The organism is Mycobacteriales bacterium, assembly GCA_040902655.1.
Classification (GTDB): domain Bacteria; phylum Actinomycetota; class Actinomycetes; order Mycobacteriales; family SCTD01; genus SCTD01.
In genome coordinates this window covers 7,804-65,474 of the sequence record JBBDWV010000052.1, presented here as the reverse complement: position 1 = coordinate 65,474, position 57,671 = coordinate 7,804, and the positions used below count along the sequence as shown (strand labels likewise).

General features: G+C 71.8%; 54 protein-coding genes and 1 tRNA gene (1 of these 55 running past the window's edge). 20 read left to right on the top strand and 35 right to left on the bottom strand.

All coding sequences use genetic code 11. From position 1 onward, the window contains the following. The 5 genes from WD794_14845 to WD794_14825 form a co-directional block, all read right to left on the bottom strand. A protein-coding gene (locus tag WD794_14845; protein MEX2291587.1) for an alpha/beta hydrolase crosses the window boundary here: on the bottom strand, window positions 1–568 show its 5' portion. It extends 290 nt beyond the left edge of the window; 568 of the gene's 858 nt are visible here — the first part of the coding sequence; the start codon lies at window positions 566–568; its stop codon lies beyond the left edge, outside the window. A 12-nt stretch (window positions 569–580) separates the two neighbouring features. Next, a complete protein-coding gene (locus WD794_14840) occupies window positions 581–1,417 on the bottom strand; it encodes a 3-methyl-2-oxobutanoate hydroxymethyltransferase (protein ID MEX2291586.1) in 837 nt (278 codons plus the stop codon). A 32-nt stretch (window positions 1,418–1,449) separates the two neighbouring features. Further along, window positions 1,450–1,941, bottom strand: coding sequence for a 3-methyl-2-oxobutanoate hydroxymethyltransferase (locus WD794_14835; GenBank protein ID MEX2291585.1), 492 nt, complete (start codon window positions 1,939–1,941; stop codon window positions 1,450–1,452). Further along, on the bottom strand, window positions 1,941–3,227 hold the full coding sequence (locus WD794_14830) for an aromatic ring-hydroxylating dioxygenase subunit alpha (protein ID MEX2291584.1): 1,287 nt from the start codon (window positions 3,225–3,227) through the stop codon (window positions 1,941–1,943). The genes WD794_14835 and WD794_14830 overlap by 1 nt, the downstream gene beginning before the upstream one ends. Before the next feature lie 92 nt (window positions 3,228–3,319). Continuing rightward, window positions 3,320–3,643, bottom strand: coding sequence for a 2Fe-2S iron-sulfur cluster-binding protein (locus tag WD794_14825; GenBank protein MEX2291583.1), 324 nt, complete (start codon window positions 3,641–3,643; stop codon window positions 3,320–3,322). Between the two features lie 221 nt (window positions 3,644–3,864). Here WD794_14825 and WD794_14820 point away from each other — a divergent pair, with 221 nt between their 5' ends. After that, complete coding sequence (locus tag WD794_14820) at window positions 3,865–4,635, top strand: FadR/GntR family transcriptional regulator (protein MEX2291582.1); 771 nt, start codon at window positions 3,865–3,867, stop codon at window positions 4,633–4,635. 23 nt (window positions 4,636–4,658) lie between these two features. Here the strand turns inward: WD794_14820 and WD794_14815 are convergent, their stop codons facing one another. The 7 genes from WD794_14815 to WD794_14785 form a co-directional block, all read right to left on the bottom strand. Continuing rightward, window positions 4,659–5,660 carry an SDR family oxidoreductase gene (locus tag WD794_14815; protein MEX2291581.1) on the bottom strand — a complete coding sequence of 334 codons (1,002 nt, stop codon included), beginning with the start codon at window positions 5,658–5,660 and terminating at the stop codon, window positions 4,659–4,661. Between the two features lie 11 nt (window positions 5,661–5,671). Next, window positions 5,672–6,253: a vitamin K epoxide reductase family protein gene (locus WD794_14810; protein ID MEX2291580.1), complete on the bottom strand. Its 582-nt coding sequence runs from the start codon at window positions 6,251–6,253 to the stop codon at window positions 5,672–5,674. Then, entirely contained in the window at window positions 6,250–8,178 is a 1,929-nt protein-coding gene (locus tag WD794_14805; protein MEX2291579.1) for a glycoside hydrolase family 15 protein, read from the bottom strand. The genes WD794_14810 and WD794_14805 overlap by 4 nt, the downstream gene beginning before the upstream one ends. A gap of 160 nt (window positions 8,179–8,338) precedes the next feature. After that, complete coding sequence (locus WD794_14800) at window positions 8,339–9,919, bottom strand: PQQ-dependent sugar dehydrogenase (GenBank protein ID MEX2291578.1); 1,581 nt, start codon at window positions 9,917–9,919, stop codon at window positions 8,339–8,341. Window positions 9,920–9,938: 19 nt separating this feature from the next. Next, window positions 9,939–11,210 carry a hypothetical protein gene (locus WD794_14795; protein ID MEX2291577.1) on the bottom strand — a complete coding sequence of 424 codons (1,272 nt, stop codon included), beginning with the start codon at window positions 11,208–11,210 and terminating at the stop codon, window positions 9,939–9,941. Further along, entirely contained in the window at window positions 11,207–11,881 is a 675-nt protein-coding gene (locus tag WD794_14790; protein MEX2291576.1) for a VTT domain-containing protein, read from the bottom strand. Before WD794_14790 ends, WD794_14795 begins: the two co-directional genes overlap by 4 nt. Continuing rightward, complete coding sequence (locus tag WD794_14785) at window positions 11,878–12,417, bottom strand: DUF2231 domain-containing protein (GenBank protein MEX2291575.1); 540 nt, start codon at window positions 12,415–12,417, stop codon at window positions 11,878–11,880. The genes WD794_14790 and WD794_14785 overlap by 4 nt, the downstream gene beginning before the upstream one ends. A gap of 338 nt (window positions 12,418–12,755) precedes the next feature. On the opposite strand from WD794_14785, the gene WD794_14780 reads away from it, so the two are divergent. The 3 genes from WD794_14780 (at window position 12,756) to WD794_14770 (ending at window position 15,823) form a co-directional block, all read left to right on the top strand. Next, window positions 12,756–13,436 carry a helix-turn-helix domain-containing protein gene (locus WD794_14780; protein MEX2291574.1) on the top strand — a complete coding sequence of 227 codons (681 nt, stop codon included), beginning with the start codon at window positions 12,756–12,758 and terminating at the stop codon, window positions 13,434–13,436. A gap of 88 nt (window positions 13,437–13,524) precedes the next feature. Next, entirely contained in the window at window positions 13,525–14,616 is a 1,092-nt protein-coding gene (locus WD794_14775) for a ferredoxin reductase (GenBank protein MEX2291573.1), read from the top strand. Between the two features lie 25 nt (window positions 14,617–14,641). Beyond that, on the top strand, window positions 14,642–15,823 hold the full coding sequence (locus WD794_14770) for an acyl-CoA desaturase (GenBank protein MEX2291572.1): 1,182 nt from the start codon (window positions 14,642–14,644) through the stop codon (window positions 15,821–15,823). Between the two features lie 48 nt (window positions 15,824–15,871). Here the strand turns inward: WD794_14770 and WD794_14765 are convergent, their stop codons facing one another. Next, a complete protein-coding gene (locus tag WD794_14765) occupies window positions 15,872–17,131 on the bottom strand; it encodes an FAD/NAD(P)-binding oxidoreductase (protein ID MEX2291571.1) in 1,260 nt (419 codons plus the stop codon). Between the two features lie 126 nt (window positions 17,132–17,257). Here WD794_14765 and WD794_14760 point away from each other — a divergent pair, with 126 nt between their 5' ends. Both WD794_14760 and WD794_14755 read left to right on the top strand, forming a co-directional pair. Beyond that, a complete protein-coding gene (locus WD794_14760; protein MEX2291570.1) occupies window positions 17,258–17,878 on the top strand; it encodes an L-threonylcarbamoyladenylate synthase in 621 nt (206 codons plus the stop codon). Between the two features lie 36 nt (window positions 17,879–17,914). Then, entirely contained in the window at window positions 17,915–18,337 is a 423-nt protein-coding gene (locus WD794_14755; GenBank protein MEX2291569.1) for a PPOX class F420-dependent oxidoreductase, read from the top strand. Window positions 18,338–18,388: 51 nt separating this feature from the next. On the opposite strand, the gene WD794_14750 is transcribed toward WD794_14755, so the two are convergent. Together WD794_14750 and WD794_14745 are read right to left on the bottom strand one after the other, a co-directional pair. Continuing rightward, a complete protein-coding gene (locus tag WD794_14750; GenBank protein MEX2291568.1) occupies window positions 18,389–19,180 on the bottom strand; it encodes a TIGR03084 family metal-binding protein in 792 nt (263 codons plus the stop codon). 70 nt (window positions 19,181–19,250) lie between these two features. After that, window positions 19,251–20,501 carry a CoA transferase gene (locus WD794_14745; GenBank protein ID MEX2291567.1) on the bottom strand — a complete coding sequence of 417 codons (1,251 nt, stop codon included), beginning with the start codon at window positions 20,499–20,501 and terminating at the stop codon, window positions 19,251–19,253. Between the two features lie 188 nt (window positions 20,502–20,689). Between WD794_14745 and WD794_14740 the strand changes: the two genes are divergently transcribed. From WD794_14740 to WD794_14710, 7 genes are all read left to right on the top strand, one after another. Further along, window positions 20,690–22,681, top strand: coding sequence for a helix-turn-helix domain-containing protein (locus WD794_14740; GenBank protein MEX2291566.1), 1,992 nt, complete (start codon window positions 20,690–20,692; stop codon window positions 22,679–22,681). Window positions 22,682–22,974: 293 nt separating this feature from the next. Further along, window positions 22,975–23,184 carry a hypothetical protein gene (locus WD794_14735; GenBank protein ID MEX2291565.1) on the top strand — a complete coding sequence of 70 codons (210 nt, stop codon included), beginning with the start codon at window positions 22,975–22,977 and terminating at the stop codon, window positions 23,182–23,184. A gap of 28 nt (window positions 23,185–23,212) precedes the next feature. Further along, complete coding sequence (locus WD794_14730) at window positions 23,213–25,240, top strand: hydantoinase/oxoprolinase family protein (GenBank protein ID MEX2291564.1); 2,028 nt, start codon at window positions 23,213–23,215, stop codon at window positions 25,238–25,240. Window positions 25,241–25,251: 11 nt separating this feature from the next. Next, window positions 25,252–27,207: a hydantoinase B/oxoprolinase family protein gene (locus tag WD794_14725; protein MEX2291563.1), complete on the top strand. Its 1,956-nt coding sequence runs from the start codon at window positions 25,252–25,254 to the stop codon at window positions 27,205–27,207. Window positions 27,208–27,344: 137 nt separating this feature from the next. Next, the gene (locus WD794_14720) at window positions 27,345–28,127 is read left to right on the top strand and encodes an SDR family oxidoreductase (protein MEX2291562.1); all 783 of its coding nucleotides are present in this window, start codon (window positions 27,345–27,347) and stop codon (window positions 28,125–28,127) included. A gap of 38 nt (window positions 28,128–28,165) precedes the next feature. Next, complete coding sequence (locus WD794_14715) at window positions 28,166–28,909, top strand: SDR family NAD(P)-dependent oxidoreductase (GenBank protein ID MEX2291561.1); 744 nt, start codon at window positions 28,166–28,168, stop codon at window positions 28,907–28,909. 150 nt (window positions 28,910–29,059) lie between these two features. Next, window positions 29,060–29,797: an SDR family NAD(P)-dependent oxidoreductase gene (locus WD794_14710; protein ID MEX2291560.1), complete on the top strand. Its 738-nt coding sequence runs from the start codon at window positions 29,060–29,062 to the stop codon at window positions 29,795–29,797. A gap of 46 nt (window positions 29,798–29,843) precedes the next feature. On the opposite strand, the gene WD794_14705 is transcribed toward WD794_14710, so the two are convergent. Next, window positions 29,844–30,623 carry an enoyl-CoA hydratase-related protein gene (locus WD794_14705; protein MEX2291559.1) on the bottom strand — a complete coding sequence of 260 codons (780 nt, stop codon included), beginning with the start codon at window positions 30,621–30,623 and terminating at the stop codon, window positions 29,844–29,846. Between the two features lie 135 nt (window positions 30,624–30,758). Further along, the gene (locus tag WD794_14700) at window positions 30,759–31,562 is read right to left on the bottom strand and encodes a hypothetical protein (GenBank protein ID MEX2291558.1); all 804 of its coding nucleotides are present in this window, start codon (window positions 31,560–31,562) and stop codon (window positions 30,759–30,761) included. Window positions 31,563–31,704: 142 nt separating this feature from the next. Between WD794_14700 and WD794_14695 the strand changes: the two genes are divergently transcribed. Next, entirely contained in the window at window positions 31,705–32,238 is a 534-nt protein-coding gene (locus tag WD794_14695; protein ID MEX2291557.1) for a YetF domain-containing protein, read from the top strand. 119 nt (window positions 32,239–32,357) lie between these two features. Here the strand turns inward: WD794_14695 and WD794_14690 are convergent, their stop codons facing one another. From WD794_14690 to WD794_14660, 7 genes are all read right to left on the bottom strand, one after another. Further along, window positions 32,358–32,660, bottom strand: a complete 303-nt coding sequence (locus WD794_14690; GenBank protein MEX2291556.1) for a hypothetical protein — start codon at window positions 32,658–32,660, stop codon at window positions 32,358–32,360. Between the two features lie 547 nt (window positions 32,661–33,207). Further along, entirely contained in the window at window positions 33,208–34,035 is an 828-nt protein-coding gene (locus tag WD794_14685; GenBank protein MEX2291555.1) for an alpha/beta hydrolase, read from the bottom strand. 194 nt (window positions 34,036–34,229) lie between these two features. Further along, the gene (locus WD794_14680; protein MEX2291554.1) at window positions 34,230–36,164 is read right to left on the bottom strand and encodes a 3'-5' exonuclease; all 1,935 of its coding nucleotides are present in this window, start codon (window positions 36,162–36,164) and stop codon (window positions 34,230–34,232) included. Between the two features lie 277 nt (window positions 36,165–36,441). Beyond that, on the bottom strand, window positions 36,442–37,320 hold the full coding sequence (locus WD794_14675) for a class I SAM-dependent methyltransferase (GenBank protein ID MEX2291553.1): 879 nt from the start codon (window positions 37,318–37,320) through the stop codon (window positions 36,442–36,444). 129 nt (window positions 37,321–37,449) lie between these two features. After that, a complete protein-coding gene (locus WD794_14670) occupies window positions 37,450–37,680 on the bottom strand; it encodes a DUF2795 domain-containing protein (protein ID MEX2291552.1) in 231 nt (76 codons plus the stop codon). Window positions 37,681–37,909: 229 nt separating this feature from the next. Then, window positions 37,910–38,158 (bottom strand): hypothetical protein, encoded by a 249-nt coding sequence (locus WD794_14665; GenBank protein ID MEX2291551.1) that lies wholly within the window; start codon window positions 38,156–38,158, stop codon window positions 37,910–37,912. Window positions 38,159–38,206: 48 nt separating this feature from the next. Continuing rightward, window positions 38,207–39,817, bottom strand: coding sequence for a peptide chain release factor 3 (locus tag WD794_14660; GenBank protein MEX2291550.1), 1,611 nt, complete (start codon window positions 39,815–39,817; stop codon window positions 38,207–38,209). Window positions 39,818–40,308: 491 nt separating this feature from the next. Here WD794_14660 and WD794_14655 point away from each other — a divergent pair, with 491 nt between their 5' ends. Continuing rightward, window positions 40,309–40,887 (top strand): adenylate kinase, encoded by a 579-nt coding sequence (locus WD794_14655; protein MEX2291549.1) that lies wholly within the window; start codon window positions 40,309–40,311, stop codon window positions 40,885–40,887. 94 nt (window positions 40,888–40,981) lie between these two features. Beyond that, entirely contained in the window at window positions 40,982–41,401 is a 420-nt protein-coding gene (locus WD794_14650) for a MerR family transcriptional regulator (GenBank protein MEX2291548.1), read from the top strand. Window positions 41,402–41,977: 576 nt separating this feature from the next. On the opposite strand, the gene WD794_14645 is transcribed toward WD794_14650, so the two are convergent. From WD794_14645 to WD794_14630, 4 genes are all read right to left on the bottom strand, one after another. Next, entirely contained in the window at window positions 41,978–42,145 is a 168-nt protein-coding gene (locus WD794_14645) for a hypothetical protein (GenBank protein ID MEX2291547.1), read from the bottom strand. A gap of 4 nt (window positions 42,146–42,149) precedes the next feature. Then, window positions 42,150–42,590, bottom strand: coding sequence for a PPC domain-containing DNA-binding protein (locus tag WD794_14640; GenBank protein ID MEX2291546.1), 441 nt, complete (start codon window positions 42,588–42,590; stop codon window positions 42,150–42,152). Window positions 42,591–42,600: 10 nt separating this feature from the next. After that, window positions 42,601–42,831, bottom strand: a complete 231-nt coding sequence (locus WD794_14635; GenBank protein ID MEX2291545.1) for a hypothetical protein — start codon at window positions 42,829–42,831, stop codon at window positions 42,601–42,603. Window positions 42,832–43,075: 244 nt separating this feature from the next. Then, window positions 43,076–43,149 (bottom strand) — tRNA-Met (locus tag WD794_14630). 50 nt (window positions 43,150–43,199) lie between these two features. Here WD794_14630 and WD794_14625 point away from each other — a divergent pair. Beyond that, window positions 43,200–43,547, top strand: a complete 348-nt coding sequence (locus tag WD794_14625) for an ArsC/Spx/MgsR family protein (protein ID MEX2291544.1) — start codon at window positions 43,200–43,202, stop codon at window positions 43,545–43,547. 124 nt (window positions 43,548–43,671) lie between these two features. Here WD794_14625 and WD794_14620 read toward each other — a convergent pair whose 3' ends face one another. After that, a complete protein-coding gene (locus WD794_14620) occupies window positions 43,672–46,617 on the bottom strand; it encodes a UPF0182 family protein (GenBank protein ID MEX2291543.1) in 2,946 nt (981 codons plus the stop codon). Window positions 46,618–46,713: 96 nt separating this feature from the next. On the opposite strand from WD794_14620, the gene WD794_14615 reads away from it, so the two are divergent. Next, window positions 46,714–47,235, top strand: a complete 522-nt coding sequence (locus tag WD794_14615) for a PPA1309 family protein (GenBank protein ID MEX2291542.1) — start codon at window positions 46,714–46,716, stop codon at window positions 47,233–47,235. 52 nt (window positions 47,236–47,287) lie between these two features. On the opposite strand, the gene WD794_14610 is transcribed toward WD794_14615, so the two are convergent. The 6 genes from WD794_14610 to WD794_14585 form a co-directional block, all read right to left on the bottom strand. Then, the gene (locus WD794_14610; GenBank protein ID MEX2291541.1) at window positions 47,288–50,011 is read right to left on the bottom strand and encodes an ATP-binding protein; all 2,724 of its coding nucleotides are present in this window, start codon (window positions 50,009–50,011) and stop codon (window positions 47,288–47,290) included. A gap of 114 nt (window positions 50,012–50,125) precedes the next feature. After that, window positions 50,126–51,163, bottom strand: coding sequence for a PDZ domain-containing protein (locus tag WD794_14605; GenBank protein ID MEX2291540.1), 1,038 nt, complete (start codon window positions 51,161–51,163; stop codon window positions 50,126–50,128). 33 nt (window positions 51,164–51,196) lie between these two features. Then, a complete protein-coding gene (locus WD794_14600) occupies window positions 51,197–51,601 on the bottom strand; it encodes a hypothetical protein (protein ID MEX2291539.1) in 405 nt (134 codons plus the stop codon). Between the two features lie 92 nt (window positions 51,602–51,693). Next, complete coding sequence (locus tag WD794_14595; protein ID MEX2291538.1) at window positions 51,694–51,876, bottom strand: hypothetical protein; 183 nt, start codon at window positions 51,874–51,876, stop codon at window positions 51,694–51,696. 443 nt (window positions 51,877–52,319) lie between these two features. Beyond that, window positions 52,320–52,742 carry a molybdenum cofactor biosynthesis protein MoaE gene (locus tag WD794_14590; GenBank protein ID MEX2291537.1) on the bottom strand — a complete coding sequence of 141 codons (423 nt, stop codon included), beginning with the start codon at window positions 52,740–52,742 and terminating at the stop codon, window positions 52,320–52,322. Between the two features lie 64 nt (window positions 52,743–52,806). Next, entirely contained in the window at window positions 52,807–53,877 is a 1,071-nt protein-coding gene (locus tag WD794_14585) for an NAD-dependent epimerase/dehydratase family protein (protein MEX2291536.1), read from the bottom strand. 59 nt (window positions 53,878–53,936) lie between these two features. On the opposite strand from WD794_14585, the gene WD794_14580 reads away from it, so the two are divergent. Then, window positions 53,937–55,412, top strand: coding sequence for a zinc-dependent metalloprotease (locus WD794_14580; GenBank protein ID MEX2291535.1), 1,476 nt, complete (start codon window positions 53,937–53,939; stop codon window positions 55,410–55,412). Between the two features lie 599 nt (window positions 55,413–56,011). Next, a partial coding sequence (locus tag WD794_14575) for a S8 family serine peptidase (protein MEX2291534.1) occupies window positions 56,012–57,671 on the top strand: 1,660 nt, incomplete at its 3' end.

The following is a 57,671-nucleotide window of genomic DNA, read 5'->3' as shown; positions in this document are numbered from 1 at the left end:
CGCTCGCGAAGTCCGGGTCGGTGCGGATCACGCTGTTCCAGGGGCCGACCCGGGGGTCGGCGGTGAAGCCCTTGTCGCAGCCCAGCACGAGGTCGACGACCTGTCCGAGGCCGTGCTCCTCCACGTAGGCCAGGTGCCGGGTGAAGCGCGCGTGCTGCTTGAGCCGGTACTTCACGCCGCCGGCCGGGGAGAACAGGACCATGCTCGCCACCCGCTCCGGGTGCGTGACGGCGAAGGCGGCGACGGCCGAGCAGCCGACGCAGCCGCCCATCAGGTGCGCGCGCCCGGTGCCGAGGTGGTCGAGCAGCGCCCGCGCCTGAGCGACGTAGTCGCCCCAGGAGATGCGTTCGACCCGCCCTCCGGACTGCCCCGACTCGCGGCGGTCGAAGGTGATGCAGGTATAGCTGTGGCTCAGCTGCTCGAGCAGGCCGAGCCGCCGATAGATGCCGATGGTTCGCCAGCTCTCCAGGCTCGAGTCGAAGCCGCCGGGTGAGAACATCAGCAGCGGCGGGCCGTCGCCGGTCAGCTGGTAGCGCGTCGGGATCCCGTCGAGGACGGCGGTGGGCATGACGCGGCTCCTCTAGCTCGCCGGGGGGACGGGGATGCCGCCGGGCAGCTGCCGCGCGGAGCGGACGTCCTCGGCGTACGAGGTGATGGCGTCCAGGGTGATCCGCGCGACGTTGGCGTAGGTGTCGGGGGCACCGTCGAGCGCCGAAGCGGCGTAGCCGACGGCGGCGTTCACCATCCGCATCCGACCGTCCAGCCAGGGTCCGCCACCGAAGCCGCCGAGCACCGGGACGGTGACCGCCTGGGCGACCGCCGCCCCGACCACCGGGCCGGAGTTGGTGAAGTTCAGCAGGGCGGCTCCGGCCGCCTCGAGCCGCTTGGCCTCGGCGACCAGCTCGTCCTTCAGCTCCACCGGGACTGCGTCCGCGGCCGAGGGGATCGCCTTGTACTCCACGCCGTAGCGCAGCGCGGTCTGCGGGGTGATGCCGAACTGCGCGAAGACCGGGATGCCCGCGCGGGTCACGGCCTCGACCGCGTCCAGGTGATCCGACGCCGCGTCGAGCTTGACCAGGTCGACCCCGGCCTCCTTGACGAACCGGATCGCAGCGCGCACGGCGCTTACGGTGCCCTCCTGGAGCGGCCCGAACGGGAAGTCGGCGGACACCAGCGCACGCCGGGTGCCCCGGCGCACCGCCTGCGTCACGGTGAGCATCTGCTCCATCGTGATCTCGAACGGGTTCGTGTGGCCCCACAGGTTGACCCCGACTGTGTCACCGACCGACACGATCTCGACGCCGGCCCGGTCCACGATCCGGGCCACCTGGTAGTCCCAGGCCACCACGCCGACGATCTTGCGGCCGTCCTGCTTCATCTGCTGCAGGGTGCGCAGGCTGATCTTCTGGTCGTCCATGTCGCCCTGTCTGTCGTCGTCGGTGTGCGCGGTCAGGCCCGCAACGCGGTGAGCAGCTCGAGGACGTCGGTCTCGTCCGCTGTCGGGAGCAGCACGCGGGCGTGCGGGCGCAGCGCGGCCACGGCGTGCTGGGCCCCGGAGCCGGACACGAGGACCAGGCCGGCGGTCATGATGCCGCGCTCCCGGCACGCGCGGCCGAGCGCGGAAGCGCAGGCCGCGCCCGTGTCGTCCGTCGCGACCAACACCACGACATCGGCGTCCTGCAGCTGCTCGGCCAGGCTCGCAGGCTCCCCGCCGAGACCGGTGAGCACCAGCCGGTCGGCGTCACCGGTGCAGCCGAGGAAGCGGGCGTTGGCCCAGGGCTGCCCGGCCAGGCGACCCACGACAGCCGCGGCACCCGCGTCGAGCGCAATCACCCGGGCGCCACGGGCCGGCGCGATGGGCGTACTGATCCGGTAGCGCGTCTCGGCAGCGGTGGCCGCGCGGGCGCAACTGCTGAGTGTCGTCGTCGGGGGGACCGGCATCAGACCGACGCCACCGGCGTGCCGGGAACCACCCGCACCGCGTCCGCGCAGCCGTCCAGGAACGCCTCCGCCTGCGGCAGCACCACCGCTGCCGACCTGACGTGATGGTGCGCCGGGTCGACACCGGGCGGCGTCACCCCCTCGTCGCGCAGCGCGAGCGCCGCCTTCCGAAGCTTCTGACGGGCCTTGATGATGCCGCTGTCCGCCGGGACCAGCCGCTCCTTCATGCGGTCGACGATCGGGCCCATGCTCTCCTGCAGCGAGGAGTCCTGGATCGAGATGCCCTTGACCCCCGAGTAGTACTCCCCGCGCTTCTGCGCGTCGCGGTCCATCAGGTAGTCGTTGTCCATGTTGGCCACCGGCCGGTAGGTGCCCGGGATGTTCTCGCTGTGGATCCCGTGGCCGTCGATCATCGCCTGCCGCTCCGCCGCCGACAACGGCCGTACCGGGTGATAGTCGAAACTCCAGGCCCAGCAGTTCTCGTCGTCGATCGGGATCCAGAAGTGCCCGTGGATCGGGTGGTCACCGCGCGGCGGGACCATCGTGAAGCACGGCATCACCCACGGCGTGATGCGCCAGTAGTACTGGCCTTCCTCGGCGTTGCGCCGGGCGCCGACGAACAACCCACCCGAACTGTCGGCGACTTCGAAGAAGGGCTTGGTGTCGTTGAGGTTGTACTCGTTGCCCTTGGCGCCCTTGAAGAGCGGGTCGGTCTTGAGGCCACCGGAGTGCAGGAAGGTCACGTGGCTGGAGTCGATGCCGCCCTCGAAGGCCTGCAGCCAGTTGCACTGCTGCCACCGCTTCGAGGTGTAGGTCTGCTCCGGCGGGACCAGCGCGAACTCCCACTCGGGCAGCGGCGGCTGCGTGGCTGGGTCCCCCATGTAGGTCCAGAGCACGTCGCCGATCCTGACCAGGGGGTAGGCGCGCAGCTTCACGTTCTGGCAGAAGCTGCTGTTGTCGGCCTCCGAGGGCACCTCCACGCACTGCCCGGTGACGTCGAACTTCCAGCCGTGGTAGGCGCAGCGCAGCCCGGACTCCTCGACCCGGCCGAACCAGAGCGACACCCCCCGGTGGGCGCAGAACTCGTCGATCAGCCCGTACCGGCCCTCGCTGTCGCGGAAGGCGATCAGGCGCTCGGAGAGCAGCTTCACGCGGACCTGCGGGCAGTCGTCCTCCGGCAGCTCCTCGGCGAGCAGTGCCGGGATCCAGTACTGCCGGAACAGCTCGCCCATCGGCGTCGTCGGCGCCGTCTGGGTGAGCAGGTCGTTGATGTCCTGACGAAGCACACGGTCTCCCTAGTACGAGCCGACCGGGCATCGGGCAACGGCTGCCCGATCGGGGTCTAATTGTCTTACCTTTCAGCAGGCGGTGTCAACCGTCACGGCTGATCCGCCGGCACGTCGACCGTGAGCCCGTCCAGCTCGGAGCTGACCGGGATCTGACAGGACAACCGGCTGGTCGCGCGTCGCTCCGAGACGCCGAGGTCCAGCAGGTCCTCCTCCATGTCGTTCGGCTCACCGACCAGCGGTGCGAACTCCTCCCGCACCCAGACGTGGCAGGTGGCGCAGGAGGCGTTGCCGCCGCACTCACCGACGATTCCGGGGACGCCGTTCTTCACGGCGGCCGACATGACCGATTCGCCGACGGCCGCGTCGACCGTGTGCTGCTCGCCGGTGTCGGCGACGTAGACCACCTTCGGCACGGTCGGGTGTCCTCTCGACGGCGAGGCTGGGCCTCAGGTTGGTGGCGCGGGTGCACGCGTATGGTCTGTCCATTAGACCATGCCCTCCCGTCCCGGGGGTCGTTGCCGGGGACCGGCACAGGCCCGCGCGGCAGCCGGCGCCGTCGCCCGACCAGAAAAGAAAGCGGTCCGGCGTCGAACCATTGGACCGAATGCCCGGCGCCCGCCTATACGATGCCCCGGTGAAGACCCCCGGCACGACCTCAGCCCCCGATCTGGTCGATACGGGCAAGGGTGACCTGCTGACCCGCGTCAGCATCGGGCGGATCTCGGAGGTCATCGTGGAGCAGGTCCGGCTGCTCATCCGCCAGGGCCAGCTGTCCGCAGGTGACCGGCTGCCCTCTGAGCGCGAGCTGTGCGAGCGCTTCGGCGTCAGCCGGGTGACGGTCCGTGAGGCGCTGCGCGTGCTGGAGGCCAACGGCCTGGTCGAGATCCGGGTCGGCGCCCGCGGCGGGGCCTTCGTCACCGCGCCGAGCAGTCGCCTGGTCGGCGAGGGGATCGCCGACCTGATCACGCTGGCCTCCCTGACGGCGGTGGAGGTCACCGAGGCCCGGCTGGTCTTCGAGCTCGGCATCGTGCCGCTGGTCTGCGAGCGCGCGACCAAGGACGACATCGCGGCGTTGTACGAGATCTGCGACCGCAGCAGCGCCGCCCTCGAGGGCGACTCCTACCCGCTCGAGCTGTCTGCCGAGTGGCACACGCGGTATGCCCAGGCCGCGCACAACCGGGCGGTCGCCATGCTGGTGGAGTCCCTGCACGGCCCCCTGCTGATGTCCCTCGAGCGAGCGCGCGAGGCTGTGCCGGCGCACGGCCGACGAGGTGTGGAGGAGCACCGGGCCCTGGTCGACGCGATCGCCCGGCGCAGCGTACGCAAGGCCACCGACCTGATGAGCACGCACCTCACCCGGACGGCCGAGCGGTTGGCGCAGCACGAGAGCAGCCTCAAGGACTGAGCGACCGGGCTGAGCGACCGGCCTCAGCGCCGCAGCCGGCGGGCCAGCAGGCCCGCACCGGCCAGTCCCGCGCCCAGCAGCGCGCGGTGCTGACCGACCCACACCAGCGGGCTGTGCGCGTACGCCTGCCGGTCGAAGCTGCCGTGTGCCGCGACCTCGGCGCCGTACGCCGGCTCCCAGGTGTTGGCCTGCCGCCCCGGCGGGTCGTGGTCCGGTGACTGCTGCCCCTGCACGTTGGTGCTGGCGAGGTAACGGTCGAGCAGCGCCGGCGCGAGGCGGTTGCCGAGGATGGTGAGCGCGGTCGGCAGCCCGACCCACGTCGTTCGCCGGGGGTGATCGGCGACGTGCGCCACGGCCCGGGCGCAGACCTCGGGCTGGAAGATCGGCGGCACCGGCATGGGGTGGTGCTCGATGCCGCGGTGCAGCACCCAGTCGAACTGCGGGGTGTTGACGCCGGGCAGGTGCACCTCGGACAGGTGGACGGCCACGCCCTTGTGCGCGAGCTCGGTGCGGACCGACTCGGTGAAGCCCTTGATGGCATGTTTTGCGCCGCAGTAGGCGCTCTGCAGCGGAATACCGTGAAAAGCCAGCGCGGAACCGATCTGGATGACCTGACCGCGGTTGCGGGGGGTCATCCGCCGGAGCGCGGCCCGGGTCCCGTTCACGAAGCCCAGGTAGGTGACCATCGTGATGCGGTCGTACTCATCGGGCTGCAACTCGTCGAAGAAGGCGATGGCGCCGGTGAAGGCGTTGTTGACCCACAGCTCGATGGGTCCGAGCGCGGCCTCGACCGCGTCGGCGGCACGCTCGAGGGCCGCGGCGTCGGCGACGTCGACCGACACGCCCGTCGCCGAGCGACCGAGCGCACGGACCTCGGCCACGGTGGCGTCCAGCCGCTCCTGCCCACGGGCGAGCACGGCGACGTCCCAGCCGCGCCGGGCGAGCTCGCGGGTCACCGCCCGGCCGACACCGGCGGTGCCCCCGGTGACGACAGCCGTCCCGCGGGGCCTGGAGCGCTTGCGCACTGTCGGTGTCCTCACCGGTCGCGGAAGGCCCGCCAGGCGGCGCGCGCCTCGGGCAGCGCACCGGGGACGGTCGCGACCAGCAGGCCGGCGCTGAGGGTGCACCAGGAGCAGATCTTCTTGTGCTTGCTGACCTGCTCGGCGAACAGGTAGATCCCGCCGGCGGCGTCGACGAGGCTCTTGGCCAGCAGCGCCAGCGGGATCCACGGCTGCTCTCGGTGACGCTCGGCACCGCCCATCCCGGCCAGCACGAGCGAGAGCCCCGCGCTGGCGATGCCCAGGGCCGCGTCGGGCGTGTTGAGGACGGCGTACGCCTCCCCTGACGCGTCGACCCGGTCCGCGTCGATCCCCGGCAGCGACGGCTCCGGGACGGACCGGAGCACGCCGAACTGGTAGAGCGCGACGACGGACAGGCTGCCGGCCGCGGCCGTCTGCAGCAGCGCGGTGCGGCGCCGCCGGTCGAGGAACTCCCCCGCCTCACGGCGCAGAGCGTCGGAGACGGCCTCGGCCCGCGCGTTGCTGCCACGGCCGATGCCGCCCTCACCGGGGCGGATGCTGGCGGCCGGCGGGCCGGCCGGGTGCAATCGGGTGCTCATCGATTCTCCTCTGACGTCGGGCGCTCGTGGTCCTGCTCCGTGCCCTGTCCGGCCCGCAGCCGCACGTAGCGGTACAGCCGCCAGGCCCACAACCCGGGAGCGCCCCACGTCTCCCGCCGCTGCGCGGCGTCCAGGACGTACACCGCGCGGGCGAGCTCGGCGTGCGACCAGACCAGCGGGGTGTTGCCCAGCAGCCGGCCGGTCTGCGGGTCGACCTCCTCCGACAGCAGCCGTGGCAGGCCGGCACACAGCCGGTCCAGGCGCTGCCGGGCCTGCTCGACACGGCCGATCCGGGCCAGCGCGGTGACCGCGAGGAAGCTCATCGGCAGGAATGCTCCCTCGATGCCGGAGAAGCCGTCCTCCTCGCCGGGCGGGTAGCGGTGCAGGTGGGCGCCGGCGCCGAGCCGGGCCAGCACGGCGTCGACCAGCCGGCCCGCCCGGGGGTCGTCGCGCGCGAACAGTCCGAAGGCGACGGCCATCAGCGAGGACGCATCGGGTCGGTCGGCGGGCCCGTCGTAGCTCTGCGGCAGCAGGCCGTCCGGTCCGAGGGCCGACAGCACCCGCCGGGAGATGACGTCGCGGGCCTTTTTCCACTGCCTGCGCCGGGTCCACGGCCGCCACCCGCGGGCGATCCACAGCGCACGGTCCAGGACCAGCCAGCGGCCGATGTCGCCGTCGATCAGCGGCTGCGCCTCGCGCATCTCCCAGATGCCGTGGCTGGCCTTCGGCTGCTCCGGCTCGTCCGCGGCGATGCTGTCGGCCAGCCGGGACACCAGCGCCCAGGTGCGGTCGTCGAGCCGACCGCCGACCTGCACGTACACCGAGACGGCCTCGGTGAGCAGGCCGAGCGCGTCGTACTGCCGCTGGTCCCGGGCGCCGTTGCCGACCCGGACCGGCCGGGAGGCGGCCCAGCCGGAAACGCCGGGCACTTCGGACTCCTCCGGCACCGGCTCGCCGCGGACGTCGAGCATCGGCCGGGTCAGCAGGTCGGTGTCACCCCAGGCGTCGTGCACGAACTCGAGGTAGCGGCGGGCGTCGGCGGACCGGCCCAGCAGCGCCGCGACGGCCGTGGACAGCGAGGCGTCGCGCAGCCAGGTGTAGCGGTAGTCGAACTGCCGATCGTGCCCCACCGCCTCCGGCAGGCTGGTCGTCGGCGAGGCAACGACCGCGCCGGTCGGCTGGTAGGTGCAGGCCCGGATCACCGCCAGCGCGTCGAGCGCGCGCTCCGGGTGGGTCCGCGGGAGGCGGGCGCTGTGCAGCAGGCTCTGCTCGTGCTGCTCGCGGGCCCTGAGCCGGTCGAGCAGCGCGTCGGCGTCGCGTCCCGGGTCGCCGCCCACCGCGACGATGAGCACACTCCAGCGGTCCGGCGTCAGGTGCACCGTGCTGAGCAACCGGTCACCCTGCAGCCGGTGGTCGGCGGCCCGCACCAGCAGCTGCTGGTCGACCCCCCGCGACCGGCGCCGGCCGGTAGCGGTGTCGCCCTCGAGGGACAGCCGGACCGGCTCGGTTCCGAAGCCGCCGAGTCGCAGCGCGTGCTCGACGGTGGCCGGCGCCGGGGACGGCAGTCCCGCTGTGGGCAGCAGCCGCAGGCAGCGGACCAGGGCCGACCCGTCGTCGTCGGTCAGCAGCCCGTCGCGGACCTCCACCAGCACCGTCCCGCTGCGCAGGACGGTACGGCTCGTGGCGCCGGCCGGCCCGTCGTCGCAGTCGACGAAGTCGAGGTCGGGAAAGCCTGCGAAACCCCCGTCGGGGTCGAGCAACTGCCAGCACAGCGGCGCGTCGTCGAACTGCGGGGCGCACCACCATCGGACGGTGCCGTCCGGCGCCAGCACCGCCACCGTCCTGTCGTCGCCGAGCAGCCGGTGCGCACCCAGCTCCGGGGACCAGCGGACCTGCCGCGGCCCCGGCCGGGTCGCCGTCGTCACGCGTCACCAGGAGTCATTGCCGCCGTCCTTCCCGACGGGCGCGAACACGAACGTGCAGCGTCACCCCGGTTGCCGTGCCCGCACGGTCACTGAGGGTGCGCTACACGCCTGACCAGGACAGCTCTTCCGGAAAATCCTGGCGTTCCGGGCAGGACGAGGGTCAGCCTCCGCGGCGCAGCAGGTAGACCACGAGGGCCACCAGCGCGGCCAGCCCCGCAGCTGCGACCAGCGCCTGGAGCAGGTAGAGCGGGACCTGCCTGGCTCGCGGCGGCGGACCGACCGGACCTGACGTGCGGCGGATGCGCCACAGCGCCCCGCTTGCGAGCGGCATGCGGATGCCGCCGACCTCGGGGGCGATGTCGATCTGACCCCAGTCGACGACGTAGAGCGCGCCGTCCGGGCCGAACTGGCAGTGCGACGGACGCTCGAACCCGGAGTGCGGCAGCTTCGACGCGGGGCCGTTGATCTTGTTGACGGCGAAGTCCGCCACCTCGCCGCTGCGCATGTCGACCCGCACCACCTTGAAACCGACCGGCGTCATCGGGCGGGCCGTCACGGGCGCGACGTCGCCGAACAGCGCGATGAAGGCGTCGCCCTCGTAGCCGAAGGCCGGGTCCCGGCAGAAGTCGACGCCGTTGGGAGCCGCGTGCGGCGGCAGGCTCACGAACGGCTTCGGCGGGTCCGGATCCGGCGGGTCCGCGAGCAACGGCTCGCGGTTGCGGCCCTTGTCGCCCCAGTACGGGTCGTCCAGCCGGATGCCCGAGGCGTAGTCGGGCCAGCCGTACCAGGCTCCCTCCCGGATCTCGTAGAAATCCTCCAGATCCCCGACGATGTAGCGCTCACCTCGCTCGTCGATGCCGTGCTCGGTCGCGAACAGCCGGCCGTCGGGGTGGAAGGCGATTCCGTACGGGTTGCGCAGGCCCCACGCCACGCACTCCAGCTCGCTGCCGTCCGGCCGGCAGCGCAGGACGGCGCCGCTCGCCGCTGCGCTCCCCCGGATGATCTGGCCCGGCTCCGTCGCGGTGCCGAAGGGGACATAGGCGCCGCAGCTGACCTCGTGGGTCAGCGATCCGAGCACGTCGCGGTAACGGACGTTGCGGCCGGTGAGCACCACGTCCGCTCCGGGCACGTCGTGGAAGTCCGGGAAGGCGGGAAGCCACTCGTAGGCGAAGTTGTCGGCGCCGACCACGGCAGTGTTGGTGGCCGTGCCCTGCCCCCAGTAGATCCTGCCGTCCGGCCCGAGGACCGGGTAGTTGGTCTGGTGGTCACCCAGCCCCGGCAGTCCGTCGAGCAGCGTCTGCGCCTTTCCGTCCGGCGTGATGCGCAGCAGCCGGTCGGTGTCGGTGACGATCAGCGCGCCGTCGTGCCAGCAGGCGCCGGTGACCGCTCCGGTCTTCCTCCACTCCGCATCGGAGAACTCGTACACGACCTCGGTCGCGCCGGTCGCCGGGTCCACCCGCAGCACCCGGGGCCGGGTCTCGATCTTGTGCCCGCACTCGATGACGTAGCAGCTGCCGTCGGGGGCGAAGGTGCAGTGCACCGGGGCGTTCAGGCCCGTCGTCACGACCTCGGCGACGAAGCCGTCGGGGAGCAGGATGTCCTCGGCGCGCCACTGCCGGGACTCGACGCGGCGCAGCGACCGTCCCCGGACGAGCGGCTGGAACGGCTTGTAGAGATAGGCCAGCCACTGGTCGAGTTTGGCTGCCTGGACCGCCGGGCCGCCGGGCCTTTTCGTGCTCATGTCGCCGCTCCTCGGGTCGTCACTGCTCCAGCAGGTCTGTCGGGAGGCGCCAGAGCGCACCGCTGCCGGGCTCCGCGCGCACCCCCTGCTCCGTCATCTCGAAGCGCCCGAAGTCGAGGACGAGCGCGGTGCCGTCCGCCGGGTCGAAGCGCACGTCGATGGGCCGGGCGAGCTCGGCGTCGAGGGCGACCGGATGCACCGTCCACTCCCCCGTGTCCACGCGGACGAGTGCCCGCCCGACGGATGCCCCGCCGCCCGGCACCGTCATGGGGGCCTCGTCGCCGAACAGCGCGACCAGCAGCTGCCCGGCGTAGCGGCTGCCCTCCGGATAGACGTCGAACTTGACGGCGGCCACGTGCGGCGCGAACTCGACCAGCGGCCGCTCGGGCGGGGGCAGCTCGTCGTGGTGGGCGAGCAGGAAAACCGGCTCCGGCCCGCAGCCGGGCAGGAAGCGCGGGTCGGTGACCGGCCGGCCGGCGACGAAATCGGGCCAGCCGTACCACGCGCCGGGACGCACCTCGAACAACGCATCGGGCGCGGCGCCGACCGGCCGGCTGCCCCGGTCGTCGGCTCCCTGGTCGATGGCGAGCAGGCGGCCGTCCGGCAGGAAGCCCAGCGCCCAGGCATTGCGCAGTCCCCACGCGACCACCTCGAGCCCGGTGCCGTCCGGCCGGCAGCGCATGACCGCGGCGGTCGCCGGCACCTGACCCGGGATGCGGTGCCCGGCGGGGTGCGCAACCCCGAAGGGCGCGAACCCACCCGTCCGCGCCCGGGCGCCGGTGTCCGGCGCGAACGGATCGGCGGTCTCGGCGACGTGGGCGGCGAGGACCACGTCGTAGCCGGGAAGGTCGTGCGCGTGCGGCAGCCGGCCGAGCCAGCCGATCTCGTAGGAGTCGAGGCCGACGATCCCGGTGTTCGTCATCGCGCCCTGGCTGAAGTAGATCCAGCCGTCCGGGCCCGCCAGCGCGGTGTTGGTGTGGTAATTGCCCGGCCCGGGCAGCCCGTCCAGCAGCGTCCGGCGTTCCCCTGTCGCCGTGAGCACGCTGATCCGGCCCGGATGGCCGCCCTCGGCGAGCAACAGGTCGGGGCCGTACGGCGACAGGCCGTTCACCGGTGCCCGCAGGCCGTCCGCGACCAGCTGCTTCGAGCCGTCGGCCACCACCCGCCAGACCCGGCCACCCGGTGCAGCTCCGCCGAACGGGAGCCCGGCCTCGGCCACGAACACGCTCCCGTCGCCGGACAGCGCGATGCTCGTCGGGAACGTCAGGCCGGCAAGGAAGGGGGATGTCATGCCGCCGCCTGCCGCTCACGGAAGGACGCGCGCCGCGCCAGCAGGAGCGCGGCGAGGGCGAGTCCCACCAGAACGATGAACACCAGCAACGCCACGCCCGATGTCGCTGCCCACCGGCCCGCGACGGCGTACGCGAGTGCGACCGGTAGCGAGCCCGCTACCCCCGCCGCCAGCACCGGGACGAGCCGCATCCCGGTGGCTCCGGCCATGATGGTCACGGTCTCGGCGAGCACAGGCACCGGGCGCGTCACGATCAGGGCGGCCGGCCCCCACCGGCCCAGCAGGGCGCTCGCCCGGGCCCGTTGGAGCGGTGACAGCGGCTGCTCCAGGCGGCCCCGCCCCGTGCGACCGACCAGCCACCCGGCGAGCACCGCTCCGGTGTTTCCCACCAGCGACAGCATGGTGCCGACCGCGACGCCGAACAGCGCTCCGTGTGCCGTCATGACGCCGCTGGACGGCACCGGCAGGAGCACGTCGGCGATGAGCAGGCCGATGCCGGAGGCGGCGGCCGTCCAGGCGCTGCTGCCGTGGAGCAGGCGCGCATCCTGGAAGCCCGGCACCTGCGCCATCTGCACGACCGCGAACGTCGCCAGCGTGATCCCCACGACCAGGCCGGCAGCCAGGGCATACCGCCGCCAGACGGTGCGGTGGGAGATCCGCTGCGCTGTCACGACCCGTAGGACGGCGGCGCCGGTGAGCGGACGGCGGCGGCATCGCGCCGGCCCAGCTGGATGCCGGTGGTGAACGAGGGCCGTGCATCCAGCTCGGCGTCGTCGTCGACCCCGACACCGAGGCGGCCTACCAGCTCGCCGCCGAGCCACCCGGTCAGCAGCGCCAGCGCGGCACCGGCCAGCGCCAGCCCCAGCGCCAGGCCGGTGGCGACATGATCCGTCTCAGCCGCCCGCAGCAGCCAGCTGGCGGCGAACAGCACCACGACCACGACGTTGCCCACACCATGCACGGCGCCGACCCGCTTGGCGCGGGTGCCGGCCGGCACGGCGAGGTAGTCGATGAAGCCGAACACGGCGGCGAGCAGACCGCCGAGCACCCCCGCGGCGATCATCAGGTAGCTGGCGGTGGCGAAGTCGGCGTTGCCGGTGGACAGCCGCAGGAGGTCGAACACGACTGCGGTGGCCAGCAGGCCCAGGGGCAGAACGATCAGTTGCTGGTGAATGGCGTGTCCGGCGAGCTTGGCGGAACTGTCCATCGGATGCTCCTCGGAGTGGGAACGGAAATCGGCTATGCAGCGGGTCGACGCTGCCGGGCAGCACGGGTCAGGCTGCCCGGCCGGCCGTCAGTGGCCCTGATCCGCGTTGTCGTCCTTCTTGGCGGTCTCGCAGCCGCACTCCTTGCACATGTCGACCTCCCTTCCGATGTTGTACCTACAGATGTTGTTACTACTCGCTCTGCCGCATTCGGTCAATTTTCGTTGGAGAAAAGATGAGGGGTCGGGGCGCCGACCGGGCTGCTCGCCCCATCGAGACGCAACCCCGTCATCCCCCGTTCGGTCAACCACTGTTGGACAAACGTCGGTAGGCTGTCGCTGTGGGATTCGAGCAGGACATCAGTCAGCTGGGCGTGTTCACCGAGCCGCAGCGGCGGCGCGTCTTCGAGCGGCTGCAGGCGGACGGGCCGTGCACGGTGACCGCGCTGGTCGACACGCTGGGCGTGGGCCGCACCCTCGTCGCCTTCCACCTGGGCAAGCTGCTCGAGTCCGGCTTCGTCGAGGGAATCGGGCCGGACGCCACCACCGGCGGACCCGGTCGCCCGGCGCAGCGCTACCGCGTATCGAAGCAGGAGGTGGTGGCGAGCGTGCCGGACCGCCGCTACGACCTGCTCGCCGGCGTCCTGCTCGACAGCATCGCCGACTTCCGACCCGACGACACGGCGCACACGAGCGCCCTGCGGGCCGCCCGGCGCCGCGGCGCGGAGCTGGGCCGGCAGCTCGCCTCCGGACGGCTCCCCCGGACGGCGACGGCCCGGTTCGCGCGGCTGGAGCGGCTGCTGTCCACGCTCGGCTATGCCCCGCGCCGGCAGGGCGACGAGCTGTTCGTACGGAACTGTCCGTTCGACACGTTCCGGGCCACGAACACCGAGCAGGTCTGCTCGCTGAACCTCTCCCTCTCGGACGGCTATCTCGAGGGGCTCGGGCTGGACCGGGACCTGCAGGCCGACCTGCGCCCCGACCCGGACAGCTGCTGCGTCGCTTTCCGGCAGTCTGGCTGACTCCTTGTTGTGACGCGATGAATTCCGCCGCACAACCTCCTCCGGACGGACCAGCGACTTAGCGTCCCGATCGGGGCAGCCTGACAGCATGACTGCACCGGCCCTTGCTCCTGCCGCCCTGACCCGGCTGCGCGAGCGCGCTGTCCAGCTCGCGGGGCTGGTGGCCACGCCGCTCGTCCCGTCCGACTACGTCGACCTGCTGGACCCGCTGCGGTCCGGCGCCGACCTGCGCGGACGGATCGTCGCGGTGCATCCGGAGACCCGCGACGCGGTGTCCCTCGTTCTCCGCCCGGGACGTGGCTGGCGGCCACACACCCCCGGCCAGTACGTGCGGCTCGGCGTCGACGTCGACGGGGTCCGCCAATGGCGAGCTTACTCCCTCACCTCGCCGGTGGACCGGCCCGACGGGTGCATCGCCGTCACCGTCAAGGCCATCCCTGACGGCACGGTCAGCAACCACCTCGTCCGCCGCGCCCGCCCCGGCCTCGTGGTCCAGCTCGACCAGGCGACCGGGGCCTTCGTCCTGCCCGAGCCCCGGCCGGCGAAGGTGCTCTTCGTGACGGCCGGCAGCGGGATCACCCCCGTCATGGGGATGCTGCGCAACGCGCTCGACGAGCTCGAGGACGTCGTCCTGGTGCACTCGGCACCGACCGCAGGCGACGTCGTCTTCGGCGGCGAGTTGCGCGCCCTGGCCGCGCGCGGCCGCATCCGGCTGGTGGAACAGCACACCGACGAAGCCGGGCTGCTCACCGCCGAGGACGTCGAAGGGCTGGTGCCCGACCTGGCCGAGCGGCAGACCTGGGCCTGCGGCCCGGTCGGGATGCTCGACGCGCTCGAGGAACACTTCGGCGCCCGCGGCATCGCCGACCGGCTGCACACCGAACGCTTCCGGGCCACCGTCCTGGCGACCGGCGAGGGCGGCACGGTGCGCTTCCTCGAGCAGCAGGTCACCCTCGAAGCCGGCGGCGGCACGCCCCTGCTCGACGCCGGCGAGAAGGCCGGGGTGCTCATGCCGTCCGGCTGCCGGATGGGCATCTGCTTCGGCTGCGTCGTACCGCTGCGCTCCGGCGCCGTCCGCGACCTGCGCGACGGCGCGCTCACCACCGCCGCCGAGGGCGACGGCGTGCGCATCCAGACCTGCATCAACGCCGCTGCCGGCGCCTGCGACATCGAACTCTGACACCCGGACCCGTGGAGGACACCGCATGACTGCTGTCCAGAACAAGCCGCACAACCCGATCGCGCACCTCACCGACGAGGACGTGGAGACCCTCGGCCGCGAGCTCGACGCGATCCGCGAGCAGGTCCTGGCCAGCCGCGGGGAGCGCGACGCGACCTACATCCGCAAGATCATCGACGCCCAGCGCAGCCTGGAGCTCGCCAGCCGCGGACTGCTGCTGTTCTCGCTGTTCCCGCCCGTGTGGCTGATCGGCACGGCAGGCCTGTCGGTCTCGAAGATCCTCGAGAACATGGAGATCGGGCACAACGTCATGCACGGCCAGTGGGACTGGATGCGCGACCCCAAGATCCACTCCACCAGCTGGGAGTGGGACAACGCCTCCCCGTCGGACATGTGGAAGCACTCGCACAACCAGATCCACCACACGTTCACCAACGTGCTCGGCCGCGACAACGACCTCGGCTACGGCATCATGCGGGTCGACGAGGACCAGCGCTGGCACCCGCTCTACCTCGGACAGCCGCTGTGGAACTTCCTCAACGCCTGCCTGTTCGAGTACGGCATCGCCGCGTACGACCTCGAGATCGGCAAGGTGGTCAAGGGACGCAAGGACAAGGACCTGTTCCGCCGTCAGGGCCGGCAGGTACTGACCAAGATCAAGAAGCAGGCCGCCCGGGACTACGTCGTGCACCCGTTGCTGTCCGGCCCCTCGTTCCTACCCACCCTGGCGGCCAACGCCACCGCCAACCTGGTCCGCAACCTGTGGACCCACTCGGTCATCATGTGCGGCCACTTCCCGGACGGCGTGGAGACCTTCACCAAGACCTCGATCGACGGCGAGACCCGAGGGCAGTGGTACCTGCGCCAGATGCTCGGAGCCGCCAACATCAGCGGCGGGGAGTTCCTGCACCTGATGACCGGGAACCTGTCCTTCCAGATCGAGCACCACCTCTACCCCGACCTGCCGAGCAACCGGTACAAGGAGATCGCACCGAAGATCCAGGAGCTGTTCGAGCGGTACGGCCTCAGCTACGCCACCGGGCCGCTCCCCCGGCAGCTCGGGTCCGCGTGGAAGAAGGTGTTCCGGCTCTCGCTGCCCAACGACCTCGGCCGGGCAGGTGCAGCCGCCGTGTCCGGCGTCACCCCACTCGCCCTGCTGCGGCGGGTCCGTCCGGCCACGGTCGAGCCGGCCGCGTCCGCGGCCTGAGCCGGTTTCCCCGTTCGAGGAGGTGAGACCGGCTCCCGCCCCGGGACGTCACGGTCCGGTGCGCAGCGGACCGGGTGGCGCCAGCTGCTCGATCCTCGTCCGCACCTCGGCCAGCCGGGCGCCGTCCCGCAGCGCCCGGCGGCAGACGAGCAGGGCCCGCGGCCAGTTCACCACGACCGCCCCTGCGAGCTCGGTGCCGTCGCCGGTGTAGAGCGCCACGAACCGGCCGTCCACCGACGGGTCGCCCAGGACGACGTGCTCCAGCGGGCCGCCGGTGCGGCCGATCACCTGCATCCTCCAGTCGTGCTGGTCGCTCCAGACGTACTCGACCGGCGCGTAGGCCCGCAGGTCGTCCGGGTGCACGAGATTGTGCGCGACACACGCGGCCTGCTCGACCGCGTTGGTCCAGTGCTCGATGCGCGTGGACACCTGCCGGTGCGGATGCATCCAGCGCGCCACGTCACCGGCGGCGTAGACGTCGGCGGCCTCGACCGCCCTGCAGTACTCGTCACAGACCACGCCGTCGTCGACGAGCAGCCCCGAGTCCGCGACCCACTCGTCGTTGGGGTGCGCGCCGATACCCACGACGACCGTGGCGGCCGGCACGGCGCTGCCGTCGGTGAGCCGGACGCTGAAGGCACCGCGCTCGCCGTCGATCGCCGCCACGCCGGTGCCGAACCGCGTGTCGACACCGTGCCGCCGGTGCAGGTCGGCGAACCAGCCGCCGATCTGCTCGTTCAGGACCGAGGTCATCGGCACCGGCAGGGGGTCCACGACCGTCACCCGCAGGCCCATGGTGCGGGCGGCCGAGGCCACCTCCGCCCCGACGAACCCGCCGCCGACGACGACGACAGGTCCGCCGGCGAGCAGGTCGCCCCGCAGGTCCGCGGCGTCGGCGAGGGTGCGCAGGAGGTGCACGCCCGGCCGGCTCCCCCACCGTGACGGGCGGGCACGGGCGCCGGTGGCGATCACGAGGTGGTCGTACCCGACCGGATCGTGGTCCGCGAGCAGCAGGCGACGCCCGGCGACCTGGATGCGCAGGGCGCGGTGCCCCAGGAGCAGCTCGATGCCCGCCTGCGCGGCCTGATCCTGGGTGAGCAGCCGGATCGACTCGACGTCGGTGCCGCCGACCAGCAGCCCCTTGGACAGGGGGGGCTTGTCGTAGGGAAGCTCGTGCTCCTCGCCGACGAGCAGGACCTCTCCCTGGTGGCCCTCTGCCCGCAGCGCCTGCGCGGTGCGGACGCCGGCCACCGAGCTGCCGACGACGACGACACGACCGTTCCCCCGCGGCGGGTGCGGGGCGGTCATTCCACGGGGGCTCTCGTCGACGTCACGTCAGGCCCCCATCTCCGGTGTACCGACCCGGTGCGACAGGCCGCCCGCAGCCAGCAGTATGACCCCAGCACGAGAGCCTGCCCGTTCTACGCTCGCCGGATGGCCCGCTACTTCGACGTCCACCCGGTCGACCCGCAACCACGGCTGATCGGGCAGGCCGTGGCACTGCTGCGGGACGATGCCCTCGTCGCCTACCCGACCGACTCCTGCTACGCGCTCGGTTTCGCGATCGACAGCGCGACCGGCGCTGACCGCATCCGTCGGATCCGGTCGCTCGACGACCGGCACCACTTCACCCTCGTCTGCGCCGACTTCGCGCAGCTCGGGCAGTTCGTGCACCTGGACAACGCCGCCTTCCGCAGCATCAAGGCCGCGACACCCGGGCCGTACACCTTCATCGTTCCGGCGACCAAGGAGGTACCGAAGCGACTGGCACACCCGAAGAAGCGCACCGTCGGTGTCCGGATCCCGGACCACCCCGTCGTACAGGCGCTCCTGCGCGAGCTGGGCACCCCTCTGGTGTCCAGCACGCTCCTGCTTCCCGGAGCCGATCAGCCGATGACCGACGGCTGGAGCATCAAGGAGGCGCTCGACAACCAGGTCGACGCGGTGCTCGATGCCGGTGACTGCGGGACCGAGCCGACGACCGTCGTGGACTGGTCCGAGGGGTTCCCCGAGGTCGTGCGCGCCGGAGCCGGGGACCCCGCGCGGTTCGGGTAGAACAGGTGTCGTGACGCAGCCGGTGAGGAGCAGGCGATGACCCTCGAGGAGGCGCTCGCCCTGGTCGCCCGACAGCAGCTCGGCGCGCTGGTCACGCTGCGACGGGACGGCCGGCCACAGACCAGCAACGTCGTCTACGCCGTGCGGGACCGGGAGGTCCTCGTGTCCGTGACCGACAGCCGCGCCAAGACGCGCAACCTGCGGCGGGACCCGCGCACGGCGCTCCACGTGAGCACCCCGGACGGCTCCGCCTGGGCGTGCGTCGAGGGCGAGGCGCAGCTGTCGCCGGTGACGACCGTCCCAGGCGACGAGGCCGGCCGCTCCCTGGCGCAGCTCTACGTCCAGATCGCCGGGGCAGAGCACCCCGACTGGAAGGAGTTCCACCAGGCCATGGTCGACGAGCGTCGACTGCTGCTCACGATCCCGGTCACGCACGGGTACGGCGGCGGCGCCTCCTGATCGCGCCGGTCCACCCGCGGGCGGGCCGCCGCCCCTCTCGACCCTCTTTCCTCATCGTCCACCTGGTGGACGGCCGGGACCGGGAGGGCCGGCGTAGGCCTGGGCGATGTCCAACCAGGCCGTGGCGACAGGCCCGGTGGCCTGCAGCCCCGTCTGGCCGCGGTGTCTGCGCTGAGTTGCCACGAGGCAGAATTCCTCGGCAGACCCGAGCACGCGATCCTCGGCGTCCTCCGGTCCCCACCTCCACGTCTCGCCGTCGGGTCCGGCCAGCTCCACCCGCACGGCACGGTCGGGCGCAGGACGACCCTGCACCGTGAAACTCCACGCCAGGGTGCGGACGCCCAGGTGCGCCACGTGACGCAGGCGCGACGTGGGGGTGCGTCCCACCTGCACGGTGTCGGCGATGTCCTGCCCGTGTGCCCACGTCTCCATCAGCCGGGCGGTGACGGAGGACGCCGCGCTCATCGGCGGACCGAACCAGGGCAGGGTCTGCGATGGGGACAGCCCACGGAAGACTTGCAGATACTCGCTGCGCGACCGCTGCAGCCAGGCGGCCGCAACCGGACCCGCTCGGTCCTGGCGGCGCTGCGCGACGACGGCGGCGAAGTCCTCGCCGAGCGCCGTCAGCTCCGTCGCCTCACGCTCGAAGCGGGCGACGTCGGTGGCTGCCAACGTGGAGATGTCGTCGAAGAAGGCGAGGTGCGTGACCTGGTCCCGGATCGTCCACGGAGCCGCCGGGGTCGGTCGGTCCCAGTCGTCGACCTCCAGGCGGGACAGGAGCCGGAACAGGTCCCCGGACTCCGCGGCCAGGTCATCGGTCAACTGCGCCATGTCGACGGCCATCAGCGGCCGCCCGGGCTCGGGAACCGCCGCCGGCCGACCCGGCGCGACGCCGCACGGCACCGGGCCCCGGTCAGCTCACCACCCCCGCAGCCCGCAGCTGGGCGATCCGCGTGTCGTCGAGGCCACCGAACGAGCGCAGGAGCATGTCCGTGTGCTCGCCGACCCGCGGCGCCACTCCCCGCGCGTCCGCAGGGGTCGCACCGAGCTTGATCGGCGTGCCGACCATGCTCAGTGGGCCGAAGTCGCAGTAGTCGACGTCGACGATCATGTCCCGCGCGGTGACGTGCGGATCGTGCACGATCTCATCGATGGCCTTGATGGCCGACAGCGGCACCTGGTCCGCCACGAGTTCCTCGAGTTCAGCCTTGGTGCGGACGGCGAACCATCGCTCGAGCAGGGGCCGCACCCTGCGCTCGTAGATCTCGCTGTCGAAGCGCTTGGCCATCGTGTCGATCTCCGGATCGACGGCCCACTCCGGCTCCAGGAACAGCTCGCAGGTCAGCCGCCAGAACTTGTCGGTATAGCCGCCGAAGAAGACGTAGCCGTCCTTGCAGGGATACAGCTGATAGGGACGTACGAACGGATGCGCATTTCCCAGCGGCGCTGCCACCTTCTGGTCGACGGTATAGGAGACGACCGCCGCCTCGGTGAGCGTCAGCACCGCGTCCTGCTGCGAGACGTCGACCAGCTGACCCTGTCCCGTGCGCTCGGCGTGCCGCAGCGCCGCCAGCGTGCCGATGACGCCGTACATCGTGGCCGAGATGTCGCCGATGACCGTCCCGACCCGCACGGGCGGGCGGTCCAGCTCGCCGTTCATGCCCCACAGCCCGCCGGTCGCCTGGGCGTTGTTGTCGTAGGAGGGACGGCGCCGGTACGGGCCGGTCTGACCGAAGCCGGAGATCGCGGTGTAGACCAGTCGCGGGTTCACCTCCAGGAGCTCGCGGTGCCCGACGCCGAGGCGGTCCATCACGCCGGCGCGGAAGTTCTCCACCACGACGTCCGCCTTCGCCGCCAGATCCATCAGCAGTCGCTTGCCGTCCTCACAGCCGAGGTCGAGTGTCAGTCCCAGCTTGTGCCGGTTGTACTGCGCGAAGTAGGCGCTGAACCGCGACCCGTCCGAAGAAGTCAGGAACGGGGGGAAGTCGCGCGTGTAATCGGGCTCGGCCGGGTTCTCCACCTTGATCACGGTGGCACCCAGATCGGCCAGGATCATAGAGCAGTACGGGCCCGCCAGCACGCGCGTGATGTCCAGGACCACCACCCCGACCAGCGGCTTGGGGCTCTGTCGGGCGGACCGGTCCGTCTCACCGCTGCTGTTCATGCGCTCTCCTGTCCGCCACTGCCCTGGACCCCGTCGACGCGGGTGGCCGTGCGGAGGCTAGGTGGGCAGGCTTCGGCCCGGCTACGGACGGTCCACCCACAGAGCACGGCGCGACAGTGGGTGGATGGGACCCCCCTGCCGGTGCAGACTCGCAGCCGCACACCTTGCAGAACAGCTGGAGGCACGGCATGCAGATCCAGGCAGGCGCGACGGCCATCGACGGCGGGACGGCCGCCCGGGCCACCTTCGGCGCCGACACCGAGCGGGTCGCCGACACCGAGCGGGTCTCGGTGCAGTCGGTGCAGGCGCTGCTCGACGCGATCTGCGAGGACAGTGAGACGGCCCAGCAGATCTCGGCGGTGCTCGCCCAGGAGGACCTGGACCCGGCCACGACGCTGGCCCTGGAGGACTCGGCGCTCAGGGCCCAGGCCACCGTGACCCGGCTCCGACGTCACCACCACGAGGCGTCCGCGCTGTTCTCCAGCGCCCGCGAGCTGGTGGAGCTGCGTGACACCGACGTGCTGCTCCGACGGCTCCTGCAGCGCGCACACGACCTGACCGGCACGGACATCACCTACCTGGCCGAGCGGGACACGGCGACCGGGGAACTGTTCATCCGGGCGGGTCTCGGGCTGGTGACGTCCGCCTTCCACGGCGTCCGCGTCCCACCGGGCAAGGGCCTGGCCGCCCTCGTTGCCCAGACCCGCTCGGCGCACACCACCAATCGGTACACGGAGGACGCCGGGCTCGACCACGACTCCTTCGTCGACGCGATCGTGGCCGGCGAGGACATTGTCGCGATGGCCGGGGTGCCCATGCTGCTCGGTGACCAGGCCGTAGGGGTGCTCGTGGCGGCCAGCCGCGCGCCGAGGAGCTTCTCGACCGACGAGATCAACCTGCTGGCCACCTTCGCCGACCACGCCGCGGTCGTGCTGCAGAACTCCAGGCTGATGGATCGCGCGCGCGCCTCGGCGAAGGAGACCGGGGTCGCGCTGGCGCAGCTGACCGCCTACACCGCAGCCATGGAACGGGCCGCGAGCCTGCACACCGAACTCACCGCGGCAGTGCTGCACGGAGGCAGTGTTGAGGACGTCGCCGGCATCCTGCACGCCGCTCTGGACCGGGGCGTTCTGGTCGCCGACCAGCGGGGTGGGCCCCTGGTGACCTGCGGTTCCCCGTGGCCGTGTGGTGACCCGGAGACGACGCCGAACCTGATCCCGGCCGTCGACGAGAGCCGCCGCTCGGGACGTCTGGTATCGGTGCCTGGCGGTCCCGCAGTGGTCGCCGTCATGGCAGGCGACTCGCTGCTGGGTTCGGTGGCTGTGGCCCTGGACGGCGGCGAACTCGACCCGCTGGACCAGCGTTCCGTCGAGCGTGCTGCCCAGATCATCGCCTTGCTGACCCTGCAGCAGGAGGCGGTGGCCGAGGCGGAGGAGCGCGTGCGGGGAGCGCTGGTCTCGGACGTCCTGGAGGTGGACTCGGTCCACCGGCGGGAGCTGCTGCTGCGCGCGCGCTCGCGCGGTGTGCGCATCGCTGAGCTGCGTACGCCGGTGGTGGTCGTGGTCGCACCCGAGCACCGCCGGGCGGCGCTGCGGGCTGCCAACGCTGTCGCCGAGGGGACGTTGTCCGGCGAACATGCAGGCGTTCTGGCCGTGCTGGTGCCCACGGAACCACCACTGCACGCCGCGCACGCCGTACGCAGCCGCATCCGGCAGGTCGTGCCCGGTCCGGTGCTCGTCGTCGCCGGTCCTGCCGGCGCGCCGGAGACGCTGCTCGAGCGCTTCGAGATGGCGCAGCGCTGCTCGCGGTTGCTCGTGGGCCTGGACCGGTGCGATGCCGCGACCTCCACCGACGGCTTCTCGCCGTACCTCGCGATGTTCGGCTCGGGCCGCGAGGATCTCGCCGCCTACATCCACCACACCGTCGGCAAGGTCATGGACTGGGACCGGGAACGGGGCACCGACCTGATGCTGACCCTGCGTGAGTTCGTCGAGGCCAACGCCAGCCCGACCCGGACCGCCCGTAGCCTCGGTCTGCACACCAACACCGTCCTACAGCGGCTCGACAGGATCAGCGCCCTGCTCGGGCCTGACTGGCGCGACCCGGAGCCGTTGTTCCGGGTTTCGGTGGCCGTGCGCCTGTACCGTCTCAGCCAGCAGGTGGGCGTCTCCCTGCCATGACGCCGGCCGGCGGCCGGTGCTCCCGCCCGGCGCTGAACGCACGGCCCGCACGCAGCCCTTGCGCGGTGCATGGGTGAAGTACCCATGGCGACCCCCCGATCACCGGTCAGTCCATCTGTGGTGCGCGGCACACGGCCGCTCCTAGGTTCTGGACATCCAAGCGCACCGAGGGCGCCGGCAGGCGCACGCAAGGCCGAGCCCGAGCGCGGTGTGCACGCGAAACCCGACCGGAGGCTGTCGTGGCAGGAGATGGACCGCAGATCGCCCCAGGGCTGACCGTAGAACGAAAAGAGGTGACGTCCGACGACCTCGCCCAGCTGGGGGTGGACCTCGCGGCGTTCCCTGGCTCCACGGCAGCCGACTTCAAGCGCTACCAGGTGCTCTCCGACGGCGGCTGGTATCGCGTCGTGAAGCACCAGCCGACGCTCACCTCGGTCAGCCGCGAGAAGGACCGGCTGCTCGGGCCGATCTTCCTCACCTCCGAGGGACTGCACCTCGCATGACCACCGACGACGGCAAAGGGGACAACACATGATGATCGGAGTGGACGTCGGGGGCACCTTCACCGATGTCGTCGCCATCGAGGATGGCAAGATCAAGACTGTCAAGGTCTCGACCAACGTCAAGGACACCCACCTGGCCGTGCTGCAGGGCGCTGAAGAGGCAGGGGTGGGCAGGGCGTCTGTCTTCAACCACGCCAGCACCCACGGCCTGAACGCAGTGATCACCCGCCGGCTGCCGAAGATCGCCTTCCTGACGACACTGGGTCACCGCGACATCCTCGACATCGGGAGCAACTACCGGCCGCTGGACGCGCTGACCGACGCGAGCTGGCGGCGGTCGTTCGGTGACGCGATGCGGCCGATCGTCCCGCGCTACCTGCGCCGCGGCATCCGTGAACGACTCACCGCGGACGGTGGCGTCCTCATCCCGCTCGACGAGGCGCAGGCCCGAGAGCAGATCGCCGTGCTCGGACGCTGTGACGTGCAAGGCGTCGCGATCTGCCTCATCAACGCCTACGTGAACTCACACCACGAGGAGCGGCTGCGCCAGCTGGTGCGCGAGGAGCTCGGCGACATCCCGGTCTCGATCTCCAGCGAGACCTCGCCGCTGGCCAAGGAGTGGGCCCGCGCCTCGACCACCACCGTCGACGTGCTGATGAAGCTCATCTACGACACCTACACGAAGAAGCTCGGTGGCGGGCTCGCGGAGCTCGGCTTCGGCGGCTCGTTCAACTACGCCAACTGCGCGGCGCAGCTCGTGCGCGCCGACATCGCGATGGAGCAGCCGTTCGAGATCGTCTTCGCCGGCCCAGCTGCCGGCACCGTCGCCAGCGCCCACTTCGGCAAGCTGATCGACCGCGGCAACCTGCTGTGCGTCGACGTCGGCGGCACATCGTGCGACATCAGCATGGTCTCCGACGGCAGCCCCTACGTGAACACCACATTCGAACTCGAGCACGACCTCATCGTGAACGCGCTGTCCAACGAGGTGGAGAGCATCGGCGCGGGAGGCGGCAGCCTCGTGACGATCAGTCCCGCCGGCGAGGTGCTCGTCGGGCCGGGCAGCGCAGGCGCCGACCCCGGCCCCGCCTGCTACGGCAAGGGCGGCACGCAGCCCGCCTCGACCGACACGTTCATCATGATGGGAGTGGTCGACCCGTCATCCTTCGCGGGCGGGCGGATGAAGCTCGACCCCGACCTCTCCCGCAAGGCCTTCGAGGACCTGCCGACGAGCTTGCCGTTCCACCAGCGGGTGAACTATGCCTTCAACATCGGCGTCAACAACATCGCCGAGGGCATCACGAACATCGCCATCAAGCATGGCATCGACGCACGCGACTACAGCCTCGTCGCCTTCGGGGCGGCCGGCCCGATGCTGCTGCCGGCGACGATGGACCTCGTCCACGCCCGCGAGGTCATCGTGCCGCCCCACCCCGGGCTCTTCTCGGCGCTGGGCCTCGTGAGCTCCGACCAGGTCTACGGCGACAGCCGCAGCTCCTACACGATGCTCGGCGTGGAAGCTGTCGAGTCCGTCAACAAGGTGTACGAGCAGATGGAGGGCAAGCTCCGGGAGCGCTTCGACGACACCTCCGGCGAGGTCGACTTCGTGCGCAGCATGGACGCCCGACTGGCCGGCCAGACGTGGGAGACGCCGTTCGTCTCCGTGCCCTCCGGTGAGATCACACCCGAGAAGATGGACGAGATGATCGCCAACTTCCACGACGTCTACGAGTCCAGGGCCGGCAACCGCTTCGAGGCCCTCCCCGTCCAGGGGGTGACCTACCGGGTCGAGGCCGTCATCAAGGCGACCAAGGTCGAGTACCCCCAGCTGCCCCAGGGCGACGGTGGCGTCGTCGCGCCGGAGTCGACGTTCGAGTTGCGCTACCTGCAGGATGAGCCCATCGCCGCAGGTCGTTACCAGCGGGAGAACCTCAAGGCGGGCGACAGGGTCGAAGGCCCGGCTGTCATCCACGAGACCCTGTCCACCACGTTCATGCTGCCCGGCCAGGTCGCCGTGGTCGGCGAGTACGGCGAGCTGCGGATCACGAGAGTCTGAGGAGACTGACCATGATCGATCTGACCACCGGGCCGTCGCTCAAGAACCTCTCCGACGCCGAGTTCGAACAGCGGTACGCCTGCGACCGCTACACAGCCACGGTGCTGTCCAACCGGATGCGCTACGTCGTCGAGCACATGTGCACGAACCTGCTGCACCATGCCTTCTCGATGATCCTGCGAGACTGGTACGACTTCGCCGCGACCATCTCCGGCCCGCCGGCGATGGACTACCCGATGTCGACCGTGTCGAACAGCCTGGTGCTGTTCACCGGGGCCATGGAGCACGCCGTCCGCAACGCCGTCGAGGAGTACGGGCCCGAGAACCTCGAGCCCGGCGACGTGCTGATGGTCAACGATCCCTACCGGGGCGGCAACCACGTCAACGACATCTGCTTCATCCGGCCCGTCTTCCACGAAGGCCAGATCGTCACCTTCGTGTCCCTGCGTGCCCACCAGCTCGACATGGGTGGCGTGGTGCCGGCGGGGTTCTCGGCCACGAAGAAGGACGTCTACGAGACGGGGCTGGTCATTCCGCCCACCTTGGTCTACCGGGACGACAAGCCCATCGAGTCGGCCTTCCACCTGATCTTCGACAACGCCCGCTTCTGCGCGTTGCTGCTCCCGGACATGATCACGATCTACCACAACCTGCTGCTCGGCGAGCGATTGATGGGCGAGAGCATCGCCCGCTACGGCGTCGATGCCTGGCTGGGCGCGATCCGCTACAGCTGTGACGTCAGCGCGGAATCCATGGCCGACGCGATCACCGCCCTGCCGGACGGGGTGTACGAGGGCGACGACCTGGTGGACGCAGACGGCATCGACCAGAGCCGCGAATACCTCGTCAAGGTGACGATCACCAAGGTGGGCTCTGCCATGGAGATCGACTTCAGCGGGACCTCGGAGCAGGCCAGGACCAGCATCAACTGCGGCATGTTCGACACCAAGACCGCCGTCGGCATCGCCTTGAAGCTGCTACTGGATCCGAAGTCGGCCTTCAACTCCGGGGTCTACCGCAACGTCGACATGCTCATCCCCGCCGGATCCTTCGTCGGCGCCGCACCGCCGGACGGACCGATCTTCCTGTACTGGGAGGCATCCATGCCGGTCCTGCTCGCGGTGTTCCGCGCCCTGGAGTCGGCAGTCGGCGAAAACGCCGTGGGGGGTGACTACGGCTCGCTGTCCATCCACAACGGGCACGGCGTCCTGGCCGACGGCACCCCGTGGGTCACGGTCGCCCAGTGCGGCGGCGAGCACGGCCCCTGGGGCGCGACACGACACGGCGACGCCGACAGCTACGAGGCCATCTACCTGGCCAACAACCTCGACCCGGCCACCGAGGCCATCGAGAGCGAACTGCCCATCGTGGTGCTGCGCAAGGAGTACGTCGTCGACAGCGCCGGGACGGGCTACAACCGCGGCGGGGCGGCGGTGCGGCGCGACAGCCTGTTCCTGACCGAGGCGCACCACACGTCGAGCCCTGTCCACACCAAGCGCAGCAGCGGCGCGGGCGCGCACGGCGGCGGGACCGGGCGGGCCGGCGCCGTCTGGATGTTCCCGGCTTCCTCCTTCGACGTGGCGGCCGAGAAGGACCTGGTGCCGACCGACGACCCCGAGGTCTTCCGCAGGTCCATCCCCATCAGCGGGCTGCTCGATACCGACACCAACGCCCAGGACCAGGAGCGGGGTGAGTACTTCTGGTTCGGGAGCAACCCGCTCTGGCACACCAAGTCGGGCGACGTCTTCCGCTACATCACCAACGGCGGTGGTGGCTGGGGGAACCCGATGGAGCGGGAGCCCGAACGCGTCATGCGCGACGTCCGCGACGAGTACGTGACGATCGAAGGCGCGGCACGTGACTTCGGCGTGGTGGTCATCGGCGACCCGGTCAACGACCCCGAGGGCCTGATCGTCGACGAGCAGGCCACCAGGGTGCGTCGAGAGGAACTCGCCGGGCAGAGCTGATCCGTTTCGGGGCAGCGGGAGCGGTGACGCTCCTGCTGCCCCGCGACGTCGCCAGCATCACCACCGTCCCGGCCCTCCACCTGCGCGCGTCCCACGAGCTCGGCCGCGCCCATCCATGACGTCCCCGAGGGCGGTCCGTGAACGCCGAGCTGGCAGACCGGCTGGTCGTCGTCACCGGAGGCGCCAGCGGCATCGGAGCGGCGGCGGCACGACTGTGCGCAGCGCGCGGGGCGGTCGTCGTCGTGGCCGACGTCGACGACGAGAACGGAACGCGCATGGCCCAGGAAACCGGCGGCCACTATATGCGACTCGACGTGGGCTCGGCTGAGGCCACCACCGAGGCAGCCGACCTCATCGAAGGGCAGATCGGTACCGCTGACGTGCTGATCACCTCCGCGGGGATCACTCAGCCCCCGCTGCCTCCCGAGCAGCTCTCGCAGGAGCTCTGGGATCGCGTCGTGCACGTCGACCTGCGCGGGACATGGCTGGCAGCAGCCGAGTTCGGGGGCCGCATGGCCACCCGCGGACGCGGGAGCATCGTCACCGTCGCGTCGGTGGCCGGCATGAGGTCCATGCCGCTGCACGCCTACGCTCCTGCCAAGGCTGCAGTGATCGGGCTGACCGCCGACCTGGCGACGGAGTGGGGCCGCTCCGGCGTCAGGGTGAACTGCGTGTCGCCCGGCTACACCCTCACGCCGCTGCTCCGGGACGTCATCGACCGCGGTGAGCGCGACCCCGCAAATCTGGCCGGCGCCTCCGCACTGGGCCGACTGGTGGACCCTGAGGAGGTGGCGCAGGCAATCTGCTTCCTCGCCTCGGATCAGGCCTCCGCGATCACCGGGGTCAACCTGCCCGTCGACGCCGGGTGGCTGGTCGCGCCGAGCTGGGACACCTACAGGGGCGTGCCGGACAAGCGTTGATCGGACTGTCCCGCCCTCGACCCGCCCCAGGAGGCGCCGTGCCCGTCAGCAGCAGAACGGACCTCACCGGACAGGTCGCGGTCATCACCGGTGCCGCGCGCGGCATCGGCCGGGCGACTGCGGTCGCCCTGGCCGCGGAGGGCACGGACCTGGTCGTCGGCGACCTGCTCGACCTCTCGGACACGGTCGCGCAGGTCGAGGCTGCGGGCCGGCGGTGCGTCCCGCTGCGCACCGACGTCACCCAGCAGGCCGATGCAGCCGGCCTGGCGACCGCGGCCGTCGAGGCCTTCGGCCGGTTGGACATGCTGGTCACCTGCGCCGGTGTCTACGGCGCCGGGGGACTCGACGTGGACGAGCGGGAATGGGACCGGGTCCTCGACGTGAACGTCAAGGGCACCTACCTGCCGGTGCAGGCAGCCTTCCCGGTCATGGCGGAGGCCGGCCGCGGCAAGATCGTGTGCATCGGGTCGATCGCCGGCAAGGTGGGCGGGGTGCTCGCCGGGCCGCACTACGTGGCGAGCAAGGGCGCCATCCACGCCCTCGTCCGCTGGTTGGCCAAGCACGGTGCGCAGCACGGGGTGTACGCCAACGGGATCGCGCCGGGAGCGGTCCGGACCGACATGATCGAGGGCCACCCGTACCGCGAGGACTACTGCCCGCTCGGCCGCTTCGCCGAGCCGGAGGACATCGCGCAGACTGCCGTTTACCTCGCGTCGCAGGCCTCGAACTACGTCACCGGCAAGGTTCTCACCGTCGACGGCGGCTACGTGCTGTCGGACTGATGGCTTGTCCAACCGACCAGCGGAGGAAAAGATGATCGTCACCGGTCCATCGAGCACTCGCTCCCCGGGGCAGCAGCCCCGCACGACCGCCCAGCAGCTCGAGTGCACCGCAGCCGAAGCCGAACCGGTGTACTCGCGGGCGGTGTTCCAGTGAGCTTGCCGGGACGGACCGTCCTGATCACCGGTGCCGCGGGCGCGCTGGGCCTGGCAGTGGCGCACAGACTGGCCGAGCCCGGCACCCGCCTCGTCCTGTGCGACCGGGACGCCGCCGGGCTGGAGGTCGCCCGCAGCAGCCTGTCCGGGTCCGATGTCGAGACGGTGGTCGCCGACGTCGGGGACGCCGGCGAGGTCGACGCCGCTGTGGCTTTCGCCGTGGACCGGTTCGGCGGCCTCGACGTCATGATCAACAATGCCGGGATCCTCTCCCCGAACAAACGTATGCACCAGCTGACCCCGCAGGACTGGGATGCCCAGCTGCGCGTGAACCTGATGGGCACCGTCCACGGCATGACTGCGGCGATTCGGGTGATGCGTTCCGGTGGCGGCGGCTCGATCGTCAACACCGCCTCGGTCGCGGGCCTCACGGCGTGGACCCATTCTGCGCCGTACTGCGCAGCCAAGGCCGCCGTGATCCACCTGAGCAAGGTCGCTGCCGTGGAGTACGCCCGCGACCGGATCCGCGTCAACTGCGTATGTCCCGGCACGTTCGAGTCCAGCATGAGCCAGCTCATTCCGGAGGCGGCACTTGCCGGCTTGACCGCCCGATATCCCCTGGGTCTAGGGAAGCCCGCGGATCTGGTCGGCGCGTTCGCCTACCTTGCGGGTGCCGAGTCGGGCTGGACCACGGGCACTGCGATGGTCGTCGACGGGGGTTACGCAGCCCCCTGACACACCGTGAACGAGCCCGCGACACCCCGGTCCGAGCGGCAGTCCGTCAGCGGCCCCGATACACCGGCGGCCGCTTCTCCAGGAAGGCGCGGGGCCCCTCCTCCGCGTCGTCCGTGCGCAGGCACTGGGCGAGTGACCGCTGCTCCTCGACCAACCCGGCCTCCAAACCCCGGTCGAGCCCGGTGAAGATTGCCCGTTTGGCGGCCAGCACGGCGACCGGTCCGCGGCTGGCGATCGACCGGGCGACCCGGAGCGCCTCCGCCATCAGTTCGTCGGCCGGCACGATGCGGTTGACGAGACCGTGTGCGAACGCGGCCTCCGCGTCGATCGGGTCCCCGGTCAGGATCATCTCGACGGCGACCCCAAGGGGGACGGCCCGCGGCAGGCGCTGGGTTCCGCCGGCGCCGGGTATGATCGCCCACTTGGTCTCGGCCAGCCCGAAGGTGGCGTTCGGGGAGCAGATCCGGATGTCACACGCCAGCGCCAGCTCGAGCCCACCCGCCAGCGCGTGACCGTTGATGGCTGCCACCACTGGCTTGCCCAGTTCTGGGGTCCATGTCATGCCGCCCAGCACCCAGGGATCGCCGTCCTCGTCGAGAACCGCCTCACGCACCTTGGGGATGAGCCGCTTGAGGTCGGCTCCGGCGCTGAAAGCAGCGTCACCGGCGCCGGTGAGCACCGCGCAGCGCAGGGCGTCGTCGTCCTGGAACCGACGGTAGGCCTCGCCCAGCGCATCGTTGTGCTCCGGATCGAGGCTGTTCATTGCCTCCGGCCGCTCGATGGTGATCACGACGACCGCGTCGTCCACGACATAGGTGATGGCCACGGGCAGACCTTAGAAGGAGGAGCGCGGGCGTAACAGCCCCGGGCTCGAAAAGGCCTCGACCACCACGCCTCAGGCACAGGACGACCAGCCCTTCATGCCCTGCATCCGACATCGCGGATCCCGCCGCCCCGGAGCTCAGCGCGAAGGAGCGGGGACGCCGGCGGGATGCGCCGCGAGCTGCCCTGCCGCCTCGACACCACCTTCGCCCACCTCCTCTGACGCCGTGACGGCAGCCAGCAGTACGGCGTACAGCACCAGGCCGGTCGCGAACCAGCCGAAGTGCGAGCGCCGTGCCGACGGGATCTCCTCCTTGAACACGTTGAGCAGCACGCTTCCGGCGAGGAAGGCCACCAGGACGCTGACCAGCGTCGTACTGGTGGGGGCGAGCACCGCCGCGAGCGCACAGCCCGCGAGCACCGCGCCGGCCAGCACGATCCGCGGCGGCCAACGGTCGAAGCGCCGCCCGTAGTGCTCCTCGAGCCCGCGGTCGGTCAGCACGAAGTGCAGCCCCATGGCCAGGGTGAACAGACCGGCGAAGGCGACGCTCGTGCGCCAGGTCAACGGCAGCGTGTAGCCGAGAATGGCGTTGTAGAGGGCGTAACTGCCGAGATGCACCGCGAAGACCGGGCCGTCGCTTTCAGGACGGCGCGACTCCGCCAGTCGCTGCAGGCCGTAGAAGACGAGGAAGCCCAGCAGCGCGACGGCGAAGACCTCCAAGCCGAGCAGCGGCGTCTGCCCACCCTGCTCGTCCAGCACCTCCCGTACCCGTGCGTTTCCTTCACTCAACTCCGGCAGCAGATGCAGGAAGACATAGGCCACGGCGACGCCACCCGCGAACGACGCGGTCACGTGCTCCGGAACCAGCGGCAGCCGGCGAATCCTCGGCGCCGCCAGGTGCAGGACGGACAGCAGGGCCGCCGCGAGCAGAGCTGCTGTCACAGCCGCGCCTGCGGACAGGGTGGGTTCGCCGGTGTGGATCAGCATCTTCAGCCCCTACCCGCTGTCGCGTGACGATCCTGTGACAACCGGCCGGTCGGCCGCCGCGGACGGGTAGCAGCAGGAGAACCACGAGGAGGTAGCGATGCTGCTCGAGCTGCTCGGTGCGAGCTGGACCAGGCTGGGGGCGGTCCTCGTGGCCGCCTGTGCGGTCTACCTGGCGGTGATCCTGCTCACCCGGCTGGCGGGGGTCCGCTCGCTGGCGAAGATGTCGAGCTTCGACTTCGCCGCGACGGTCGCGGTCGGCTCCGCCGTTGCGTCCACGTCCGCGGGCAGCGTCCCGCTCACCGCCGGCCTGCTGGTCCTGGCGCTGCTGTACGCGCTGCAGTACGTCGTCGCCACGCTGCGCAGGAGGAACCTGCTGCACGGGCTCGTCGACAACCCGCCGATCCTGCTCATGGCCGGCCCACAGGTCCTCGAGGCGAACCTGCGGCACGCACGCATCAGCAGAGAGGAGCTGTGGTCTCAGCTGAGACTGGCCGGGGTGCACAGTCGTGATCAGGTAGGTGCCGTCGTGTTCGAGACGACCGGCGACATGAGCGTGCTGCGGCGCGGTGATCTCGACTCCGAGCTGCTGCAGGGGGTACGCGGCGCCGAGGCCCTCGGACCGGCGCGCTAGCCGCTGCGCTCGAGCCGGCGCAGGATGTCGCGCGGCGGCCGTCACTCACGCACCGGTGGCGCTCGGGCCGTCGTCCGTCGGCGAGGCAACGCTTCGGCAGGAGCGGCCCCATCGGTCGACTACAGATCAAGGACCAACGGAAGTGCCGCGGCCGGGACGAGGCCGCCCAGGATGCCGCGCGCACCTTCGCCCGCGCTGCGACCGAGGGGGAGATGTCCGGCGGCCAGCTGCTCGACCAGGCATCGGCAGAGGCGTACGAGCAGGTCGTCACCGGGCTGGAGGTGCAGCCGGAGGTCGAGGTGCTGCGGGTGCAGCGCGACGACGGCGAGGGTGTGGCGACGCTGCAGTGGCGGTGGCCGCTGGCTGCGCCCGCACCGGAAGCTGACGTGCGGCTCTCGCAGCACCTTTCTACGAGGCTGCACGGCCACTCACGTGCGGCCGGACCAAGATCTTCAGGCCTGGTGATCTTCTGGTTGCTGGATCGGCAGCGGACACGCCGGCGCATCTGCTGCGAATCCAGCATCCAGAAGATCAACTGTCGACGAGCCGCCGCACGAGGGGTGCCGCTCTGCGCGGTTCCGAACCTCGTTCGGCTTCCGAGACCTCCGCGTACGAGGTGTAACCCAGCAATGGGCGCTCTCTACCGGAGGCCTGCACGATCTCGTGCTTGCACATCGATAGTGACGGCCAAGCGCGCCGTTCACGAGTGGCAAGCGAGGGGGTACAGGGCCCATCTCAACGTCGAAGAGGAGCGACAGATCGAGCGGCGCGGGCGCGTCGAGAAACGCCTCCCGCTGCGTCAGCTCGGGGTGGTCAGGAGCGTTGGGTTCGACCGGTGAGTCGTGCCCGCGCGTCTTGGGAACCAGCCCGCGAGACGGAGGCCGTGCAGGTTGCGATCGCGGCGGGCAAGACAGGTGAGCTGACAAAGGAGCAAGTCCTCGCGCTCGCGGCGCTACGGATTTCTCGCCGTCATCCGGCCCGGCGGGCGTCCATGAGCTCGACGACCGCTCGGGCGACGTCGTCACCGGCGATCAGGACGAGGTCGTTGTGATCGGCGCCGCTGATCGGCACCAGGCGGTGGAGCTCTGCTGCGGAGGCCGCCACGCGTCGGCTCTGCTCTGGGGGGACGATCGAGTCCGCAGTGCCGTAAATGACCGTCGTCAGCGTGTTCACCTCAGAGATGTGCTGGGCGACCGGGTACCGGTCCTTCAACAGGGCCCGCACCGGCAGCAGCGGGTAGTGGACGCTGCCGACGGAGGCGAGGTCCTCGAACGGCGACCGCAGCACCAGCCCCGCCGGCGGGTGCTCCGTCGCCAACTCGGTCACGACGGCAGCGCCCAGGCTCTCGCCGAAGTACAGCAGTCGGTCGGCCGGCACCCCGGCCACCTCCAGCAAGAACCGGCGAGCCGCGCGCACGTCGAGGGCCAGGCCCTGCTCGCTGGGACTCCCAGCGTTGCCGCCGTATCCCCGGTAGTCGAACAGGAGCACCGACAAGCCCCGGTCAGCGAGGGCGCGTGCCAGCGGTGCGCGCAGCTCGCGAGAACCGCCATTGCCATTGGCGACCAGCACGGCCGGCGCCCCGGCCGCCGCCACAGGTAGGTACCACCCGCCGAGCTCCAGCCCGTCCTCGGTTTCGAGTACGACGTCCAGAGCTCCGGAGATGACCGCCCCTGCCGGCGGTACCGGATCCCGGCCCGGCAGGTACACCAGCTGTCGCTGGAAGGCCCAGATCGCAGCGACTACCAGCGCGGCGAGCACCACCGCACTGGCCGTGACGAGAACTGCCGGCCGTGCCACGAGACCAGCATGCCCTGCCGCTGCCTGCTGTCGCATTGGGCAGATGTCCCGGATAGGTCCGGCGTCATCGCAGCATTGTCCGGGCGGTCAGGGCGCCGCTCTGGATGCACGACAGCTGCCACCATCAGCGCTTGTTGAGCACCTTCCCGCAGCACCGGCCGTATGAATCGGAAGGGCTCGTCATCGGTGTTCTCTCACTCGGCCAGCTCGGGCGGCAGCGGCTGAGTCGTCACGATCGTGAGCGCCGAGACGGCACGGGTGATTGCTACGTACAGGTGCCGGAGCCACCTCCGGTCGGATGTGTCTGCAGCGGACGAGGGCACGGACGCGAACTCGGCTGGTTCGACGACGAGGACGTGATCGAACTCGAGGCCCTTGGCCGCAGTGGCGGCGACCAGTTCGACGCGGTCGCTCACGGGCAGCGCTGGACGCAGGGCCTCGACGAGCCTGTCGGGAGCGATCACGCCGACCATGCCGTCGCTGACGAGTGCCTTCTCGACGGCGTCAGCGGTCCCGGCGGCGAGGTCATCGACGGTGATCACCTCGACGGTGCCGTCGGCCCGGAGAGAGCGAGCCGGGGAGACCGAGACTCCGAGATGACGCAGCAGGCGGTTGGCCACCTCGATGATGACGCCCGGTACACGGTAACCCGTGGTCATCTCGGTGAACTCTGCATCGGCGTGATCCAGGTGCTGCATCTGCGTCGTCCACTCCGTCGCGGCCCAGGGTGTCGTGCCTTGGGCCAGGTCACCGAGGACGGTCATTGAGCCGTTGGCGGTCCGGCGGGCGATCGCGCGGCACTGCATCGGGGAGAGGTCCTGGGCTTCGTCGACGACCACGTGGCCGAACAGCTGCTCCGCGGTCAGAGGGCGGATCGCGCCCTGCAGCTCGTCGAGCAGCACCACGTCCGCCGCCGAGAGCTTGAGCGGCCCGGCTCCGCGGGCGAGCAGGCCCGCCTCGTCGGCAGCCAGAAGGCCGGAGCAGACCGCCGCACGGAAGTCCGCATCTGCATAGAGCCGCCGCAGGACCTGCTTGGCCGTGAGGTGCGGCCACAGTCCGTCGAACAACGCCTTCAAGGAGGGGTGGCGCTTGAGGTCGGCCCGCCAGCGGCTGTCGACCTGCCGCATCGTGCGAGCCTCGTACTGCCGCTTGAGGGCGTTCATGACGGCGCTCTCGACGGCCTTGCGGCCGTCGTGCCAGCCCCGCGTCCGGCTTCGCGCTTGGAGCACGAACTGCTGCATCATGTCCGCAGACAACGTCCACGTGCGGCCGGCGTGCGTGATGGCGACATCGTCCTCGACGTGGCCGAGATGGCTCCACACGGCCCGTTCGCACACTACTGCCATCCGGGCATCGTGCTTGAGTGCAGTGACCCCGTCGGTGTCTTGGATGCGGACGTTCCCTGAGCCGATCAGGCGGTCCACGGTGGCCTGGCGCACTGCGCCCTCGCCGAGCGTGGGCAGCACGCTGGCGACGTAGCGCAGAAAACTGTCGTTCGGGCCGATGACGAGCATCCCGGTGCTCGCGAGCTTGTTCGGGAAGGTGTAGAGCAGCCACGCCACCCGGTGCAGACCGACCGCGGTCTTGCCCGTTCCGGGTGCTCCCTGGACACACAGGCTCGTGTCGACGTCGCGCCGGATGAGCGCGTCCTGCTCGGGCTGGATCGTGGCGACGATGTCACGCATCGGCCCGGTGCGCGGTCGTTCGATCTCGTTGACGAGGATGTCCGAGACAAACTCCTGCCCGGCCCGCAGGTCCTCGTCCTCGAACCCGGTGAGCGTGCCTCCGCGAAAGCCGAAGCGGCGTCGCTTCGCCACGTCGAGGCGGTTGTGGGACGAGGACTGGTAGTACAGGCGGGCGACCGGTGCTCGCCAGTCGACGACGAGCGGGAGGGAACGGTCGGACTCGTCCCGGACGTGGCGGCGCCCCAGGTGGTAGTCCTCTCCGGAGTCGAGCCAGAGTCGGCCGAAGAACAGCGGAACGTCCAGATCGGCGAGGCCCTCGAGGCGGGCGATACGGTAGTCCGCCATCGCGACCCCGAGCAGGTAGTCCGGGCCTGCGTCATGGGCGAACCGGTTCTTCTTGCCCTCTTCGAAGTCGGCGTGGAAACCGTCCACGACGTCAACCACGCTGCGACGCATGGCGGCAATGGCCGCGCGCACCCGGTCGTGGTGCGTGACCTCAGCGGACAGGTCGCCGTCTAGTCGTGTCGCGCGAGAGACGGTTGGCGCGTGCTGAGCCGCGCCGACGGCGTCTCTCCCGTGCTGCCCTTCGCTCATTCTGCCCTCACGTCAGGTTGGTTGCCGCGACCCGGTGACACCGGACACAGCGGTCGCCTCGGCCCTTCTCGCTGTGATGACGTCACCACTCGACGTGATCTCCGACGTGGTCACAGCAGACGCACGGTCATGCTGGGTCAGCCTTGCGCAGGTGCAGGGTGATGAACAGGAAGGCAGGGCGGAAGCCGTGCCGAGCGGCCTGCTCCGCGTCGGCCACCGGCGTGAGTTCGACGCCGGTCGCACCGCTGAGCAGGTCGTGCACGTCGCAGTCCGACCCGGCGTAGGAGAACGACCGACCCTGCGTGACGGCGTCGCTCAGCTCGCTCGTGACCAGCACGTCGGTCTCGAAGCCGTGCCCGCGAGTCCGGGCGGCCAGGTCCCAGCCGAAGCGCCAGTGCACCAGCGTGCTGTCGCCGTGATACTCCGGCACCGGCGGCCGGCCGGTCCGGGACTGCAGGAACGGCACCTGCAGCAGCACGTGCCCGCCTGGCCTGAGGATGCGCAACAGCTCGGACAGCGCCCGGTCGGTGTCCGGGACGTGCTCGAGGACGTGCGGCGTCAGGACGAGGTCGATGCTGGCATCGGGCAGGTCGATCTGCTGCAGGTCCAGGACGACCTGGCCGGCGTGTGCCGCCTGGTCGAAGTCGCTGCACAGATAGCTGACGCGGTCGCACATCTTCGCGCGGTAGGTGCCGTCGAGGCGGGGCGAGGTCTCCAGCACGACCGCCTTCGGGTCATAGCTCGTCCGTTGCGTCCAGCACCAGTACAAGAACCGGTCGCGGGCGATCGAGCCGCATACCGGGCACGTCGCCGATTCGCAGTGCTCCACACCACCGAACGCCGCGCCGTGCCAGCCGCAGACGTTGCACTGCGCGCTCTTCGCGGTCGTCGAGGCGACCGCGGCCTCCGGCCACTGCCGGGTCCGCCGGTCACCGACCGGAACCTCCCACGCGACCCGGGCGCGCCTGGCCCGCTGGTCGATCCGGAGTACCACCGCTGACCTCATGCGCCGCGCCCCGTCCGCAACCGGCGCCGGAAGCCGCGCAAGTAGGGCGCGCGCTCCGGTGCGCGCCAGTTGGGCCGCGCCCCCCCCGGCGGGGCGCGGCGGCTGCTTGGCGGCCACCTCCTCGTGCGCCTATCCCTCGACGGGCAGGTCGGGGAGGTCGGGCCACAGCTCGCGCAAGCCGCCGTAGCGCTTGTCGGGCAGCAGCGACGACAGCGCCAGCAGCACCTCGCTGGAGGCGTGCCCCTCCTTGGCGAGCTCCACCAACTCTTCGCGCGTCTTGGCGTCTCCGGTGAAGCGGTCACCGATGGCGTCGGCGATCTCCAGTCGACTGGTCTTGAACACGTACGTGTCGTGCGTCATGCGGAGCTCCGGTCAGGTGTGAAAGCGGATGGTTCGTCGTGGTGGTGCGGACGGTCGAGGGACAGGACGAAGCGCGCGAGTGTCGCGGCCTCGCGGTACGCGCCGAAGGTGTATGTGCTGCCGGGCTGCAGCATCAGCCGGGCGCTGCGCGTCGCCGACGCCAGCTCGTCCTCGTCGATCTGGACGGATCGGCGGGAATCCGTTCCGCCGGAGCGGACAGCCACAGCTGTCACTGCAGGCACCCGGCGGACTGCAGTGCTGCCGCGACGTTCTTGTCGGGAACGTAGCGGCGGCGGCCGTCGGCCTCGGTGAAGCGGCGTTCGACGCGACGTACGTCAGTGAGCTCTGCGGTCGCCACAGCGCGCCAGTCAGCCTCGCGCCGCTGGAGAAAGACGACCTGGTCGTCGGTGATGTCGAGGCGGTTGGCCTCGATGGTGTCGTGCTGTCCGTCGTGGGTTTCCAGACGGAAGGTGGGCACGTGGCCTCCTGTGGTGTCGTGCCGGCCCGGTCGGGCATGCGGTGCGGGTCAATCGGTGGCAGCGATGAGCGGTTCCAGCGCCAGGTCTGGGTGGTCGCGGTGCAGGCGTTGCAGCCGCCACTTGCCGGCGACGAGCGCGAGCAGTGCTCCGTCGTGGGCGCGGGTGAGGACCTCCACACCGCTCTCGCGGTTCAGGACAGGTTCGGACGCGGCATCGGTCAGCCGCGCGATGCTGTACTCCAGCGGCGACAGCTCGACGGGAGCGGAGAACTCCCCGGCCATGCGGTGCTGGGCGACCTCGAACTGCATGGGACCCACAGCAGCGAGGACGGGTGCCTGGTCTCCGCGGCGGTCCGAGCGCAGGACCTGCACGACGCCTTCCTGCTCGAGCTGCTCGATGCCGCGCCGGAACTGCTTGTACCGGCCGCTGTCGAGGGCTCGGCAGACGGCGAAGTGCTCGGGCGCGAAGCTCGGGATCGGCGGGAAGACGACCGGCTGATCGAGGTACAGACTGTCGCCGACGCGCAGCGCTGTCGCGTTGACCAGCCCGATGACGTCGCCGGGGCAGGCCGTGTCCAACGTCTGCCGGTCGCGTCCGAAGACCTGCTGGGCGTACTTGGTGGCAAAAGGCCTGCCCGATGCCGCGTGTGTGACGACCATTCCGCGTTCGAAGACGCCGGAGCAGACGCGGGCGTACGCGAGACGGTCGCGGTGCTGGGCGTCCATCCCCGCCTGGATCTTGAACACGAACGCGCTGAACGGCGCATCGACCGGCCGGGGCCGCCCCTGCTCGTCCTGTCGCTCCGCAGCGCTCGGTGCGATGCGCACGAGCTCGTCGAGCAGCCGACCGACGCCGAAGTTGAGCACTGCCGCGGCGAACAGCACCGGCGTCGTGTCGCCCGCCAGGAAGCTGTCCTGGTCGAAGTCGGCACCGGTCGCCGACAGCAGCTCGCTCTCCTCGAGCGCCGTCGTCCAGTCGTCGCCGTACTGCGTGAGCGCCTGGTCCGAACTCAGCTGCTGCTCGGGCGCGATGGTCGCTCCACCGGCGGTGCGGGTGTACGACGTCATCGTCCGGTCACGCCGGTCGAGCACGCCGTGGAAGTCCCCGGCGATCCCGACCGGCCACGTCAGGGGCGTAGGCTCCATGCCGATTTGCTCGCTGATCTCGTCCATCAGCTCGAGCGCTGCGCGTCCCGGACGGTCCCACTTGTTGACGACCGTGATGATCGGGATGCGGCGGAAACGGCAGACCTGGAACAGCTTCAGGGTCTGGGGCTCCAGGCCCTTGGCTGCGTCGAGGAGCATGACAGCGCAGTCGACGGCGGCAAGGACGCGGTAGGTGTCCTCGCTGAAATCGGCGTGTCCGGGGGTGTCCAGCAGGTTGATCACGCAGTCGCCGTAGGAGAACTGCAGCGCGGCGGAGGTGATGGAGATGCCGCGGGCCTTCTCCATGTCCATCCAGTCCGAGACCGTGCTCCTGCGACCGGCCTTGCCGTGGATGTGACCGGCTTCGGCGATGACGTGCGCATGCAGCGCGAGCGCCTCGGTCAGCGTGGACTTTCCGGCGTCAGGATGGCTGATCACCGCGAAGGTACGGCGGCGGGCGGCCTGAGCCCTCACCTCGACGGGCGCCGCGGCGACGTCGGCCAGCGCACTCACCTTTGACAATCCTTCGTGGTCACGGACGCAGGCCGTGGCTCGACTGCGAGCACGTCGAGGGGGCCGGTGCTGCTGCGACCTGCCCCCGCCATCGGCTCCTCCTCCTGCTCCTGCATCACTCTACCTTCACGTTACGGTAGGTTGACGACGAGGTGGAGGAGGTCCGGCATCACCACGATTCGATTCGTCCTGCACGACAGCGTTCGTACGGTTGAGGCCGACCGGGTCATGTCGGACTCGCAGGTGTTCGTCGCCGAGCGTCGCGAGGGCGGTGCGTGGCTGCGCGTGTCGACGGTCCCGCGGGCTTCGGTCCAAAGGGTCGAGCGCCGCGTGCCGTGTGCGGGCGGCGACCGCTGGCTGGCCGAGGACGTCCGCACCACGGCGGGATTGGAGATCCCGGAGCACCTCCCGCCCGAGCAGACCTCGACGACCAGGCGATCGCGACGAGGCTGGCTGCGCCTGTCGCCGACCACGAGAGAAGGAGAGCCCCGATGAGAGTGCTGCTGGCGGGAGCGCCCGGAGCCGGGAAGGGGACCCAGGCGGCGCTGCTTGCCTACCAGCTCGACGTGCCTCACGTCGCGAGCGGCGACCTGGTGAGGCAGAGCATCGCGGCTGGCACCCCCGCCGGCGCCGCCGCACGCGACGCCGTCGCGCGCGGCGACCTGGTGCCCGACGACGTCATCGTCGAGATCCTGCGCTCCACGCTCGTGCTGGCCGGCTCCCGTGGCGGATACGTGCTCGACGGATTCCCGCGCACGCTCGCGCAGGCCGTGACGGTGGACCGCGTCTTCGGCGCGAGCGGCGCCTCGGTCGAGGTCGTCGTCCACCTCGACGTCCCCGACGACGTGCTGACCGAGCGGCTGCTCGCCCGTGGCCGCGAAGACGACAGCACTGCCGTCATCGATCACCGGCTGGCGGTGTACCGCTCGCAGACCCTCCCGATGCTCGACTGGTACGCGCAGCACCAGCAGCTGATCGTCGTGGACGGGGACGCGCCCGTCGAAGACGTGGGCACCGCAGTCGTGCGGAGCCTGCAGGAGTGGCGGCTGCGCCGGCGGCTGGCGTCCTGATGCGGATGCTTCCGCGGCGCCGAGCGCTCCGGCTCCACCCTCACACGACGATAGCCCCGGAAAGGACGGCAACGGCACCCGGGAGGAGCGCAGGATGAGCGACGCCGCGCACGTGCAGATCGGCGACGTCGCCGAGCGCACCGGGCTCAGTCTGCGCACGATCCGCTGGTACGAAGAGGTCGGACTGGTCCCGCCCTCGGCACGCACCAGCGGTGGCTTCCGGCTGTACACCGATGGCGACATCGAGCGGCTCGAGCTCGTCAAGCGGATGAAGCCGCTCGACTTCACGCTCGAGGAGATGCGGGACCTGCTGACCACGGTCGACCAGCTCGACGACCCGGCCACTCCGGCGGCGCAGCAGTCCGCGCTGCGCGAGCGCCTGGTGATGTACCGCGAGCTGGCCGACCAGCGCGTCGAGGCGCTACGGACACAACTCGCCCACGCTGAGATCTTCGCCAAGAGCCTGACGGACCGCCGCAGTGCCCGCGGAGGTGCGCGCCGCCGCTACACGTGACGGCCGCCGGGGTCGAGCGGCGCTTTGACGAGACCGGCGGCCGGGATGCGCTGGCGACGCCGTGGGCCGGCGGGCGAGCGGAACACCTTCCTACGACCCCGCAGGGCCTCCGATGTCGTCCCGGGATTACTCAGTCAGACGAGCCGGTTTCGCAGAGGGCGGTGTCACCCGGGTCGTTCGTGTTGAGACACGTGTGATGGCCGGTTCGGCCGTGCACCGCCACGGCTCAGGCCTTCCTGCGTCACTTGTGGGCGCAGGGCATCGACTTCTTCCGAAGCCGACGCCGGACATCGTGCGCGCGTCCTGCGGATGCGTACGGGATGAGCCAGGAGCAGCGAGCACAGATACTGCCGCTGGCGGTCCGCCCCGCGCGCAACACGCACATCACGAACCGGCCGCGCGACATTCGTGTGGCCACGCGACGGACACCGCTGTCATCGTTGCCGAGACGCGGGGCGCGCCGGCACGCTCCGGCTGACCGAGACGATGACACTGCGCGCCGGTGCCGACCTGACCGAGCAGGGCCCGCCGGCAGGCGGGAACTCGTCCGCCGGGTCGAGGTGCTCGACCGGCCGCTCAACGTGCAGGCGGCGGCGCCCTGTGCCCGAGCAGCTGCGACGTGAAGTGCTCAGCCGCCAACGGCTCGCGCAGGAGCACGTTGTCCCGCAGGTAGATCTGCGCCGCCGCGGGGTAGTCGGTCGCCTGCCGGTAGCGGCGCAGGATCGCGGTGTAGCGGGCGGTCATGCCGTTAGGCGTCCGGGTCGATGAGCGCGAGACCGGACGCCGCGTCGTGACGGCGCTGCAGGTGCCTCGGCATCGTCGTGACGACCAGCTCGAGGGTCGGCCGCACCACGGCCCGTAGGACATGCCCGCCGACCGTGGAGCCGCCGCGCCGGCCGCAGACGGCGTGGGCGTGCACCTTCCACCCGCCCTGTCCGTCGAGCGTGATGTCGCCGGCGAGCACCAGCAGCTCGACCTGCTCGACGACGGGGATCTCGACGTACTCCTGGCTCTGCAGGTCGTAGTAGCCAAGGCTCGCCTCGGACAGCGCGCCAATGCCCGTGAACGAGCTGCCGCCGAGCCGCTGCTCGCTCGCCCAGTTTGTCAGCCCTGACACGAGCTCGTTCCCTGTGTCGAAGACGAGCGCGTGCTGCCGAGGCGGGCCCTCGGTGAGCGTGGTGACCTTCACGCGCGACCGATCAGCCGCCGAGGCGTGCCTGGAGCAGCTTCTTGCCCTGCTCGCCGCCCTTGCGGCTCTCGGCCTGGGCCTTGCGGAAGAACTCGGCGAGCTCGGCGTCGCCGGCGCGTTCGGCATCGTGGATGTAGGTCTCGAGCCGCAGCGCGTTGCTCAGCGACTGCTCAGTGCACCACAGGATGTTGTAGTCCTTGTCGGCGACGCCGGTGACGTTGCCGGTCTCGGTGTTGCTCATGTCGTCCTCCTTCGTGGTCCTGTACGGCGGGTCCCAGGTTTGCCTACCCGCCCCCGTGGTGCGCACCCGCAGGGCAGGCCGCCGGAGATCGGCGGCAGTAGCGGCCTGCCGTGCCCATCCCACGAAACTCGGCGATGGCCCAGCGCCGACGACCCCCGGCGCCTCGGCAACGGCGGCTCGTACAAACGATCAGGGGCCTGACCTCCTTCTCCGGAGATCAGGCCCCTGACCTGCACTTCTTCTGTAGCGGGGGCAGGATTTGAACCTGCGACCTCTGGGTTATGAGCCCAGCGAGCTACCGAGCTGCTCCACCCCGCGTCGGCGACACCACCTTACGTGACCCGCTGCGGCCGTTGCAAACTCATGCCATGAGCGACTGGACGATCTGGACCAACCCGCGCTGCAGCAAGAGCCGCGGCGCCGAACAGCTGCTGGCGGAGCGCGGGATCACGCCCACACGGGTGCTCTACCTCGACGCCCCGCCCACCCGCGAGGCGATCGAGGCGATGCTCGCCCGGCTGGGCACGGACGACCCGCGCGTGCTGATCAGGACCAGCGAGCCGGAGTACGAAGGCCTGGAGGCGGCGAGCCGGGCCGAGCTGCTGGACGCGCTCGTATGCCATCCGCGGCTGATCGAGCGGCCGGTGATCGTACGCGGGGACCGGGCAGTGGTCGCCCGGCCACCAGAGCGGCTGCTCGAGCTGCTCGACCCGTGAACGGCCTCGGGCCCGGCGACACTCCCCTTGATCAACGCCGGACTTCCTCCGATTTCCGCCGCCGAAAAAGTGGGCAAGTCCGGCGTTGATCAAGGAACACGGCTGAACGCGGGGCGGCACGCGGTCAGCCGGAGGGCGTCGGCCGGGGCGAGCCGCCGCCGGCGGTCGACGCGAGCCGGTCGAGCGCGGCACGCAGCCGGTCCTGCGCCGCACCGTACGCCGCGAAGTCCCCCCGCTTCAGCGCGTCCTGACCCTGCCGGAAGGCCGCGTCGGCCTCGGCGATCAGCGACGCCACATCACCGGCGACGGGGGCGGGAGCCGGCGCCGGGGACGCCGGTCCGGACGGCTGGGGTGCGGGCGAGTCCGGCGGCGCGGCAGCACCGAACAGGTCGGCGAGCGACCGGGCCAGGGTGGTGTTCGCGGCCACCTCGTTGCCGTAGCTGACCAGCACCCGCTGCAGGGTCGGGAAGCTCTCGCCGCCCTGGGCGCGCACGAACACCGGCTGGACGTAGAGCAGCCCCTGGCCGGCCGGCAGGGTCAGCAGGTTGCCGAAGGTGACCTCGGCGCGGTTCTGCCGGAACGGGAACAGCGACTCGGCGACGACCTGCTCGGACAGGAACTGGTTCGCCACCTGGCCGGGCCCGTTCGGCGGGTTGCTCCGCGGCAGCTGCAGCACCTGGATCTTCCCGTAGGTCCCGGGATCGGAGGACACCGAGGCGAAGGCAGCGAGGTTCGGCCGGTTGAGCCCGGTGAAGGACGTCGACAGCCGGAACTGGGCGCCGGCCGGCTCCCCGGGGAACTCCAGCAGCGAGTAGAACGGCGGCTGCGGAGGGCCGGACAGCGCGGCCGCGTCGATCGCCGGCCCCGCTGCCGGAGCGGGCTGCGCCGGCACCGCACCGCCCGCAGCGTTGTTGACCGCCTCCGCCGGATCCGCCGGGATCTCCCAGAAGTCCTCACGGGTGAAGAACTCCTGCGCGTCGGTGACGTGGTACTGCGTGAGCAGCTCCCGCTGCACCTTGAACAGGTCCTCCGGATAGCGGAAGTGCGCCCGCAACTCGTCGCTGATCTCGCTGTCCGGCCGGACCAGGTCACCGCCGAAGGCCTTGTTCCAGGTGTCGAGGACCGGGTCGGCGTCGCCGAACTGATAGAGCGTCACCGTCCCGTCGTAGGCGTCCACCGTCGCCTTCACCGAGTTGCGGATGTAGTTGACCCGCCGCTGCACGGCCAGTCCGCGGCTCTGGCTGTCGATGACCGCGTCACCGAAGTTGGTGCTCTGGGAGTACGGATAGCCGCTGCTCGTGGTGTATCCGTCGACGATCCACACGATCCGCCCGTCGACCGCGGCGGGGTACGGGTCGGCGTCCAGCTCGAGGAACGGCGCCACCTTCTCGACCCGGTCACGTGGCTCGCGGGTGTACATCAGCCGGCTGTCGTCCTGGATCGCGTCCGACAGCAGCAGGTTCGGCTCGCGGTACTTCAGTGCGTACGCGAGCTTGCGGCCCAGGTGGCTCAGCTGCACTCCGCCCTTGCCGTCGTAGTTGAACGTCGCCTGCCCCTCGACCTGCTCGTCGGACTGCCCGCGGGTCAGGCCGAGCGGCCCGTCGATCTCCGCCTGCTCGGTGTTGACGATGGAGTAGCTCGGTGACAGCTCGCCGAAGTACAGCCGGGCCTGGTCCAGCCTGATCGGCCCCTCCGGGTCGTCGGATTCGACGAACAGCGGCCGCCCTTCGGCGTCGACGACGTCGGCCGGTGCGGCGATCAGCCCGTTGCCGTGCGTGTAGACGAGCCGCTCGTTGATCCAGCTGCGCTGCGCCCGCGCCAGGTTGCTGATGTCGACCTCGCGCGCCGCCAGGACGTACGCCTGCTGCTCGCCGTCCACCTCGTAGCGGTCGATGTCGAGCTGGTCGTTGACGCCGAAGTAGAAGGTCAGCCGCTGCAGCTGCTCGTAGGTCGGGGCCAGCCGGTTCGGGTCGAGCAGGCGGGCGCTGTCGACCTGCGAGGCCTGCGCGCGCAGCTCGTCCGGGGAGACGTCCTGCGAGGCCTTGTAATCCACCACCTCGGTGTCGTCGATGCCGTACGCCGCCCGCGTCGCCTCGATGTTGCGCTCGATGAACGGTGCCTCGCGCTGGATCTCGTTCGGGTTGACCCGGAACTGCTGGGTGTAGGCCGGGTAGATGCCGCCGATGACGACGGCCGAGACGACGAGCAGCCCGAGCGCGCCGGCCGGCAGCAGGATGTTGCGCACGACGATGTTGGCGAAGAACAGCAGCGCGCAGATGAGCGCGATGCCGATCAGGATGTTCTTGGCCGGCAGCACCGCGTGCACATCGGTGAAGCCCGCGCCCTCCACATAGCCGCGGGTCGAGAAGGCCAGACCGAACCGGTCGAGGTAGTAGGCGTAGGCCTTGAGCAGCACGATGACACCGACCAGCACCGACAGGTGGGCGCGGGCGGCGGGGCTGACCTTCTCCCCCACCGTCTGCAGTCGCACGCCGCCGAACAGGTAGTGGGTCGCCGCGGCGGTCAGCAGGGCCAGCACGAAGGCGGTCAGCAGGAAACCGAGCACGAAGCGCTGGAACGGATAGGTGAAGGCGAAGTAGGAGATGTCCCGGTCGAACTGCGGGTCGGCCTGGCCGAAGCTCGTGCCGTTGCGCCAGAGCAGCCAGGTCTGCCAGCGAGCGGCCGCGGACAGCCCGGCGAACAGCCCGAAGACGCTGCTGCCGAGCAGCAGCGCCGGGGTCAGGAACGGCTCGACCGCCAGCCGGTAGCGCTCGAGGTTCTGCTGCTCGAGCGACATCGGGCGAAACGGTGGGCGCACCCGGTAGGCCAGCAGCACGTTGCTGCCGACGATCAGCGCCATGAGCAGACCGAAGCCGACGAACAGCATCAGCCGCGTGGTCAAAAGGGTGCTGAAGACCCGGCGGTAACCGACGCTGGAGAACCACAGCAGGTCGGTGTAGAGCGAGATCGCGACGCCACCGAACAGCAGGATCACCGCCAGGACGGCGAGTACGGGTCCGAGCAGGCGCGGGCGGGCAGGCAGGCCCGCTCCGGGGGTGCGGACGGCCACGCTGGGCGCCTCCTCGTCGTGGGGGGGGTGACCGCGCAACCCTTCCACACCGCGCCGGGTTCCTCGCAGCGGCGGGGGGCGGGGAGGATGGCGGACATGGATCCGTTGGCCAGCCCCCTGCAGTCCGTCGTCGGCGAGGTCGAGGGGCACGTGGCCGAAGCCGGCTGGGACCAGCCGCCGCAGCTGTTCGCGCTCGTGCAGACCGAGCAGCTGCTGCGCGCCGAGCCGCAGCTGGCCAGCACGATGGGGCTGGTCGCCGGAGGCCCCGCCTCGCTCACCCCCATCGCGCAGGAGCCGCTCGGCGAGGGCCCGCTGGACGCGCAGCTGGCCGCCATGGTCTTCGGCGAGGAGGTGCTGGGGGTCGTCCTCGCGCACGAGGTGGTCGTCCTGCCGCCCGCGGCCGAGGCGGCCGTCGCACAGGCCGAGGACCCGGCCGCGCTGGCCGCCGAGCACCCCGCGCGGCGCGACGTACGGATGGTCGTCGGGGTCGTCCGCGGTGGCGGGTCGGCCTGTGTGCTCCGGCTGCGCGGCGCGGAACCCGAGCAGGACGAGCGGGTGACCGGCAGCGATCTGGCGCCGACCCTGGCCGCGGCGCTGCTGGCCACCCTCGAGGACTGACACCACCTGCGCCTGTCCGACCGGGTGAGGTGGCTGGGGACCTACGAGCGGGTCACGTCCTGGTGCGGTCGACCAGCGGGAGGTCCAGGGCGAACTCCGCACCCTTGCCGAGTGTGGAGCTGACGCTCAGCGGCCAGCCGACCTCCTCGGCCAGCCGGCGGACGAACGACAGCCCCAGCCCCAGACCGCCGACCCGCCGGGTGGCCGAGCCGTCGACCTGCTCGAAGGACAGGAACATCGAGTCCTGATCGGCCGCGGCGATGCCGGGGCCGGCGTCGCGCACGGCCACCCGCACCCGGTCGCCGGCCGGGGCCAGGCCGGCGACCAGCGTGATCGGCGTACCGGCCGGTGTGTACTTCACCGCGTTGTCGATCAGCTCGTCGAGCGCCTTGCCGAGCCAGTCGGGGTCGACCTGCACCGCGGGCAGCCGGGCGGCGACCCGCCGGCGCAGGTCGCCCGCCCGCTCGGGCACCCGGTCCCGCCAGTGCGCCAGCCGCCCGTCGACCAGCTCGGCCGGCGGCACGGCCCGCGGCGTGACAGTCACCCGGCCGGCCTCGATGGCGGCCACGTCGACCAGCAGGTCCACGACACGGTTCATCTTCAGGCTCTCGGCCACGATGGTGGTGGCGAAGGCGGCGACCTTGTCCGCCGGGAGCCCGCGGCGAGTCATCAGGAGGTCGGCGTAGCCGCGGATCGGGGTCAGTGGCGTCCGCAGCTCATGGCTGACGTTGGACAGGAACTCGGTCTTCATCCGCTCGACCTCGCGCTCCCGGGTCGTGTCGCGCAGGACGAGCACGACCCCCTCGCCGTCGTCCAGCGGTGCCAGCGAGGCGCGTACGGGCACCGGGTTCCCCGCCGCCGGCCGCACCTCGGCGTCGACGTCGGGCCGGCGCCGGTCGGTCGGGTCCGGCCGGTCGAGGACCAGCGGTGCGCCACCGACCCGGACGTCCACCACCTCGGCCAGCGGCCGCCCGAGCGCCTGCGACGCCTCCGACAGCCCGGCCATGGCCAGCGCGGCCGGGTTGATGCTGGTGACCCGGCCGCCGGCGTCGGTGGCCACCAGACCGTCCGACATCGACGCGAGCACGGTCTCGAGCCGGCCGGCCGCCGCGCGCAGGTCGCCGTTGAGCCGGGCGACGGAGCCGGTCATGGCGTCGAATGTGCGGGACAGGGTGCCGACCTCGTCGGGGCCGGCACTGCCGGTGGTGACCGACAGATCGCCGGCGGCGACCCGGGAGGCGGCGGCGGTCAGCCGGCGCAGCGGGTCGACGGTGCGCCGGCCGAGCAGCAGGGCCAGCCCGCCGACCAGCCCGGTGGTGACCAGAGCCGTCAGCAGCAGTACCCGCAGCGCGTTGCGCTGGGAGCCCAGCGCAATGTCGGCGTCCCGGGACAGCGCAAGCGTCCCGACCGGAGTGCCGTCCAGACCGGTGACAGAGCGGAAGTGCACCGTCGGCGCGTCGCCTGCGGCCGGGACCGTCCGGCCGGTGGACGGCGCGTCGGAGGCGACCCGGGCCTGCGCGGCGATCCGCTCGATCAGCACCCGCTGCTCCTGGCTGCGGTTGGAGGCCACGACGTTGCCGTCCACCAGCAGCGAGAAGCCGAAGCCGGCCGCCTCGGAGTCCCGTCCGACGTAGCTGTCGTCCAGGCGTACGCCGAAGACCAGCGCGGAGGGAGCCGGCGACGTCGGGGTCGGCCGGTCCTGCGGCACGACGACCACGAGCGCCAGCGACTGCGGGTCGCCGAGCAGCCGGATCTTGGCGGGCAGCCCGTTCTCGGCGCGCACGGCGTTCGCTCCGCCGGCCAGCGCCCGCTGGACCACGGGCCCGCCGGCCAGGGCCAGCGCCTCGACCGGCGCGAGCGGGGCACGCCCGCCGAGGATCGTCGGTCCCGCGGCGGAGATGCGGGCGGCGAAGGTCGGTACGCCGGTGCCGGCCAGCAGGTCGAAGCCGGCGGCGCAGCTGGCCGGGCTCTGGGCGCAGGTCCGGGCAGCCGCGCTCGCGTCGTTCTGCACGTTCGTGAGGTTCTGCTCGAGCAGGTCCAGCCGGCCCTGCGCGGCGTCGGTGAGCAGGGCGGCCTGCTCCTGGTCCGCCGCCCGGGCGACGACCGACCCGACCACCCCGACGGCGGCCGTGGCCATCAGCAGCACACCGGCCAGGATGGCAGCGACGACCTTGCCGAGCAGGCTGGACCGCGAGAGCGCGACCAGCCCACCCAGCAGCAGCAGGGCCCCGGCCAGGCGCAGGAGCAGCACGGCCAGCGCGCCGTCCGCACGGTCGGCCCACGGGGCGGCGGCGGCAGCCGCACCGGCCAGCAGCAGCCCGCCGGCGAGGAGCAGCCCCGGACCGTCGCGGCGGGCGCGTACCGCCGCCAACGCCGCGACCAGAGCCGCTACCGCGGCCAGCGCAGCCGGCGCGGGAGCACCTGCCAGGGGAACGACGACCCCGGGCAGCGTCCCGTCGGTCGGAGCCGGGCCGGTCGGAGCCGGGTCGGGCGACGCCTGGCGGCGGGCGAGCGCACCGGACCACAGCCCGGCCGCGACGAGCAGCAGCCCGGCGGTGCGGGCAGTCAGCAGCAGGTCGGAGGCCTGGCTGCCGAACGTCGTACCGGTGACGGTCTCCACGGCCGCCAGCACCAGGCCGCCGACGAGCACGAGGCCCGCCGCCGCGCGACTGCCCCGGCCGGCAGCGACCACAGCGGTGGCGGCCAGGCCGGTCCACGCGGCGACGGCGAGCAGCACCACCGCGCCGAGGAGCGCGAAGGGAACACCGGGCTCCATAAGCCGGAGTCTAGGGACGCGCCGGCCTGCGGCGTCCTCCCCGGACGCCTGGACCCGTAGCGTCCTAGCCCACGCGCGGCGGGCGTGCCCCCTTTTCAGGACGCCAGGAAGGCGTCAGGCTGCGCAGGTCACGGGCGCGGTGCCCCGGCGTACCGCCTCGAGACCCGTCAGCGCCTGCGCCAGGGTGCCGACCTTCACCAGCGTCAGCCCGGCCGGCGGGTTGCCCACCGCCTCGGCGCAGTTGGCCGCGGGAACCAGGAAGACCTCCGCCCCCTGGCGGCGCGCGGCGATGAGCTTCTGGGAGATGCCACCGATCGGACCGACGCTGCCGTCGGCGGCGATCTCGCCGGTGCCGGCGATGTACCGGCCGCCGGTGAGGGACTCCGGCCCGAGCTTCTCGAGGATGCCGAGGGTGAACATCAGCCCGGCGCTCGGCCCGCCGACGTCGGCGAGGGCGATCGTCACGTCGAAGGGCACGTCGATCGGCGTCTCCTTCGTGACGACGCCGATGACGGCGCGCCGCGCGCCCTCCTCCCCCGCCGTACGCGTGACGATCTCGGTCTCGTCGGCGCGACCCTCGCGGGTGTAGGCGACGCGCACGGCGGTGCCGGGCTGCCGCTCGCTGATGAGAGCCCGCAGCTCGGCGGCGTCGCGCACCTTCGTCCCGTCGACGGCGGTGAGGATGTCGCCGACCTGCAGCCGGCCGCGGGCGGGCGAGTCCGGCGCCAGGTCGTCGACCTCGACCCGGGCGACCGACAGGCCCAGCTGCCTTGCCGCGGCGCGGACGGCGTCACCCTGCGACGCCTTCATCGCGGCGGCGTTCTCCTCGTCGATCTGCTCGTTGCTGCGACCGGCCGGGAAGACGATCTCGCGCGGGACGACTGCCAGGTCGCGGGCGAACCAGCCGCGCAGCGCCTGCGCCAGGGTGAGCTGCGGCTGCACCCCGACGGTCGTCAGATCCAGGTGACCGTCGGCGGGGAAGGAGCGCCGCCCCTCCACGCTCAGCACCGGGGTGCCCTCGACCTCGCCGAGGGTGTTGTACGTCGGGCCGGGGCCGAGCGCGACGTAGGGCACCCGCGCCACGGCGGCCGTCAGGCTGAGCCCGAGCGCCAGCAGGCAGGCGAGCAGGAGGGACAGTGCTCGCCGGGACACGCCGTCAGCCTAGATGGCCGGGGGTCAGTGCGCTCAGGCGAAGAAGCCCAGGCTGGCCGGGCCTTCCTTGGCATGGCCGTTGCTGGAGACGAGCACCGGCTGCTCGGCCGGCTCGTCCTCGACGAGGGCCAGCGGCGGGACCCCGTGAATCGCGGTGAACGGCTCAGCGGCCGGCTCGACCGCCAGCGGCACGGGGTCGAGGTCGACCGGCGGCGGCTCGACGACCGGCTGCGCCTGCACGAGCGCCCCGACCGGCACCTCGACCTTGTAGTAGGCGCGGAAGGCCAGCGGCACCTCGGTCAGCGCGTGCACGCTGACGCTGGAGATGCCCTCCACGTTGCGCAGATGCTCCACGAGCCGGACCGCCTCCTCGAGGTCGGCGACCCGGCGGAAGGCCGGGGAGTCGTCCGGGGCGGGAAAGAAGACGACATGCTCCACGGCGGGGCCTCTCGCTCTGGCGGGACCTGGACGTCCGCCGGTCCCCTCACCTGTCGGCACGCAGGCGGTCGTGACTTGAGCGGCCGGTCGGGTCACGCTCCGCCAGAGCGCTCGTCCCGCGGCGGCCGGCCCAGCGCCGCGCGGAACCGTTCGTACTCCGCGATTCCGTCCACCGTGTCCCGCGGCCCTCGGCTGCGCCCGCTCCACGTGGCCCAGGCGATCGCGCCGGCCGTCGCCAGCGGAACGGGGAGCAACCAGAGCAGCCAATCCGACATCCGCCGAGAGTAGGCCGGGTCCGGCCACGCTCTCGGCGCCCGACCCGCTGCCGGCGTTCTCGGGCCAGCAGCGCCCGATTCAGGCGCGGCACCGAGATCGGTCGGGCAAGGACGTGCGGGGGGTGCGCACGTGGGGCTGCGGGGCGGAGCCGGGCTGCCGCGGGCACGGAGCCGGGCTGCCGCGGGCACGGGGACCAGCCACGCGTCGACATGTGCCGCACAGCGGGTGTGCAGGACAGGTCAACTTTTTCAGATTGTTGACCTGTGCTGCACACCTCCCGACAGCACACACCTCTCCGCACCGGCACACCGCGCTCATGACCAGGCAGCCACCGTCTGTGACCAGGCCGCTGCACAGCATCGCAGCTTCAGCCGAGGATCCGCCCGGAGACGGGGGGGCCGCATCAAGGTGTGCCGATCCGCACGAGGACGCGGGGGCCGGGTCAGGGCGTGCCGACCCACTCCTCGTCGCCGTCGTCGAAGACCTGCCGCTTCCAGATGGGCACCGAGCCCTTCAGGTCGTCGATCAGCCGCCGGGCGGCTTCGAACGCCTGGCCGCGGTGCGCAGCGGACGCCGCCACCACCACGGCCACGTCACCGACCCGGAGCAGCCCGGTGCGGTGCGTCGCCGCCAGCCCGTGCACCGGCAGGTCCGCCGCCACCGCCTCCGCGACCCGGCGCAGCGCCGCCCCCGCGTCCGGATGCGCGGTGTACTCGAGCTCGCGCACGCCCCGCCCGCCGTCGTGGTCGCGCACCAGCCCGGTGAACGACACCACGCCGCCGGCCCGCGGGTCCTCGACGGCGGCCAGCACCTCGTCGACGTCCAGCGGCGTCTCGCGCAGCGCGAGCAGGCGGATCACGTGCATGCCGGCACGGTACGACGAGGTCGCGCCGGTGGGTGTCCTGCGTACGACGGGAAAGGTGGGCGCGTCAGCTCCGCCGGCGGCGGCGTGCCCGGCGGACCAGCGCGGCGGTGCCCATCAGGGCGACGGTGGCGCCGGCGGCGGTACCCGCGGCGGTGTAGACACCGGGCCGGGCCGTCGGCGCGGCTCGGCCCGCCAGGTGCGCGGCGATCGCGTCGGCCGCCGTCCAGGCAGGGGTCCAGCCAGCAGCAGTGAGCCGCTGCGGCTCGACGACCAGGGGCGACAGCAGCCGGTCCAGCTCGGCGGGCGTGCCGGGGGTCAGGCCGGCCCGGTGCAGGCGCTCGGCGGTGGAAAGGGCGACCGACGCGGGCAGCTCGAGGCGGCGCTGTCCCGACAGCTGCTCGACCTCGCGCTGCGTCAACCACCCGGCACTGGCCACCACGGCGGCTCCGCCCACGGCACCGGTCGCAGCGAGCTCGAGAGCGGACAGCAGGTCCTCGCTGTGGCACACCTGCCACACGGGCTCGACCCCCCGCACCGCCAGCAGCCGGGGGCCGGCGAGCGAGTGCAGCAGCGCGCCGTCGTAGGCCGGCCCGAGCGGCCCAGCGACCAGCGGGGCCGGCCGCAGGACGACGACCTCCAGCCCGGTGCGGGTCGCGTGGTCCGCGAGCCGCTCGACCTCGAGCAGGTCGCCGGTCAGCGCGCTGTCCGGATGTGCCCGCAGCGGCAGGTCCTCCGACAGTGGCAGCCCGCCGCCGGGCGGTGCGGCATGGACGTCGACGGAGGTCACCAGCACCACGCGCAGCACGCCGGCCTCGCGGGCCGCCTCGAGCAGCGCAGCGGTGCCGCGGACGGTGTGCTCACGGCGAGGACCGGCGGGGGCAGCGATGTCGTAGGACATGCCCAGGTGCACCACGGTGCCGATTCCGGTCAGAGAGCCCGCCAATCCCGGCGCCCGCAGGTCGCCGGCTCGCCACTCGACACCGGCGACCGCCGCGGGCACGACATCCAGACCGACCACCAGCGGCACGTCCGGCCGGGCCATGAGCCGCTCGACGAGAGCCCGCCCCAGCCCGAGTCCGGCGCCGGTGACCGCTACCGCAGCGGGGTACGGCACCCGCCGACGGCGGATCACCACGACAGCTCCGGCGGCCGCACCGGGCGTAGCGTGAACCACATGCAGACGAGCGCCGACCGATGACCCGGCCGCCCTTTGGCTTCGGACCGTCCGACCCCGCCGAGGAGCCCGGGGACGGCAACGACCCCTTCGGTCTGTCGGCGATGTTCGGGGGCGCAAGCGGGCCGTTCGGGGGCGACATCGGCGCGGTGTTCGCCCAGATGCAGCGGCTCATGAGCTGGACCGGCGGGCCGGTCAACTGGGACCTCGCCACGGAGGTCGCCACCGGCGCCAGCCGGGCCGACGACCGGCCGGTCACGGCGGCCGAGCACCGCGAGATCGCCGAGGCGTGCCGGCTGGCCGACCTGTGGCTGGACCCGGTCACGACCCTGCCGGCGGGCGGCGCCGAGCCACAGGCCTGGACGCGTACGGGCTGGGTGGAGTCGACGCTGCCGTCCTGGCGTGCGCTGGTCGACCCGGTCGCCGGCCGCGTGGTCGCGGCCATGGGTAAGGCGCTCGAGCAGGGCCTGGGTGGTTCGCTCGGCGAGGGCCTGCCGCCGGAGCTCGCCGGGATGCTCGGCGGCCTGGGCGGCGGTGCCGGTCTCGGGCCGCTGCGCGGGGTCATGGACCAGGTCGGCGGCTTCGTCTTCGGCGCGCAGGTCGGGCAGGCGCTCGGCGCGCTGGCCGCGGAGGTGCTCTCGGCCAGCGAGGTGGGCCTGCCGCTGTCCGCGCCCGGCCGCCCGGCCCTGCTGCCGGCAAACCTCGCGGCCTTCGGGGGCGGCCTCCAGGTCCCCGCTGACGAGGTACGGCTCTACCTCTGCCTGCGCGAGCTGGCGCACCAGCGGTTGTTCGCGTCGGTGCCGTGGCTCAAGGCCCACCTGTTCGACGCCGTCGATGCCTACGCGCGCGGGATCGAGGTCGACCCGTCGGCGATCGAGCGGGCGGTCGGCTCCATCGACCCCTCCGACCCGGAATCGATGCAGCGCGCCATGGGCGAGGGGCTGTTCGAGATGGCACCCACCGCTGCCCAGTCGGCCGCACTGGCCCGGTTGGAGACGGCCCTGGCCCTGGTCGAGGGCTGGGTCGACCAGGTGGTGGACGCGGCCGCCGCCGACAAGCTGCCGTCGGCCGCCGCCCTGCGCGAGACGGTCCGCCGGCGCCGCGCCTCCGGCGGCCCGGCCGAGCAGACCTTCGCCACGCTGGTCGGCCTTCAGCTGCGGCCGCGCCGGCTCCGCGAGGCCGCCGCCCTGTGGACGGCCGTGGCCGAGACGGGTGGCACCGCGGCCCGGGACGCGCTCTGGGCCCACCCGGACCTGCTCCCCGCGGCCGATGACCTGGACGACCCGGCGGGATTCGTGGCCCGCTCCGCCGGCGGCGCGGGCGACTGGGACGCCGGGCTGAGGGACCTCGACAAGGACCTCGACGGGTCCCTGGACGAGGACGCGACCAGCGGCCCGACCGGCGAGCAGGACAGCGGCCCGACCGGCGAGCAGGACAGCGGCCCGACCGGCGAGCAGGACAGCGGCCCGACCGGCCGCGGGGACCAGCCGGGCTGAGGTACGCGCAGCGTGTGTCCGGCCGCCCACGACGCAGACGCTACGCCCTGCGGCCACCCCCACACGTACCATGATCAACGCTGTGTTTCCTCCTGTACGGGTGCCTCGAGATGCGCGCCAACCCGGCGTTGATCAACTCAGCGAGACCGGCGGCGACTTCTTCTGCTCCACAGCCGTGAGGCATCATCGTCGCAGGTCAGCGGGGTCGGGGCCGAGCCGCCGGGCCGCCACCCACAGCATCCACCGGAACCGGTCCACAGGGACACGCGCAGGGGTCCCCACCCCGTCCACAGCGTTGTCCACAGGGTGTGGGGGACGCTCGTTGACGCAGCGCCCCGCCGCCTCGTAGCGTCCCCGAGCACGGAGCCCCCCGGCGCTCCGGGACCGTCCGCAAGGGGAAGGCGGACGGTCCCGGTCGGCGGGGGGCTCGGTGCTGTCCGCGTGCGCGAGACCGGCCAGCTCGAACCTGGCCACGGCACCGAACGTCACCCGTACGGGTGGCAGGACCGGGGTGCCCGCAGGTCGACGTCAAAGGGGTCACCGCTCCGTACATCTCTGCTCTGCTGCACCCGGCAGGCCGGACGACTTCGAGGACTTCCATGGACACTGCTCGCCGGACGCCGAGGGCGTTCACCAGCCAGGGCCGCGGCGTCCCGCTGCTGGCTCTCGCGCTTGCCGCGTCCACAGCCGTGTCCATGCTGTCGCCGGCCGCCGCAGCGAGCACGCGGAGCGTTGCCCTGATCGACGTGGTGGTGACGTCGGCGACGCACAGCATCGCGCAGGTGGCCGAGGCGGTCCGTGCAGCCGGCGGCACCGTCCGCGGGTCGCTGCCGCTCGTCGGCGGCGTCTCCGCGCAGCTGCCGGCCGATGCTGTGCTCGCCCCGGCCTTCCTGACCGCGGAGAACGCGCCCATCACGCTGGCCGGCAAGAAGGTCGCCAGCACCACCCGCGATGCCACCGCCATCCGCGAAGCTCTCGGCCTGGGCGCGCCGGCCGGTGAGGGTGCCGGCGTCAGGATCGCGATCGTCGACAGCGGCGTCGCCCAGAGCACCGACTTCGGGACGCGGCTCAGCCACCACGACGTCAGCGGCACCTGGAGCGAGGGCGAGTCGCGCGACGCGTACGGGCATGGAACCTTCGTGGCCGGTGCAGCCGCCGGCGACGGCACCGCCTCGGACGGCCGGTACGCCGGAGCCGCTCCCGGTGCGGAGGTGCTGGACATCCGCGTCACGGACGACGAGGGCGCGACCGACCTGGTGACCGTGCTCAGGGGTCTGGAGAAGGCCGCCCAGCTGGACGCCGACGTCGTCAACCTGTCGATGTCGTCCGGCAGCCAGCTGCCCTACCAGATGGACCCGCTGACGGTCGCGCTGTCCCGGCTGTGGGCGCGCGGCATCGTCGTCGTCGTACCGGCCGGCAACGACGGCCCACACAAGGCGTCGATCACCTCGCCCGGCGTCGACCCGAGGCTGCTCACTGTCGGCTCGCTCGACGAGCGGCTCACCGCCGAGACGGGTGACGACGTCGTCGCCCCGTTCTCCGGTCGCGGCCCCGCGCCGCAGGGTGTGGCCAAGCCGGACCTGGTGGCCCCCGGCCAGTCGCTGGTCTCGCTGCGCGCCACGGGCAGCGCCGTCGACGTCGCCAACCCGGGCGCCGTGGTGGACGGTGCCTACTTCCGCGGCTCCGGCACCAGCTTCTCCACCTCCGTCGTCGCCGGCGTCGCCGCGATGCTGCTCGAGCAGCGCCCGGAGCTGACCCCCGACCAGGTCAAGACCCTGGTCACCGGCACGACGTACGCCGCTGCCGGCCTGGCCGACTCCCGTGACGCCGGCGCCGGTGGCCTGGACGTCACCGCCGCCCTGGCCGCTGCGACACCGGTCCTGGCCGACGCCGACGCCGACGCTCCCCCGGCCGGCGACGTCGAGACGTGGCACGCGTTCCTGCAGGCGCTGATGGACGGCGACCGGGCCGCGGCTGCGAAGAGCTGGTCACAGCTGTCCCCCGCCGCACACCGGTGGGCTGCACACCGCTGGGCCGGGCTCAGCCCGCAGGCGCACCGGTGGGCGGCCGACGAGTGGTCGGCGCACCGCTGGGCCGGCGCCGACGGCAGCGCCGGCGAGTGGCAGCTGCGGATCTGGGCCGCGCACCGCTGGGCCGCGCACCGCTGGGCGACCGACGAGTTCGTCGCGCACCGCTGGGCCGCGCACCGCTGGGCCGCACACCGCTGGGCCGCACACCGCTGGGCCGCACACCGCTGGG

Coding starts and splice junctions, on each gene's coding strand:
- WD794_14580 (MEX2291535.1), top strand. CDS start 53,937: ATGACCCGGCCGCCCTTTGGCTTCGGACCGTCCGACCCCGCCGAGGAG.
- WD794_14795 (MEX2291577.1), bottom strand. CDS start 11,210: ATGACATCCCCCTTCCTTGCCGGCCTGACGTTCCCGACGAGCATCGCG.
- WD794_14655 (MEX2291549.1), top strand. CDS start 40,309: ATGAGAGTGCTGCTGGCGGGAGCGCCCGGAGCCGGGAAGGGGACCCAG.
- WD794_14810 (MEX2291580.1), bottom strand. CDS start 6,253: ATGAGCACCCGATTGCACCCGGCCGGCCCGCCGGCCGCCAGCATCCGC.
- WD794_14635 (MEX2291545.1), bottom strand. CDS start 42,831: ATGAGCAACACCGAGACCGGCAACGTCACCGGCGTCGCCGACAAGGAC.
- WD794_14650 (MEX2291548.1), top strand. CDS start 40,982: ATGAGCGACGCCGCGCACGTGCAGATCGGCGACGTCGCCGAGCGCACC.
- WD794_14610 (MEX2291541.1), bottom strand. CDS start 50,011: ATGGAGCCCGGTGTTCCCTTCGCGCTCCTCGGCGCGGTGGTGCTGCTC.
- WD794_14755 (MEX2291569.1), top strand. CDS start 17,915: ATGACCCTCGAGGAGGCGCTCGCCCTGGTCGCCCGACAGCAGCTCGGC.
- WD794_14770 (MEX2291572.1), top strand. CDS start 14,642: ATGACTGCTGTCCAGAACAAGCCGCACAACCCGATCGCGCACCTCACC.
- WD794_14595 (MEX2291538.1), bottom strand. CDS start 51,876: ATGTCGGATTGGCTGCTCTGGTTGCTCCCCGTTCCGCTGGCGACGGCC.
- WD794_14785 (MEX2291575.1), bottom strand. CDS start 12,417: ATGGACAGTTCCGCCAAGCTCGCCGGACACGCCATTCACCAGCAACTG.
- WD794_14590 (MEX2291537.1), bottom strand. CDS start 52,742: ATGCACGTGATCCGCCTGCTCGCGCTGCGCGAGACGCCGCTGGACGTC.
- WD794_14615 (MEX2291542.1), top strand. CDS start 46,714: ATGGATCCGTTGGCCAGCCCCCTGCAGTCCGTCGTCGGCGAGGTCGAG.
- WD794_14835 (MEX2291585.1), bottom strand. CDS start 1,941: ATGCCGGTCCCCCCGACGACGACACTCAGCAGTTGCGCCCGCGCGGCC.
- WD794_14740 (MEX2291566.1), top strand. CDS start 20,690: ATGCAGATCCAGGCAGGCGCGACGGCCATCGACGGCGGGACGGCCGCC.
- WD794_14775 (MEX2291573.1), top strand. CDS start 13,525: ATGACTGCACCGGCCCTTGCTCCTGCCGCCCTGACCCGGCTGCGCGAG.
- WD794_14625 (MEX2291544.1), top strand. CDS start 43,200: ATGAGCGACTGGACGATCTGGACCAACCCGCGCTGCAGCAAGAGCCGC.
- WD794_14750 (MEX2291568.1), bottom strand. CDS start 19,180: ATGGCCGTCGACATGGCGCAGTTGACCGATGACCTGGCCGCGGAGTCC.
- WD794_14730 (MEX2291564.1), top strand. CDS start 23,213: ATGATGATCGGAGTGGACGTCGGGGGCACCTTCACCGATGTCGTCGCC.
- WD794_14725 (MEX2291563.1), top strand. CDS start 25,252: ATGATCGATCTGACCACCGGGCCGTCGCTCAAGAACCTCTCCGACGCC.
- WD794_14675 (MEX2291553.1), bottom strand. CDS start 37,320: ATGAGGTCAGCGGTGGTACTCCGGATCGACCAGCGGGCCAGGCGCGCC.
- WD794_14760 (MEX2291570.1), top strand. CDS start 17,258: ATGGCCCGCTACTTCGACGTCCACCCGGTCGACCCGCAACCACGGCTG.
- WD794_14745 (MEX2291567.1), bottom strand. CDS start 20,501: ATGAACAGCAGCGGTGAGACGGACCGGTCCGCCCGACAGAGCCCCAAG.
- WD794_14765 (MEX2291571.1), bottom strand. CDS start 17,131: ATGACCGCCCCGCACCCGCCGCGGGGGAACGGTCGTGTCGTCGTCGTC.
- WD794_14645 (MEX2291547.1), bottom strand. CDS start 42,145: ATGACCGCCCGCTACACCGCGATCCTGCGCCGCTACCGGCAGGCGACC.
- WD794_14670 (MEX2291552.1), bottom strand. CDS start 37,680: ATGACGCACGACACGTACGTGTTCAAGACCAGTCGACTGGAGATCGCC.
- WD794_14840 (MEX2291586.1), bottom strand. CDS start 1,417: ATGGACGACCAGAAGATCAGCCTGCGCACCCTGCAGCAGATGAAGCAG.
- WD794_14695 (MEX2291557.1), top strand. CDS start 31,705: ATGCTGCTCGAGCTGCTCGGTGCGAGCTGGACCAGGCTGGGGGCGGTC.
- WD794_14800 (MEX2291578.1), bottom strand. CDS start 9,919: ATGAGCACGAAAAGGCCCGGCGGCCCGGCGGTCCAGGCAGCCAAACTC.